This is a genomic window from Prevotella sp. P5-92 (genome assembly GCF_002251245.1).
Lineage (GTDB): Bacteria > Bacteroidota > Bacteroidia > Bacteroidales > Bacteroidaceae > Prevotella.
Window position 1 is genome coordinate 1 of record NZ_NPJG01000069.1, and the last position, 57671, is coordinate 57671.

Genomic DNA, 57671 nt, shown 5'->3' on the forward strand with positions numbered 1-57671 from the left:
TTTACGCCCCTTGCCTTGGAAGACGAACAGCTTCTTGCGGTCAAAGCAGATGTCGTCCCATCTGAGGCGGCATGCCTCGCCGACCCTGAGGGCGCAGTCGTAGATGATGGCAAGCAGGGTCTTGTCGTACAGGGAGCAGTTGCGGATAAGACGAGCAATCTGTTCTTGGGAGAGCACTCGCGGCAACCTCTTCGGCTTGCGCACGGGAGGGAGTACGAGACCTCCAGGTTGCTTAAGCCCCATCACCTTGTAGTAGGCCTGCAATCCGAAAATCATGTGTTTGAAGAACGACAGGCTGCAACGGTTTTTGTCCAGGAGTGTCGACAGATAGTAGTCGATGTCCGTCTGGGTGAACTCCTCTGGCAACTTATTGAAAAACAACACTGCCTGAGCAATTTTCAGGCGATAGTCATAGATACTGCCGTCTGCATATTGTGCCAGACGCAGCTTTTTAGTAAAAAGCGAAATGCGGTCCCTGAATTTGGGTACAGTCGCGATCGCCTTGTCCAATGTTGTATTGGGCATGGTTATTTGTGGTGGAGGGGATTAATGACGGGGTTGTGAAAGAGGTCCGTCATCTCCCTTCACCTTTTAGAGAAACGTAAAATAAGTGTGAAATATTGTAGTGGAAGGTTATAAGCCGCAGGACTTTAGCTTTTTTCACCGCAGTGAAAAATTAGTGCAACGCCTGAAAATATTCGATTGCTTATGAATAATTAACACAATTGATGACTGATGAATGATTACTTTCGATGAAGTATTAATGACTTGAGTTTCGCATGTGATAATACTCTATGTATAAGGGTTTTATTTGAACCACAGAGATGAAGAGAAAAAGAGATTTGTATAAATACTCTATATCTCTTATACTCTGTGGTTTAAAATAACTTCCGAAAGTTGAGTTCGTAACTGACGTGAGTATATTGAAGTGAACCCCAAAAAGAGACATCAAAATCCTTCAGAAAGGAACTTGCGAAGATGGATATGTTTGATTCCATCATGATTGGCAGTGCGTAGCATGGGGGTGGCGGAGATGACATATTTGGGATAGGCATCGCCTATGGATTGCAACGCTCCGAACTCACGCTTGAAAGTGGAGTCGCTGTCAATGAGCCATGCTACCTGAACGTAAACACGCTGGTTTGGACGGGTGCATACAAAATCTATTTCTCCGGCACGAAGCTGCCGAGGTTATTATATTTATTTCTTATACACAACAAAAATGAAGAAAATGTGGATTTTGTTGTGTATAAGAAATAAAATTTAAGATAAAGACATGCCTGAGGGGAACGGGATTGCTGAGATATTTGATGCCCGGGAGGACGGACTGAAGTGTGTGCACTTCGAGTCGGGGAATGTCGGTGTGGTGGATGAGCACGGAGAAGTCATCTACCAGATTGATAAATGTCGGCATATAGAATTTGCGGAGCATGACTTTCTGAAACTGAAGTTCGGCGTTGCGGAGATACTGGCTAACCCCACATTGAAGAATGCGCCGAGTGACGATGAAGGTTATCTGCGGTCTGTCTTCTATGTCGATATGAAATCGGGGCAGATGTATGGCAGTATGCCGCAGATCCTGCATCGAAAGGAATTTGAGCTGCTGTATGTCGGAGGTTTCCTGTGTACCAGAACGCGGAAGTGCTATATGGTGGAGCGGAAGCCTGACCTCATTGCGGCAAGCCCCAATGGACTGTACCTGCCACTGACTTGCTTCGACATAACAGACGATGAAAGCCTCAACGATGTCTTTCGGTGGTATGGCGTTTTTGAAGTGTGCCTGTTGAAGAACGATGACAGCAAGGTTTATTGGCTGTTGAGGGTGTATAAGGATGACTCCGTCCTGGTGATGGATGAGAATGGACTGCACACCTATGTCTGGATGGACGAGAGGACGGGCAAGGTGACAAGGCGGGAGTTGGGCTACATGAGGAATGAAGCCGAGCGAGCTGTGATGACCCTTACGCTGAACGACATCAAGCGGGAAGCTGTTGACAGGTATATCGAGAAGGAAGCTGCGGCTAAAAGGGAGGAAGAGAGAACACGCGAGAAAGAGATGAAAGCCATGACCATTGTCGAGCCAATCCGCATTGGCGGCAAATGGGGACTGAGGAGCAACGGACGAATGGTGGTTCCTCCAATGTACCGCAACATACTTACGCCCGTGGGGAAGTATTGTGCCGTGGAGTCATGCCCTGGCATCTGGGGCGTGATTGCCATTGATGGCAAGGTGGAGATAGAGCCAAGATATGAGAGGGTGGAGATACGGCCTGACGGAACGGTGGAGCTGACGGTGGTGAAAGGGAAAAAGGTGGTTAAAAGGTTAAGGGGGATTGATGATTGATGATTTATGATTATTGATTGATGATTATTCACACATTATATATTTATCAGTGGTGTTCATCAAGCTACGCAAGTTTTTGATTATTGAATAATGATTGAATATGCTGAGAGATTATCAGATTGAGATATGCTCACGAGTAAGGGAGGCGTTTGAGAAGCACAGGAGTGTGATGATGCAGATGCCTACGGGAACGGGAAAGACTGTGGTATTGGCGGAAATGGTACGGCAGTATCTTAACTCCTATGCAGTGGGACACTGCAACTCCTATGGTAACGGGGATAATGATGCTGCGGGAAACGGCACCTCCTGTGCTGAGAGGTGTAGGGTGCTGATCGTCGCACACCGTATCGAGTTGATAGAGCAGATGGGAGAACACTTGACGCGATATGACATTGACTATGGGTTTATTGCCAGAGGCAAGAAAGCAGAAGAGATAAAGCCGGTCATGGTAGCGTCTATACAAACTATAAGTTCTCAGCTAAATGCTCTAACCTCTACCCTCTACCCTTCTTTTATCATCATTGACGAAGCGCATCATGCTGTGGCCCAGACCTACAGGCAGTTGTGGGACGCATGGCCTGAGGCGAGATTCCTGGGACTGACGGCTACGCCGTATCGCCTCTCTGGCGAGGGATTCACCGACCTGTTTGACATGCTGGTTGACTCGTGGACCGTGAAGCGGTTCATTGCCGAGGGGTGGCTGTCGGCTTATGACTACTACTCTATCCGACCGGAAAGCGATGAGCAGAAACTCATCGACAACCTGAAGAAGCGAGGGGCTGACGGTGACTTCCAGATGAAGGAGCTGCATGAGACATTGGATGTGGTGCCTTGTATCGAAAGACTATTCGAGTCGTTTGAGCGGTTTGTCTGCGACATGAAGGGCATTGTATATGCGATAGATATTACCCATGCGGAGCATATCGCTGAATATTATAGGGAGCAAGGGGTAGTTGCTTATGCTATAAGTTCGAAGACTCCTAAAGAAGAACGCAAAGCGATAGTGGAACGATTCAAAAGCTCGACAGGGGGGATTCAGGTACTCGTCAGCGTGGATTTGTTCTCGGAGGGATTTGACTGCCCGGATGTGGAGTTCATACAGATGGCACGTCCTACCCTCTCGTTGGCCAAGTACCTACAGATGGTGGGACGTGGATTGAGAGCGCATGAGGGGAAGGAGTGCTGCACGATTATCGACAATGTGGGGCTGTACAGGATGTTCGGGTTGCCTTCGGGAGAGAGAAACTGGGGGGTGTACTTCGGAGGATTAAAGGATGAAAGGATGAAAGAACTAAACAACCTTGGCTTTGACCTTAACCATAACAGTGGCTCTTTCAGGAAAGAAGGGGATGCAGCTTTGGTAAAGATTGTGGGGCATGAAGGAATGGCAGCGAGGTTTAAAAGACTTGGCAGGGCGGGATTTGAAAGGAAGAAGAAGGACGTGTTGTTGAGCGGAAAGCGAAAAAAGGTATGGGTGTGGGTTGACACACTGACTGGCATCACATTCGAGAGGAATCCCGTTGCTGTTGACTTCAAGGGCGTGGAGATGATGACCGATGACGGTCTGACGTTCTATCCACGCATACGGTCGAAATGGGTTGACGGAAAGAGTGGCATCAACAGAAAGGCTTTGGAGACCCAGGTAGGCGACGGCTTCGGATGGATGAAACGCTATGTGTCGTTGTACGAACCCGACAAGGTGTATGAGCTGCAGGAGGTGATGGCTGGCGGCATGAGGGTGTATAAGGACGAGAAGGGCAAGACGTTCTTCCAGCAAGACCTTGACTCGCCCTTGGTCAGCAAGGAAGAAGCTGGAGGCAAGAACGCTTTCATGGTGCTGTGTGACAAAAGGCTGGAAGAATGGAAGGCGAAGGTGTGGGAAAGCAGGAGAAACTGTTTCGTTCATGTTGACGCTACAACGGGAGCATGGTGTCTGGATGGAGGGCAGGCGGAGAAGGATGGTGAGTTCTATCGGATAGTAGATAGGGAGTGTTGGTTTGACGGGAACACGGGATTTGTCTATCATCATCGTCCCGTAGTGCGTTACAGAGGCTTTGTGAAGTTGGTGTATGACGGCGACTTGGTGTATATCATGAACATTCACGAAGAGCGGTTCATTGCCTATCACAACTGGGAGATTAGGGCTGACGACGGCATCTGCACCATCGGCAACAAGCTTTACCTGAAAAGAAACAAGGATGGCAAGGCATTGTGGATAAGGAAGCGCAGCGGCGATTTCCAGATGTTTGTGGTCAATGAACCTATGATGGTGGAGGACTCCCAAAAGAGGCCCCTGACTATTGATGTGCAGATGATGATTATCAACAAATACGGCAAGGAGGTTGAGAAGAAACGGATAAAGAGGGAGGTAAACGATTATTAGGTATTTTTTCTCCCCTATTTTTTTACTTTAGAACAAGACGGAGAAGAAAGGACGGGTCGATGGCTCGTCCTTTTTTTGCTGTTTTGTGGCATTCAGAGGGTAAATAGGAGCCATTTTGTAGAGAAATACGCACATTTTTGAATTTTTGTTTGGCGAATTGGGAAAGGCAGTGTAACTTTGCATCACGTTTCAGGAAATTATAAGATATTCGTGAATAAAATATTCATTATTAAGAATGGAAAGTATTGAGAATAAGATATTAAAGTCACTTAAGAAATGCGGTAGGGGTACGGTGTTTTTTGCCGACCGTTTCGCACGTCTTGGGAATGCGGATGTTCGGATCACTGTCTGAGGAGTGTGCCGAGCTGCGCAAGGCATCGGCGCACATCATTCATCTGCAACAGAATATCCGACCGCCAAAGAAGACGGATAAGGCACTGTCGAAGCTGGAACGTGAGAAGAACATTGTGAACATGTACAACGAAGATCACAGCATTGATGACATTTTTGCCATCAGCGGTTTCACAAGCCGAAGTTCCGTGTTTCGCATACTCAACAAGCATGGTGTGACGCTGAACCGAGGGCCGCATAGTGGACCGCTGAAGAAAAGGAATAAAGAATAAACAAAAACATATACGATGAATAAGACGTTCAATATCTACTGTGATGAAAGCACCCACATGGTGCATGACGGTCATCCCTTGCCGACACCGATATAAAAAGCGCAAGACCCGAATTGCATCAATGGCAACCGGGTCTCGAAACTCATTCTATCTATAGATGAGCGCTGCAAAGGTACGAAGATTCTTTGAAATAACAAAGGTTTTTCATTGAATTCTTCTCGACTTTAACATTTGCAGGGCAGTATTGTAAGATAATTGGAAAGAAAATAACATAATTGCACAAATAATGGCGACAATAGGGTTGGACGGCAAGCCGAAGGTTCGTCCGATGCAGTATATGGTGTTGGAGGATGGGAAACTATGGTTCTGCACCAACTCCAAGAAGGAGGTCTTTGCAGAACTGCAAGCCAATCCCTTTGTGGAACTCTGTGGCTGCAAACTGGAAAAGGATGAGATGCAGACTCCTTGGATTCGTTTCTCGGCAGAGGCAGTTTTCGAGGAAAGGCAGGACATCAGGGATGCCATCATCGACAAGAGTGCCATCGTGAATGCGCTATACAAGACCATGCGTGACAATCCCATCTTCAAGGTGTTCTATCTGAAGGACATCGACGGATGGATGACCAACCTCGGCCATGTAAAAGGACTGGAGAATAGAGAGGAGTTTGCAAGACCCGTACATTTTAAGTTTTAAGGCATAAAAGATACAATGAAGATAATATTCAAGATTGATTGCGGACTATATCCGCTCGGACTATTTACGATTCTGTCTGGCATATGTTTGCACACAGCCGGACATGGAGACAACCACCAGATATGGGAGATTTGGGCAGTAGTTCATTCTGTCATAGCTGTTTCGTTTTCTGTATTGCTTGCCTATCACGTTCACACTCATCGGACTTGGTTCAAGGCTTTACGTCGAAACACCATCTTCAAAAAACAGCCTATGACAAGCATGCTTTCTGTCGCATGCTTGGTCACCATGCTTTCCGGAATTGCCCTTATTGGGATATGGGGTGCAAACACACATATCGGACTATTACATTATATAATTGGCATCGGTTTTACTCTTCTCATGCTGGCTCATGGAGCAAAAAGAGTACGTGTCATTAAAAAAACTGTATTCCCAAATCATCGGAGGTAGCGAAAGGTCGAGGCGAAGAACTCACTCCCCTCGTTTATGTGGATGATAACAAATATTACATCGAACTGAAATGCGAGCGCGGAACATGCGCCATAATTGCTTTTGAATAGATATGACAGTACAAGAATATAGAGATTACATAGCAGCAGGGAACCCTGTCGAGAACGGTAGCGAACCACACCTCTTCATGCACCAGATGGCACAAGAGGCTATTCGCATTACCATGGAGATAAATAATAAGTACCACACGCCAGAGGAGCTTAGAAAGTTGTTCTCCGACCTTTGGGACATTGACGTACCAGAGACATTCGGCATGTTTCCACCTTTCAATACCGATTGTGGAAAGAATACCCATATCGGCGAGCGAGTATTCATCAATAGCGGTTGTAAGTTCCAGGATCAAGGAGGCATCTTCATCGGCAATGATTGTCTTATAGGACACAATGCAACACTCTGTACTATCAATCACAATCCCGATCCAGAGCATCGTGGCGACATGACATTCAAGCCAATTCGCATTGAAAATAAGGTGTGGCTTGGAGCAAACGTAACCATCTGTCCTGGTGTCACCATCGGTGAAGGAGCCGTTGTTGCAGCAGGAGCAGTTGTAACAAAAGATGTAGAAGCAAGAACAGTTGTGGGTGGTGTACCGGCTAAGTTCATAAAGAAGGTTTAGAAAAATGAAAGATAAGATTATTTCATTCATCTGGCAGCACTTTCTGCTTCTCATTTCGCTTTATGTAATGACGCTTGGAGTAGCCGTTTGCGTCAGGAGTCAACTTGGCAGCAGCGTGATCTCGACCATACCGTACGTTATGGCGAGTGCCGGCGATTTTATTGACGCAGTACCAGATTGGACTATCGGTACCTATACCATAGTGATGAATGCCGTCTTCGTTGTGGCACAGATACTGATACTAAGAAGAAACTTTGAGTGGGTACAGCTGTTCCAGCTCGTTATCGGATGTTTCTTCGGTATGCTCATTGACTTGAACATGTATCTGACACAGTGGCTTCTGTCCGATGCGCTTTGGATTAACGTCTTAGTACAGATTGCCGGCTGTACCATCCTTGGCATCGGCATTGCTATGGAGGTTAAATGTGGTTCCGTAACGATGCCTGGTGAAGGTATTACGATTGCTATCCATAAGGTTACAGGGCTTGAGTTTCCGAAGGCAAAGATATGGGTTGACACATCACTCGTCATCCTTGCCGTTATCCTATGCTTTCTTCTGCTCGGCTCATGGCAATGGCAGATAGTAGGCGTTGGCACACTATTCGCCATGGTGTATGTGGGCGTAGTCGTTAGATTTGCCGCCAAATATCTCGGATGGTTTGACCGCATCCTTGCCTACAAACCAGGATTCCGTCGCTATGTCTATGGGTTGGCTCGCTATATAAAACATTAATAACGCATCAAATCATGACTTTTGACTATCTCGAAAACGTCCCTAACATCGCAGCAACAGTATGCGATAAAGAGGGAATAGTACTCTATCAGAACAAACGTGCCATTGATCGTGATGGCGATGTGGTTGGCAAGAATCTTTATAATTGTCATGGCGAGAAAGCTGGTGCTATGATTCGCTACATGATTGAATCTGGCGAAAGCAACACCTATCAGATTATCCGTCACGGAAAACATAAGCTTCTTCACCAGACACCATGGTATGATGAAGATGGCAATGTTGCAGGATTGATAGAATTAGCTATTGACCTGCCCGATGAGATGCCGGTATTCAATAGAGACAAAGAATAAAACGAAGACTCCTTTACCCGGCTTCGGAACTTACGACATTACGCGTTAGTAAACAGAACAATGCTTTCGTCAAGGCAATAGTCAATTCTTGATAGATGGACGCATCCTAAATGCTACAACCATCAAGAGGAAGCATCCAGCGAGGAAATAAGGGAAGATGCTCATAGAGAATTGTTGCGCCATGAAGCCACACAGCACAGGCATGAGCATCAATGAAACATTGGCAATGGCAATCTGTAAGCCCATGGCTGAAAGGGAGTTCTCGCGACCGAAATTCTCAGGGGTCAGGTAGCTGAAACTTGGGAACATCGGTCCGTTCCCTATGCCGATAAGCATCAGTGCTGCGGTTGTGATCCAGATATGAGTAGAGAAAATGAGTAGCAAAAGAGCTGCGAGCAGCACCCACATGCTGCATCGTACTACTGTCCATCCGTGCCATTTCAAAGACAGTATTCCAGAAAGGAATCTGCCCAATGCAATGCCGAGGAAATAGAACATGATGATGGCTGAGGCATCAGCTGCAACAAGACCTTCTGATTCTACAAGATACGTGGCACTCCATGCTCCGCACGACATTTCAAGCGCAACGGAGCCAAAGAATAATGTCAGCATGGGTATGATGCCTTTAAGCCTGATTACCTCGCGCAGAGATAGTGTGTTATAATGTTCTTCTGTCATTTCTTCATTTCCGTTTCTTTTCCAAAGGGGTGAAGAAAAGAGTATTATAGCAGTGATGATTGCCTGAAGAAGAAAGACGAGGTTATAACCACCTCGCCAGCCGTATTCTCCTTGCAGAACAACAGACAGCAGCAAAGGACTCAGTGTGACTCCCAATCCATAGAAGCAATGAAGGAAGTTCATCTTTGCAGCGGTGTAATGAAGTGACACATAGCTGTTTAATGCACTGTCGATGGCTCCTGCACCTAAACCAAGCGGCAAGGCGCAGAGGCAGAAGAAGAGGAAGTTGCCAGAGCAAGCCATTCCGAAGATGCCAATGGCAGTAAGTGCCGTGCTATAGAGCGTCACACGATACGTTCCCCATCGTTTAATAAGGCTGTCGCTCCTGAAACTGGAGAAGACAGTGCCACATGAAGTGATAAGCGTGACAAAGCTGCCGAATGAGAACGGCAATCCCATGTCATAATAAACAGCTGGCCATGCTGTGCCAAAGAGAGAATCCGGCAAGCCTAAACCAATAAAAGCGATGTAGATAACGAGAAGAAACAGTACTGCCATTGCGTAAAAGGAGATTAGTGATGCCTACCAGTTTTTCTTAAGCCACTTTCTAACGGGCAGGTCATAGAACTTATTTGCAAGATATTCATAGAAGAGCGTCCACTGCGTACCACTTATCAGGAACACCTGACCGCCAAGTCCTGGAATCATCAGCATACTCAGCACCCAAGCAAGAAGTACGATGCCCCACGACACATCGGGAAAGATAATACCTCCCATAAGGAACGCCATGCACACAAGGTTGATCATGGCACTCAGAATGACCATAGGGTGCAGACGCGTGATGCGACGTTTCAAAAACTCCTTTAGCGAGAGGCCATTGCTCCATCGGTCATCATAGGCATAACCAATGACGAAACCCGAGAGTACAAAGAAGAAATCAACGGCGAGATAACCATGAGCTACAGGTTGGGTTGTCTGTCCCCAATGTGGTTCACAGATATGATAGACGAGCACCATGACAGCTGCTACGCCACGAAGCCCGTCGAGTATCTCGTATCTTGGCTTTGATGATAGATAACTAGTCATAAATTAGTATTTTTGTGCAAAATTACTGCATTATATTTGATAATATTTGTAATATCATAACAAATAATATAATAATATTTGCACGCATGAAGAATTATCGTTAATTTTGCATTATGAATACTTTGACTACAGAAATAGAACAATCGTGGAGCATATTTCACTCACGACTGAAGCCCGACAAACAGATTGGGTTGCACCGTCGTAACTCATGGGAACTGAGTTATGTCGTGAAAGGGCGTGGTGAGCGTATCATCGGAGGTGAGACAACAAATTTTGAAGAAGGAGATTTCGTGCTCGTTGCGCCGAATATCGATCATGGGTGGTTCTTTAATCCCTCTTTTACCGATGAAGAAGGAAATATAGAGAGCATCACGCTGATGTGGACAACGGAACTGATGATACAGTTGTCCGCCATTTTCCCCGATTGGAAAGATGTAGTAGTTAGATTTCAAAGTCAGAAGCAATCGCTTCAGTTTGATTCAAGCCAGAACGAAAAGCTTATCAAGGCACTTTATGCTCTCGTAAGAGAAAAGGATGGAAATCCAGGTTCGCGCTTGATGGAAGTTATCGTTATGGTAGCCAACTCACTACACAGCAACGCAGAGCGAATTGGTAATGTGCAGCTTACACAGGCAGAATCGCGCTTGCAGGAGATTACGGCTTATACCTGTTGCAACTATGCCCGACAAATAACTATCGACGAAATAGCCAAGCACGTAGGCATGAACCGCTCTGCTTTCTGTACCTTCTTCCGCAAGCAGACAGGCAAGACATACATAAACTTCCTGAATGAGTATCGCCTGAAGGTTGCACATCATCTGCTCTCAAACACCAATAACAGTATCTCAGCAGTATGTTGGCAATGTGGGTTCAATGACCTAGCCTATTTTGACAAGCTCTTTAAGAAGGCTTTTAATACTGCACCTTCAGATATAAAACGAAGAAAAATAGAAACATGCAAGCATACACATACATAGAAAAAGGAAAGTTCGCATTGCTTGAAAAAGCAAAGCCAACGCTCATCGAACCTACAGATGCCATCGTCAAGGTGACTTTGGGAAGCATCTGCACAAGTGATCTCCATATCAAGCATGGCAGTGTACCTCGTGCTGTGCCAGGAATAACCGTTGGTCATGAAATGGTGGGAATCGTTGAGCAAGTCGGTTCTGAGGTGACTGCCGTAAAGCCAGGTGACAGAGTGACGGTGAACGTGGAAACCTTCTGCGGAGAATGCTTCTACTGCAAGAATGGCTACGTAAACAACTGTACCTCACCACATGGCGGTTGGGCACTTGGCTGCCGCATCGATGGCGGTCAGACGGAATATGTTCGTGTACCATTGGCACAGCAGGGACTGAACCATATCCCCGATGGTGTTTCAGACGAACAAGCATTGTTTGTGGGTGACGTACTGGCTACAGGTTTTTGGGCGGCACGCATCAGCGAAATCTCTACGGATGACACCGTGCTGATTATCGGAGCTGGTCCTACAGGTATCTGCACCCTTATTTGTGTGATGCTGAAGAACCCCAAGTGCATCATTGTCTGTGAGCAATCAGCTGAACGTCGGGCTTTCGTCAAAGCGCACTACCCCGATGTACTGCTGACGACACCAGAGGAATGCTCTGACTTCGTCATGCAGCACAGCGACCATGTAGGTGCAGACCGAGTGCTGGAAGTGGCAGGTGGTAAGGACACTTTCCAACTTGCATGGCAATGTGCCCGTCCGAATGCCATCGTAACCATTGTAGCCCTATATGATGAAGCTCAGATGCTTCCACTCCCACAAATGTACGGCAAGAACCTTACCTTTAAGACAGGAGGTGTGGATGGCTGTGACTGTGAAGAGATCCTGCAACTCATCAAGGAGGGCAAGATTGACACCACACCGCTTATCACGCACCGTTTCCCATTGGAGAGGATAGCAGAAGCCTACGAAATCTTTGAGCAGAAGCGAGAAGGAGTTATCAAAGTGGCTATAACTCAATAAACCGATCAAGAAAAGATGAAGATACATCAAATCATATTCAGTCCCACAGGAGGGACACGGAGAGTGAGCGAAATCCTATGCCACGGCATGGGAGTAGAGAGTGTAGTGACAGACTTGTGCGTCAAGGCCGCTGACATCCAACTGCCCCATATCCAAGAAGACGACTTGGCGATCATTGCCATGCCTGTCTTTGCAGGACGTGTGCCGGCATTGGCTGTGGAACGATTGCGGATGGTGAAGCCCAATGGTGCAAAATGTGTTGTGGTAGCCGTCTTCGGCAATCGAGCCTACGATGATGCTCTGTTGGAAATGCAGGACGTGGCCACAGAGATAGGCTTCCGTGTTATTGCCGCAGTTGCTGCCGTAGCCGAACACAGTATCATCAGAAAATACGGCAAAGGCAGACCCGATGACGATGATGAGCAGACGCTCCGACAATTCGGTGCTGACATCATACGCAAGGCAGAACGTGATGACTGCACGATGCCGCAGGTGCCTGGCAATCGACCTTACAAGAAAGGTGGCATGGTGCCCCACCCCAAAGGCAGACGCGGATGCAACCGTTGTGGCGTTTGCGCCAAGCAATGTCCGGCAGATGCCATTCCACTCTCTGACCCTAAAACGGTTGACTCTGCCAAGTGTATATCCTGCATGAAATGCGTGTCGGTATGTCCTACAGGGGCGAGAGGTATTGGAATGATTATGAACTTTCTGGCAACACAGGGTCTGAAAAAAGTCTGTGCCACCAGAAAGGACAATGAGCTGTACATATAACGATGACAGGCAGACGCTAACTCTATCATCCACTTTCAGCCAAAAGGCATCTGCTACGAGAGATGAAATAAACATAAAAAAAAATCACTCGAAATGTTGGATGAACCTTTGTTATTCCACTTATTATCGTCTTCCTGCCAGATATTCTATTGCATATACAGGCCAACGCGGAACTTTGCGTATGTTTGTTCTTACTGCAGGTATGTCACACAAAAGGAAGATGGATGCGAGGAACAGGGAGAACCAGATTACGTAGCCATAGACCTGCTTTATCGCCACAAGCATCATGGAGTGAAGGTAGTCGCCGCCCATAAACTCACCGAAGTTGAAATGCGAGAGGTCGAGCTTGGTGAGTGTCAACTGGCGACCGTAGTGTACCATGTCCTCGCTGAGGAAATGGGAGAAGATGGTGGTGTAAAAACCATAACCCATAGCACCTCCGAGATACATGTGAACAATGTTGAACACGAACAGTCCCATGAAAAACTGTTCGAGACTCGATACCGACTCTTCCAGTGCCCACATCAGCGTTGGTGCAAGGATGCCATAGCCAAAGCCACGAAGCATAATTGCCAGTCGGTATTGCTCAATGTTTACCCCCATACCCAGCGTTGTGTACATGAGCAATGCGTATGCAAAGATGGATAGAAAGGCAATGCCAATTAGTTTCCATACCTTCCACTTCTGTAGCTTCAGCCAGTACAGGTCGAGCGCGATACCAAGAAACATTCCCGGCAATACCCATAGGTACTGGCATTCCTTGGTCAGTTCTTCAAGTCCGATGACCTCGGTGTAGAGTATCTCCTCGAGTGTGTGCTCGGCCCCGAATGCCAGTTCTGCCAAGGTGATAACGATGAGTATCGGCACTACGTTTCTACACTTCAGCAGTTTCAGTTCAACGTAAGGGTATCGGTTGTGAATCAGTCGGTGGAGAGTAAGTCCCGCAAGGATGAGGGTAAAAGCACCTACCATCCTTATATGCCGGCTGGCGAACCATCTGTAGTAATCGCCATAGACAAAGATGTAAGAGACGAGGAGCATCGTCACGCAGATGAGCAATGCGCCCTGCCAGTCGGTTCCTTTCAACGAAAATCTGTTGGGCATAGGGCAGAAAGGACGGCACAGCACCATCTGGGTAAGCAACACAAACATCATTGTAGCTACGGTAAAGACGTGCATCATCTCCCATTTGAAGTGGTGTCCCATCCAAGCTGCAAGCCATCCACCACCTTCGATTGCGGTGAGAAGGAGGATGTGGAGGACAGGGAAAAACACAGCGAAGTCGCGCTTGGGCGTAATCCATAGCTGTATGTTGCTCATACACTCGAAGGTGCCTTGTATCTTGGCAATGCCTGCGATGAAACATGCTACGACCAACACTGGCATCGAATGACTGTACATGGTGATGATGTTGCAGATGCCAATGACGATGGCTGAGGTACACAAGAGCTGCTGATTAGTGAAGCGGAACTTCATCCTGAACAGCATAGGGAACCACACCGCCATACCTGCCAGCGTGGCATAGAGCAGAAACATGACGTCCTCAATCATGAAGTTCGTAGTGCCACGAATCTCATCAAGAGCACCCAGATAGACACCTCCCGAGAACTGGAAGCACAGCGCCGTAAGGACGTATATCCACGGCTGCAACCTGCGAGGCACCCATCCTTTCATCATGGGCATGCTGAAGCCCATGCCGTGTGGTGGCGGTGGTGCCTTCATCAGAAACTCTGTCAGTCGTCCCATTACTCTTCCACTTTACAAACAACATTATAACCGCCATGCAGCTGTTTCAGTTCATCGCAGGCATCTATCTTCACACGTATCTTCACACGTTGTTCCACCTTGACGAAATTGCCCGTCGCATTGTCAATTGGAATCAGCGAGAACGCACTTCCAGTAGCATCCGAAATACGCACAACCACACCAGTATATTCAACACCTGGAACGGCGTCGGCAGTAAATCGAACCTTGTTGCCAACCTTAATGTTCGGCATCTGCGACTCCTGATAGTTCGCCTCCACCCATTTCTCGTTCTTGTCAACAATGCTTACCATTGTCTGCCCTGGGTTAACCAACTGACCTTCATGAGATACTGCTTGCCGTACCCTGAGAACCGTGTATGGCACGGGTAAGATCTGCCTCTGCCTGAGCCAGTCGAAGACGGAACTCCGCATCTTCGATGATGACAAGCGTGTCACCCTTCTTTACCTCTTGAAACTCCGTAAAGCGTACCTCGCGAATGAAACCTTGCACGCGGCAGTTCTGAGGCACAATGTTCTGACACACACGAGCGTTATCGGTCACTTCACCACCACCGAAATGCATAAACTGACTTGCTGCATACACTGCACCACAGATTATACAGAGTATTACGATAGTATTATAAATATAGGTTGAAATCTTGTTCTTATTCATATTAAAGCGTATTTGTTATGTATTTTAGTTTGAAATAGTTGTAAAGCATATTGATGCGTGCATTTACCAGAGCCATGTCTGCAGATAGCTTCATGTTTGAGGCATCGAGCATGTCGGTGAGGAGCGCAAGGTCGTTGTCGTAACGGTTCTTGACCACGGAATAGTTCTGATCGGCAAGCTCCACCTGCTTCTCCTGTGTGCTCACCTCTACCGAACTTGTCAGCAGATTGGTGTAGTTTGCCTGAACGGCATTCTCCATGCCTTCGCGAGCTAACTGCACTCTCTCATGTGCTTGGGTATTTTCATGACGTGCCTTGCGAATGTTGTGCTTGTTCTTCCAAAGGCTTGAAAGATTGTACTTCACCCCAATGCCAACAAACCACACATTGACGTTGGCGTTCTTAGGAATCAGGTCGTTGGTGTAAGGACCCGACAAGTTGTTTTCTGCAACAACAGCTACGGATGGCAGCGAGGCGGCACGGGTGTTCTTGACCATCTGTTCGGACATGGTGGTGGCAAGCGTAGCCTGACGGATGTCTATGTTGTTCTCCATCGCTGTCTGCTGCCATGACTCCTCTGAAGTGAGTGCTTTGAGTGCCATACCTTCTTTTTCAAGCGACTGAGCATCAAGCTCAAAATCCTCTCCCTGGGGCAGGTGGATAGTTGTGGCTATCTGATGTCGGATAATTTTTTGCGCATCATCCACTTGCGTCTTGGTAAGAACGAGGCTCTGCAGTTGCAGTTCGTATCGAGTAATGTCGTTCTTCAGCACCGTACCTTGTTCTCGGCGATCCTTCATTTGTGAGATAACTTTCTCCGTCAGTTCAATGTTCTTTGCTATCACCTGCGACTGGTTCTGCAACTTGTAGAGGTCAAGGTAATAGCCGGTAAGCAGAAAGCGCACCTCCTGACGATTCTTCTCCACGTCAAGTTCTGCCAACTGATGCCCCAATTTTGCTATCTCGATGCCCGAGCGGATAGCACCACCAGCGTAGATTACCTGACTTGCCTGAACCGTGAAGCTGTTGCCCCAATGCGGTGTCGGCTGCTTGCCGTTCGGCACTTGCTGAGGAACAAGTCCAGGAACAATGTACTCCGTTGTGCCACTGGCAGAAAAACCTCGTGACAGCAGGAAAGCATTGCCCGTATAGGAACCTTGCACGCTGAATTCAACACTCGGCAGCAAAGCAGTTTTCGCCGATGCCACCCCTTCTTCTGCCGCCTTCAGTGCCTCTTCGCTGACCTTGATGCGCTGACTCTGCTGGTCAGCCAAGTCAAATAGCGACAGAAGACTCATCCTTTGCTGTGCACACACAGGCACACAGCATTTTGCCCCGACCATCATCGTGACAGCCAGAGCACAAAGAAACTTGTGATTGTTCATTAATAAGATAAATGTATTCTTATGATTCATTATTCGTCAAAAATAAATTCCTTCCCTCGGAAATACGAATAATGAACCTTGATGGCTCGGACAAACCTTGCGTTTGCCGCAATGCGCTACAGACCTCTCTGATTAGGGAAAAAATCAGGAGAAGAATTTCGAGCACTATTAATTGCGAAATCCAAAATCGGCTGCAAAATTACAATTTTTTTTGGACAATTTCAAATAATCTACAGAAAATTCGCATTTTATACAACGCTTTTAACATTAAGAAGGGTCAGGAGACGCTTACCAATACTTGTGCAGTGTTAGTGCTGTGTTTTGATTATATTCACTCTTTTATTGTTAAATTCGTGTTAAATCCGAAACGGATAAATACGACTCTCAGTAATTATCTTTATATTTGCAATATCAATGCTTGCTCAAAGTCCACAAGTGTTAACGATATGCAATTTTTGGCGAGGTGTGAACGTAAATGGCACACCATTCCCATAATTTTGCAGCAAATTCGTTTTTATCAATCAAATGGAATTACCCAGCTTGAAGTGAAGTTGGAGAAAATATGTCAGGAAAGAGGGATATAATCAAATGCAAAATATTGATTATTATAATCTTGACATGATCAGAGAATGCCATGGATGCCATCAACGCCATGAAAGTGAAGTTCGGTGGCAGCCAATGGTTTGCCAATGAGAAAGATGATTCCTTCAAAAGCAGCATTGGACAGATATACCAAACGTTCGGCGGCGAAGACCTCTATCCATCAGTAGAGGAAAAGCCTTGATGATTGCCGAGAGCCGTACGGAAGAGAAAGATGTCATGGTGAAAGTGGTGGTCAATCTTATCAACAAGGATAATCAATAAGATCATTAAATATGCAAGACTTAGATAATTGCCTTCTGCTCGACAATTCTCGAGCAAGCTCGAATTGCCCTTGCTTAAACGGTAATTTCGCAGCAATAGATTTTGAGACTGCCAATAACGAGCGTTCGTCGGTGTGCTCTGTTGGCGTAGTGATAGTGAGGGGTGGGGAGATAGTGGACAAGTTTTATTCCCTCATCAAGCCCGAGCCAGAGTATTATAACTACTGGTGCAGTCAGGTTCATGGCATTTGTGCTGAAGACACTGACAATGCGCCAGTCTTTCCCGAAGTATGGAAGCAGATTGAGCCACTCATCGAGGGATTGCCATTGGTGGCACATAACAAAGCATTTGACGAGAGTTGCCTGAAAGCCGTATTTCGTGTCTATCAGATGGATTATCCCGACTATGAGTTTTACTGTACATGTGTGGCATCACGCAAGCGCTGGCCTGGGGGACATCACAACCTCGACATCATTGCCGCCCGCTGTGGATATGACTTGAAGAACCACCATCATGCTTTGGCTGATGCAGAGGCGTGTGCGTGGATAGCGAGGGAGATATTATAAGAATGTGGTATACTTTTTATTTAGCATATACAGTTTGCAAACGCCATGTTTTGTATTCCACAAATGCTATTAAACTCACCATATCTTGGCATTATTGGTAAAACTTTCTTAAATATTCACTCATAAGTGAATTTATATCGGAAATTATACTTAACTTTGCAGTGAATTAAGAGGATTACAACTATGGCAAAAGCAACATTAAAGACAATAGAACAGAACGACAATGTAGGAATGTTCTCCATCTGTTTTGATGGCAGTGAGGTGAGCGAGTTTGAGAAGTTCCTGAACGAATTCAAGGACAACGCTACATATAACAAGGATTTCAACGTTATCCTTTTGGCCTTGTCCAAGATTATCGACAAGGGGGCTCTTGAACGGTTCTTCCGAAACGAAGGCAGGATGAATGACAATGTCAAGGCTCTTGCCATCGATTCGCGCAAACTTCGTTTGTATTGCTTGCGAATATCTGACCAGATTCTTATACTCGGAAACGGAGGTGTTAAGAATACTCGCACTTACCAGGAAGACAGCAAACTGAGCGGTTATGTGATGGATTTGCAGACTTTTGACAAAGTACTGCTCAAAGCACAGAAATCAGGTAAGGTAACCATAGAGAAAAATATGATTACTGATATTCAAAGTGCCACATTTGAAATATAAACACCAAGCCTATGATACGGAATGCTTTGTTCAGACAGTGCCTTGCCGCTATACCAGAAGAGCAGAAAGCCGAGTTTGAGCTTTCGTTCGAGATAGCAGAGCGCATCAGTGAAGTTCTAAAAGCAAAGAACCTCACCCAAAAGGATTTTGCCCAGAAACTCCACAAGAGGGAGTCAGAAATATCCAAATGGTTGACTGGCAGACACAACTTCACCATGCAGACCATTGCTAAGATTGAAACGGCATTAGGCTGCAAGCTCATCAATATAGCCAAGTGAGATTTAGAGGTATAAGAGCAGTATCGACACAAAATCGGTACTGCTCTTATCTTTTTATCGTTCATCACATCTTCTTCAGCATCTCAACAAGTGCTTTGCGGGCTTCAGACCATGTGGCGAAGTTGTCGGCATTGAGGGTGATAGCATCGTTGGGGACAAGAGAGTCGTCGTCAACGAGATAGAGGATGCAGGGCTGACATTCGCCAGAGGCGATCATCTGGTCGAGGATCTGTTGTGCCTTGCCTATCTTCTGCCATGCCTGGAAGGTGGCTTTAGCGCCAGAATGAAGGAAGATGGTGTGCTGGATTGTGCCGGTATGCTGATTGGGGATGACCATTGCGTATTCCTTACCTTTAGCTGTGCGCTGAATTCTTACAGGCGAATACTTGATTGACTTGGCCGGGTCGTCTCGGTTGACGCCAAGATTGATGGAATATGGCGAACCTGGGAGTTCGACTATGCTGCGCTTGAAACCAATTTCGGGTGCCAAGTACATATTAGTCGGATCCATCACCTCGGTGCCATCGACAATGTAGTTGTAGCAATAGACATCGGGGACGATATCTGCCAAAGTGATCTCCCACACTCCTACCGAGTTGCGCTGCATTGGCACAGGTGCAGTGAGCATTTCGCCAGAAAGCAGCACCTCTTGGGCATTCTCAGCCTTGATGCGGAAGGTGACGTTGCCTTGACCGAACTCGGGCGATGTGACCTGAGGTGGGAAGAGGCGGGACATGACGAGCGGATTGAATTCCTCCTCGTCGCCTTTCAGTTCAGGCAAAGGCATTCCGCCATCAGACATTGCAGCAGTAGCCTTTTCCTTGTTGAAAAGCAGAGGCATGGTTTGGGCAAGGAAGTACTTGGCATTCATCCATGTATGCCCGAATTTTCCTTTGGTAAATTCGAGCATGTGGTTGATGCCTTTCTTGCGGAGAAACTCGATGTAGTCGTGGCTGGTCTTGTAGAGAAGATCGTCGGTGCCGATGCCGAGCCAAAAGAGGTTGATCTTGCTGTTGGTCTCTTTGGCATGGTCATAGACGTATGGCAGTTGGGTCGAGGTGAACGAACTGTAAGAGCAAAGATAAGAGAACTTGTCGAGATTCATCAGTCCATTGCTCAATGCCTGATTGCCTCCGCGCGAGAATCCACCTATCGCACGATGTTCGGCATCGTTGATGGTGAGGTAGTTGGCCTCGACATACGGCATGAGGTCATTGATGAGATCTTTGCTGAACAGGTCCATAGCAAAGTCGGCTGGTTGATCCATTAACTTCACAGGATTGCCGTAGGGCAGTACGATGATCATCTCCTCGGCCTTTCCCTCGGCAATGAGGTTGTCGATGATGGTGTTCATGCGTCCTACCTTATAATATACCTCCTCGGTGTCGGTGGTTCCTGAGATGAGATAGAAGACTGGATAACGTTTATTGCCGGCAGGATTGTAGGATGCTGGCGTGTAAATCAGTGCATTGTTATAGCAGCCGATGGTCGAAGAATAATATGTGACATAATCAACCTTGCCTTGCGGATTCTGCGACTGATAGGCATGAATCAGCGGATCGTCCTTACCTGGGATATCGAGAAGTGATTTCTTGAATCCCTCATTGGGGAAATACTGAAAGTTCTGGGGATCCATGACACTCACGCCATCGACCACGAAGCAATAGGGATAGATGTCGGGGGCAGCAGGACCAAGAGTGAGAGTCCACAGACCCGACACAGAGCCTTTCGCCATGGCGTGGCTGCCAGCAAACTGCACGCTGACCTCGACGTTCTTGGCATTGTCGTTACGATAGTTGAAAGTCACTGTTCCGTCGGGATTGACCACAGTCGATGCCGGGTCGGCTGGTTGTGGTTTCTGCGAACAAGCTGCAAAGAGCATTGCAGCCGATAGATAAAAGTAATGTTTCATTTTCGAAATAAATAATAAAAAAGCGGTGTATTGAAAAAAAATATCTTATAAGCGCAACAACACAACAATTAAATTAATCTTCTTATGTGTATCTACGCAAGTTCTATATAGAATCTGCGGTTTGATGATTATGTCTTGTCGAGCAAGAAAGCCATATACAAGGGTAGAATTGTCATTTGGCCGTTCTGCCCAATATTGACATCGCCAAGCTTGATTGCGTGATGGACATGATATTTCTCGGGATGCGCAAGAATGGTCTTTGTGCTTTTTACGTTGCCGCTTGAGGCCTTTACTTCTATCAGGGTACATTCTCCTTCATATCGGATGACGAAATCTACTTCCAAACCAGAGTCTTTACGGAAATAATACAGCTTGCGTCTCATTTTTGTGAAGATGTCGGCAATGAGATTCTCAAATATAGCACCTTTATAACCGAAAAGGTTACCTCGAAGAATGTCGAGCTGGGTGCCGTCTTCAAGCATTGAGACAAACAAGCCGGTATCAACCATATACACTTTAAAAACATCATTTACAGCATTGCCGTCCAATGGCAATTCCGTAATGCTCAGATTGTGGCAACGGCAAATGATTCCAGCATCTTCTATCCATTGAAGACTTCCGGCAAATTGTGAGGCCTTTCCTCCTTTGCGTACCAGGGAATATTGGAATTTCTTGTTTTCTTTGGCAAGCTGTTTAGGGATAGACTCAAAACATTCTCTTATGCGTGGTTTGTCAGAATCATCTGCATATTTCAGCATGTCATCCTCATATTGGTCGATGATGTTTCGTTGGAGCTCCAGAACGGTTTGCATGTTTTTGGTCGAAACGAATGATTGCACAACCTCTGGCATCCCGCCCACTATAGTGTAATACAGCAGCAGCTGACGCATCCTGTCGTGTATGGCTTCGGGAACGGGAGTTAGGGTTTCCATACATTCCCTTAATTTATCAATAGCTGCTGATGGAATCCCATTAGCCCATAGGAACTCCTCAAAATCAAGAGGATACATATTAACAATCGTTTCGTATCCAACAGGGATTGACGATTTTGAATGTCCATAACCTTTGACTCCAAGAAGTGAGCCGGTGGCAATGACATCAAACCGTCCGTCAAGTTTGAAGAATTTCAGTGAAGCCCTTGCTTCGGGGCATTCTTGGATCTCGTCGAGTATAAGACAGGTATTACCCTCCTCAAACTTAACTTTGTCTTCCATTATGGTTGTTATGTTCAGGATAATATCATCTATTCGTCTTGATTTTTCAAATGCAATATTATACTCGTCCATTTCCATAAAATTGATGTATATTACATTGTCGTAATTTTGTGCAGCAAAATTCTTGACGGAAAAAGTCTTTCCGCATTGTCTGCAACCTTTAATGACTAAGGGTTTCTTGTCTTCTTTGACTTTCCATTCTCTAAGAATATTGTCAATTTTTCTTTGTAGTACAGCCATTTTTTCAAGGGACTTTTATTTAATATAAACCACTTTTCCAAGGGACTTTTGTTATATATACGTCACTTTTTCAAGGGACTTTCCTGCTGCAAAGATAAATACAATAATTGAAATATCAAAACTTTTATCAGATTATTTATTGATATATACAGATAATTAACAGTTGCCAATCTACAGGGTCAGGGGACAGGTACCTTGATTCGTGAAAGAAATATGAGACTACTTTTTAATTTGGCGGATGCTCATGTCTGCTCTGATGCACTCTACGATATGGAGGGTATAACCAAGGGTGTATGTGCCAGAACCGTTCAGAACGACTTGCAGATTATGAGATCTAACAAGTTGGGCTACAATGCACCTATAGAGGTTTACGATAAGATATACTACAGATACGCCGATCCTGGTTACTCTATAACTGAGATGCCATTGTCTCTGGACGATTGCAAGCTCTTGAAGAAAGCCATTGCTCTTCTTGAGAATAAGGAGAATATTGGTGGTGATGAGATTGCAAAAGTGCTTGCTAAAGTACAGAACAGATCTTGTTATATGCGATTTCCATAAAAATCGCATCGTTTTTCAATAAAAAATCGTACCTTTGCACCGAAATGTCAGATACACGTGAATACTGAACAATATGAGGTGACGCTACCTGCAATCCAAAGGCATACTCACTCGTGAAGGCGGTCGCAAGGATGGCCGATGGGTGATAACAAACAAAAATAGTATGAACATGAATAAAAGAGAATACGCACAAGCTAACAAGGATTGGCTTACGGCAAAAGCACGGGAAGAGGGAGTGAAATCGCTCCCCAAGGGAATATATTATAAGGTGTTGGCAGAGGGCAAGGCTGACGGAAAGCATCCTATGCCCCGAAGCATTGTCACTGCCCATTACACAGGCCGTACCATCGACGGCAAGCAGTTTGACAGCAGCCGTGGCGGAGCTCCATTGGCAATCCGTCTCTGCGACCTCATTGAAGGTTGGATCATTGCCATGCAGCAGATGTGTGTGGGAGACAAATGGGAGGTCTATATCCCTGCCGAAATGGGTTATGGCAAGTTTTCACAGCCAGGCATCCCCGGAGGTTCTACACTCATCTTTGAGATTGAGCTTCTTGGCATTGCGTAAGAGTAAGAAACTTTCTGAGCTGGAAATAATGACCGCACCGAATATTGAATCATCTACACGAGAAGAGCGTTTGGATTACGTCTTGAACGAATGGAGATGCTTACACAACTGTGAGTTGTGTGGCAAATGCCATGTTCTTAAAGGCCGAAACGAAGAATCGCTATATGCCGACTATATAGACGGCAAGCGGTCGTATATGGATATAACATTGGAAATAAGAAACAACAGATGAGTCTATGACACTAGATACAACCAATATGTGCTCACACCTTCAGAAAAAGCTGTTTGAACCTGATGGTGTGTATTATCCGATATGGCAAGCCATGAAGGATGATAAGACCTTGACGGCTTTGGTGCGAAGCAGACAGCTGCACATATACAGGAATGGGAAAAAGATTCTCATTCTGGCAGGTAAGGCACAACCGAAGGTAATACGCGAAGATAAATTGAATGAATTGATAACAATATTAATAACACATTAAATCGTTAAAACAATGGACGCAAAAGAAAAAGTATTAGCAACAATGAAGGAGGCAGGCCAGCCTCTCAACGCAGGTAAGATGAAGATACATCAAATCATATTCAACCCCACGGGAGGAACTCAACGAGTGAGCGAAATCCTACTCTTTCTGCTTCTCACCTTTTTCCTGGCTTACATCCAGACTACAGAGGTGAAAGGTCAATCCTCATATTTTTCATATGGGGCAAGCATTATGAATGGAGAATTATATTGCGGTCATCAGGAGGATAGTGCTTTTGCCATGCATAGCGTCATGAAATTTCCACAGGCTTTATACGTAGCAGACTACTTGCACAAGAAAGGACTTACACTGAGCGACTCTGTTCTTGTAAACAAGGATAGTCTGGACGCTGAGACATGGTCGCCTATGCTTTCAATATTTGAAGGTATGCGTTATTTCACGTTTGCTGAGTTAATAGAATGGTCATTGAAACAGAGCGACAATAATGCGTGCGACCTTTTGTTTGCATCATGCGGACAGCCGGATGCAGTAGAGAAATATATCCATACGCTTGGATTCAAAGACATCCATGTGCAACTGACGGAGAAGGAGATGAAAAAGAATCCTCATAGAGCCATAGAAAACTCAGCCACTCCAAAAGAAATGGCAAGGCTCTTGGAGTGGTTTTATCTTCATAGGGATGACAACAAGAATATCTCCTTTATCTGGGATACAATGGCTGATTGTAATACGGGTCAGCAACGCATAGCAGCAGTCTTGCCCAAAGACGGCAAACTGATTCACAAGACAGGTTCTGGTTTTCCTTCTTCTGACGGAAGACAAGATAGAAACGATGTTGGAATCGTTCTTTTGCCCGACGGTTCTCACTTATCAATTGCCATCTTCTTGCAAAAGTCAAAAGAGGAGAAAGGGGTGGCAGAGGTAGCAGAACAATGTTTGATGCGCATCCAGGCAGATGGATTTCTACGTAACATGCCGTCAGACCTTCAGATGCCATAAGATTTATCAATAACAAATAATATATGATGACACTCAGATACATCTTCCATAGTGGATTCCTGCTTGAAACGGCTCGGTGCATCCTGGTCTTTGACTACTGGATGGATCCTGCCGATGTCATGAGTGGGTACATTAAAACATGTAAACATGTGTACGTGTTTTCAAGCCACTTCCATGAAGACCACTTCACGAAAGCTATCTTCGAATGGAAGGAAAGCATACACGACATCACATATATCCTGTCAAAGGATATACTCAAACGCAGAAGAGCGCAGAAAGAGGATGCCGATGTATGGATGGCCAAAGGAACGGTATGGAAAGATGAGAACCTGAAAGTGACAGCCACAGGCAGCAATGACAGTGGCGTGAGCTGGATTGTTGAAACAGAAGGTAAAACCATCTTTCATGCTGGCGACCTGTGCAACTGGTACGCACGCTTTCTTGTCGACGGCACACCTAAAGGAGAGGTCTTCAGTGAAGAGTTTGGTCAATACATCAATCCTGTGGCAGAGGAGAAGCGGTTCCTTGGTGAACTGAAAGACATCCGAAAGATAACCGACTCGTTTGACCTTGTGATGTTCCCTGTGGACGGACGCATCGGCAACGGCTATACGCTTGGAGGGCGTCAGTTTATCGAACGCTTCAAGGTTGGAATGTTTGTCCCAATGCACTTTGTCATGAGTGGGTTTGAGAGCTCGTGGCGCATGGAGCCTTTCTGCAAAGAAAAGGATGTCCCCTTTTGGTGCATCGGGCACGAAGGAGACAGCATAACAAAATAATAATAACACATCAAATCATCAAAACAATGGACACAAAAGAAAAAGTATTAGCAACAATGAAAGAGGCAGGACAGCCTCTTAACGCAGGTAAAATCGCAGAACTCAGCGGTCTCGACCGCAAAGAGGTGGATGCAGCCATGAAGCAGCTGAAGGCAGAGGGCGCAATCGTCTCTCCTGTTCGTTGCAAATGGGCACCTGCAGAGTGATGGTACAGGACTCGACAACATATTATGTATGGATAGGCGGGTCATGTGACTACGGTCATAAGGAACCAACGAACGAAGCAAGAGCATAACCCAAGCTCGCTTGGGTTATGCCTTGCAAGGAGGAGGAAGACGAAGTCAACCGACGCACGTTTCTGTCCCCCGGGAAACGGGGGAAACGAAGGGGGTTAAGAGCAGAGACCAAACTTGTTTGATCTCTGCTCTCGTTTGCACGGTATTTCGGCATTATCCAAATAAATTTGGCTTCTGCTCTCGCTGTTCCTTCATTTCAAATCTTGAATGGTTTGTATTTTGTTTGTTTTGCAGCTACAAAGATACAAAATTATTCTCGATTTCTGTTATATTTTGCAATCTTTTTTATACTCAATTCTTCATTCTATCACATACCTTCAAAGGATGGGAAACTTCAGTAATTTTTAGTCTCATTACTTCCCGATAGTCTTACTTTCATTTCGTCTAACCTCTGCAAGAACAAATCGTAGTTATTGGAAAAGTAGTTAAGCGAGTTGCGCATGATTTGGCCGTCGGGCGAGATGGTGACGTAGTGAGGAACGCCGCCAAACCGCAGGAGTTCCATCATCTGGCCAAGTTCCTTACGGCTGACGGGATAGCAGTCGGCACCGAGCAGGTTTTCACGGACATATTGCTTGTAGGCTTCGCTGGTCTCGGGGGCATCCTCTTGCGCAATGAAGATGAGCCGCAGGTCGGGATTGTCCTGAAGCTGGCGGCGCAGGTCACGACTTTCTTCTATGGCTTGCTTGCATGGGCCGCACCACATCGCCCAGAAGTCTATCAGCACGAACTTACCGCGATAGGGCTGGATGATTCTTTCGAGCAAGGCTTTGCCATCACCTTCGGGGATGGGATAGGCAATGGATTCGTCGAACGTGGCGGTGAAGAGACGTTCAGCCTCCTTGCGCAGTTCGGGCTGCGTGATTCCGTCGAGCGCACGATGGCGCACGGTGTCGAGCGGCACGTATGCGGACGCTTCCCACGCCGCACGGTCTTCTGCCGTCAGTGTCGTGTCAGCCAGTGCTTGCTGGCGACGAACGTATGCTTCGGCAGCTCTTGTCAGTCCTTTTGGCAGTATTTGCATCATGGCCATCTGAGTCAGCAGATTGTCCTCGTCGCCCGTCATTCTGTTCATCGCCTGACGCAGTTGCTGGATTTCTACGGCATAATACGACATGAAAGTGGCCAAGGCGCAGACTGGGGTTGTTGCCAAGACTGTTGCAAATGGGGAATAACTGTATGGAACGAAAAGGACGGGGTCATTCAATGGCAGGTATTTCAGTGGGGCATAGTATTCGGGAGCGCAGAGTTCGGCCCTGTACAGGCTGTCGGTAAAGGTGCGGTTCAAATCTGCACGGCATAATACACCATGTCGGAACAAGAAGCCTTCGCAAATCGCGCTTGTTGCCATCGTCTGAGCCAGTTGCCGCTCGTAGGGAGTGAACTGTCGGGCATCGGCCATCGCCTCAATGTTCCCGAGCGTTGCCCGAATGAGACTGTCGCATAAAGCCGTGTGACGCTTTAAGTCGCTATTGTCCGCTATCATCATGCGGTACTCATTGGTATAGTCGAGGTTCGCTTTCAGCAGACGCTCCACCTTTTTCGCCGCGCTGCCGTCACCATAATTGCAAGTCCAGTGTCCGTCAGCATCTTGTTTCAGTTCCATGTGTAGCGTCTCGCCCGGCATGAGGTAAAACGGCACCTTATTATTCTCGGAGATTACCAAATTGCTGAGTACAGGGTGATGCAACTGCATCCGACAAGTGAAATCGCCATCGGCAGATACATCAACCGTCTTGTCCCTCATGTTATTGGTTATGGCGTTGTTCCATGCAACGATAATCTGCTTAGGCTTTGCTTGGGGGGCGATTCCATTAACCTTTCCGATGATGAATGCCGAGTCTGTCCGGAAGAATGGCTCTTGCGCCTGACCCGCCATTGTGACGAGGGCGAGCAGTGCGGTGATGATAGTTTTCTTGTTACATAAAATGCTCACGCTCGGCCATCTGCAAACAAGTTTGCATGGCTCTCTCTTAATCGCATTTTTCATTGTTCTTTTCGTTTATATTTGTCCTTACTATTATTATACTCCGTTCACGCGGAAATATTGCCTCCGAGGAAGTTAAACTTTCCTAAACGGACAAAGAAATGGCGTGAAACTGATTCCGCAACACTATTATAAATTGAACTTTTTAAGCACCTGAGCAACAAAAAGTTGCTTAGGATTTTGCCATGTCAGTAATTTCACTTATCTTAGTGTTGCAAATAAAAACAAGCAAAACTCTGATTTGACATGGCAAAGATAGCAATAAAATCTGAAAAACTCACTCCTTTTGGAGGATTTTTTTCAATAATGGAGCAATTTGACTCCAAACTCTCAGAACAGCGACGGCAACACAAACGTGCGTTTCCACCAGAAGGACACGCTGAACAGATTCTTTTGAGAGGCTTGACGTGAAGAAGTTCGGACTCAAAGCAACAAGCCGAATCAAGGCGTTTGTCTTCAAGTTTATATCTGTGCCAGGAAAGTGGGTCAGGACATCAAGGCAGTATGTGCTGAATATCTATTATCAGGAAATTGTCGGATATAAACAATAAAAAACACGTGGTATTTGTCGTTTATATCCGACAAATTTATTATCTTTGCACACAACATTTTTACATCTATGAACTATCACATCAAATAACCCTTTAAAACATAACACATTATGAACTTTCTCGAAGAAAAAATCAAAGAAGATGGAGTCATCAAAGAGGGCAACATACTTAAGGTGGACAATTTCCTGAACCATCAGATCGATGTTGACATCATACGCCAGATTGCTTACGAGCTAAAACGCCGCTTTCGTGGAAAGACGGTAAACAAGATACTTACCATCGAGGCCAGCGGAATTGCCATCGCCACGCTGCTCGGCGACCTCTACGACGTGCCGGTCGTGTTTGCCAAAAAGGGCGAGACGGCCAACAGCACCGACGACAAGTATGTGGCGAAAGCCTATTCCTTCACCCACAAGCGCCACAACAACGTGTTTGTGTCGAGGCCGTACCTCACCGCCGACGACAAAGTGCTGATCGTCGATGACTTCCTTGCCGACGGACAGGCGTGCCTTGCCCTCATCGACATAGTGAAACAGGCGGGAGGCGAGGTCACCGGCATCGGCATCGCCATAGAGAAAGGCCAGCAGAAAGGCGGACAGATACTGCGCGAGGCAGGCTATCATCTTGAATCGATAGCCATACTCGAATCCATGGACTACGAAACACAAGACATCAGATTCCGATCATGAACAGCATATACGACCTCGACGGCAGAGTGCCACTAAGACAGGCCTTGCCATTCGGACTGCAACATATCCTTGCCATGTTTGTGGCAAACATCACCCCTATCATCATCCTCGCCGGAGCGGTGGGCATCGACCGCGGTATCTCCGCGTCGCTCATACAGAACTGCATGATCATAGCCGGCATCGGCACACTCATCCAGCTCTACCCCGTATGGCGCATAGGTTCGCGACTGCCCATAGTGATGGGCATCTCGTTCACGTTCCTCTCCCTTTCCATAGTCATCGCCTCAACCCAAGGCATGGGCACACTGATGGGAGCAGTCATCATTGGAGGCGTGGTGGAGGGTTGTCTCGGTCTTTTCCCCAACAAATGGACGAAACTCATTCCGCATATCGTCGCCGCGACGGTGGTAGCCGCCATCGGTCTTTCACTCCTCCCCATCGGAGCCAACAGCTTTGCAGGCGGACAGGGAGCGGCAGACTTTGGTAGCGCCCGCAACTGGATAGTGGGTTCGGCCACGTTGGTCGTGTGTCTTGTCACGCTCATCTTCGGCAAGGGGATGCTGCGTTCGCTCTCCATCCTCGTCGGCCTTATTGCGGGCTATCTTCTTGCCCTGTGCATGGGAATGATTGACTTCAGCAGTGTCACCGACATGCCCATCGTAGCCCTGCATACGTTCATGCCGTTCACCCCCGAGTTCAGTCTCGACGCCATCCTCGCCGTGATATGCATCTTCTTCGTCTCAGCTACAGAGACTATCGGCGACACGTCAGCCCTATGTTCCGGTGCCCTCGGACGAGGAGTAAAAAAGAAAGAGATGGGAGCGTCAGTGGCATGCGACGGATTTGTGAGTTGCATCTCTGGCCTCTTCGGCTGCACACCTATCACGTCGTTTTCGCAGAATGTGGGCCTTGCCGCCTTGTCTAAAGTAATAAACCGCTATACCATCGCCACGGGCGCAGTCATCCTCATAGTGTGCGGCTTGTTTCCGCCCATTGGAGCCCTGTTGGCCACCATTCCCCAGTGTGTACTCGGCGGCTGCACCCTGATGATGTTTGGCAGCATCGTGTTTGCCAGCTTCGGCATGATGGCAAGATGCGGTTTCTCCCAGCGCAACATGATCATCGCGAGTCTCTCGCTTAGCATCGGACTTGGCTTCACGTCGGCTCCCGACATGTTCAGGATCTTCCCCGACATAGTGCAGACCGTGTTTGCCCAAAACTCCGTGGCGGTAGTATTCCTATGTGCAGTACTCCTCAACCTCATTCTTCCTAAAGAGAAAGAAGAAGAGAAAGCGGCATAGTTTTCATTCAAGACATCAAAACAATTGGTATTGACAAGGTGAACAATATTATAAGAGGTACGATAGTCGTTATGTTGGGGCTTGCTGCCAGCGCACAGGCTGCCGACGAAAAGAAAGAGTTCTGCTGGTATGACGGCACAAAAGGCGTCAGCTACTCGCTTAGCCGACACGTGTCGCCCGTGGTGGCGACGGCTATGCAGATGTGGAGCGACGACATGACAGACGTGACCGGAGCCATGCCCATACGCAAAGACACCAGGGCAAGGGTGCGCATCGTGCAGATAGACACCGACAAGGAAGCCATAAAAGACCTAAAGGCAGCCGGCATCGACGTCAAGACACTGAAACGCCAGAAAGACGCCTTTTGCATCAAGGCCACCAGCCATCAGCTCCTCGTGGCAGGCAGCGACGGCCGAGGCACGGCATACGGCATACTCGAGCTCTCGCGTCTGGCAGGAGTGTCGCCATGGAAATGGTGGGCCGACGCGCAGCCTGAGAAACGCGGACGACTGACGCTCCCTGCCGACTTCCACACCTGTCAATGCCCATCGGTGGAATACCGCGGCATCTTCATCAACGACGAGGACTGGTCACTACAACCATGGAGTTGGCGCACCTTCTCGCCCGCCAAACCCGGACTGATAAGCGCCACAACATACAAGCAGGTCTTCAAGCTCCTCATGCGTCTCAGGGCAAACACCATCTGGCCCGCCATGCACGAATCGTCAACGCCCTTCTTCCTCATACCCGGAGCCAAAGAGGCTGCTGACTCTTGCGGCATCGTCATCGGCACGTCGCACTGCGAACCCATGATGCGCAACAACGCGGGGGAATGGAACACCAAAGAGCGCGGAGCCTATAACTATATCACCAACAAAGACGCGGTGCAACGTTACTGGACAGAACGACTGAAAGACTCACGACAATACCAGAACATCTACACCATCGGCATGCGTGGCATCCATGATGGTGCCATGGAGGGTGTGGGCAAAAACCTCGACGACCAGACAGCTGCCCTGCAACGTGTCATCGACGACCAGCGCCTTATGCTCCGTCAGCATGTCAACAGACGCGTAGAACAGGTTCCCCAACAGTTTGTCCCTTACAAGGAAGTACTGCAGGTGATGGAAAACGGACTCGTGGTGCCCGACGACGTTATGCTCACATGGTGCGACGACAACTACGGCTACCTCACCCGTCTTAGCGACTCCCTTCAACAGAAGAGGACGGGCGGCGCAGGCGTGTATTACCACCTCAGCTATTGGGGCAGACCACATGACTATCTGTGGCTCTCAACCACACAGCCGGGACTCATCTGCAACGAGATGCGGGAGGCCTTCGACCACAACGCCCGACGGCTGTGGATAGCCAACGTGCACGACCTTAAGACCGCCGCCTACGACCTCGAGCTGTTTCTCGACATGGCATGGGACATCAACTCCGTCACCCCCTCCACCGTCTTCCGCCATCAGCTCCAGTGGCTTTGCCGCGAGTTCGGGCAGTCGGCAGGCAGCCGTCTGTTTCCCGTCATGCAGGAGTTCTACCGCCTCACCGCCATACGCAAGCCGGAGTTTATGGGATGGACACAAGTAGAACTCGACAAGAAGAAATACCACCGTGGATGATCTGAGGTGACCGACACCGAGTTCAGTCTCACAGCCTTCGGCGGAGAGCTCGACCGCTATCTCACTGCCTGGCGGCGACTGACGCGTGCCGTAGAAAACGTCGAGCAGTCGCTGCCCGACGATCGCCTTGCCCCCTTCTTCTCCCACATAAAATATCCTGTCCTGGCAGCAGCAGCCATGAGCCGAAAGATGCTTGAGGCACAAAGGGCGAGAGCCATCGCCCGGACTATTGGAGACAGCGAATGCTGGCAGAACAACGAGGCCCTGATGGCGGCATGCGCCAAAAGTCAGGCTGCCTATCAGGAGATACACCACCTCACGTCCTTCTACAACGACCATCTGTCGTCCGGCAAGTGGCGGCACCTCATAGTAAATAATCCGCGCGACCTTCACGTCTTCAACGCCCCAAAGCTGCCCATGAAGCTCACCACCGCCGAAGTCGAGCAGTATAAGCATCGTGCCGATGCCGACGTCAGCGCAATAGAGCGCGACGGCAGCTATGTGGCGCGCAATGCCTGCCAGTGGGATAAGGCCGACAACGGAGCGACATGTGTCCAGGCGTTGGGCCACTCCATGAATGCCGTCCGTCTGCCCAAGGGCCAGTCGCTCACCTACTCTTTCCACTGTGAAAGAGAAGGCGACGCCCTCCTTCGCCTGGCACTCATCCCCACCCAACCAGCCGACACGGGCGACCTCCGTTTCTCGGTAAGTATCGACGGCGGCGAGCCCCACGTGTTCAGCCTCAAGGAGCCCTTCCGTTCCGAGCGTTGGAAGCAGAACGTGCTTCGCCAACAGGCAGTGAGAGAGCTTCACGTCGCCATATCAAAAGGTCATCACACGCTGATCATCAAAGCATTAGACCATCACATCATCCTCGACCAGTGGATGCTCGACCACATCCCCACCCGCCGTTTCTACATGTTTCCTATAAGTCCTGTATATCCTTTATGACTACAATAAAAAAAATAGGCTCGTAAAACTACGAGCCTATATTTTTTTATAAAACATTTATATCTACTTTTTTCAGACTTATTCCACGCTAAAATCAAAACCAAAAGGTTGGGTCTGGAAATACTTGTTCTGCAATCCGCTCTTGTAGAAGAAGCAGTATTCACCCGGTTCCAGAGGCTGGCTAAATGTCACCTCAAAGGTGTTGTTGTTGATAGGGTTAATCTCGAAGTTAACCATCTCACGCGTACTTGCATTAGTGCCACTGAAACCAGCCACGGTGTATGACATTGAACTCGGGAAGAGGCGACGGCCCCCTTTCTTGCTGTCCTTCACCTGCATCTTGATTAGCTGGAACTCGTTAGGGCTCTGAATGTCGTTCATAACCATCTCATACCAGTTGGCGTGTTCAGAGTTAAAGCTGGCATTGTCAGCCTTCTTGAAGAAGAATCTGAATACAGGCTGGCGGCTAGTCTTGATTTTTGCCTTCGAACCAGGAAGCATCATCTTCTGGATGTCCTTGCCCGAACTCATCATCACCCCCAAGCCGGCAGTCACTGCAGCAGCCTCACCGCCACTCACATGCCGTCCGCCAACAATATTTCCCACTCCGTATGCGGCACCGGCTATGGCTGCAGCTGTTCCGAGGTTAAATCCCTTCTTCTCCTTCTCGAAGTTACAACGATAGATCTTTGTCGGCTTGCCACCGCCAACAGGATTCCAGAGTATTACGCCCTCATAACCATTGTCCACCTTGGCAATCTTCTGAAGATACGAAGTCAGAGAAGCATCAGCTCCCGCAGCCTTTAACTGGCGCATGTAATTAATGTCGAAAGTGATAGTACGCGTTGTACTATTCTCGATAGCACCGATGATTTCCTCGGAGGTAAAGCCTTCCTTCAGCAAGTCGAGCACTGTCTGGTTACTTACTTCGTCATTCTGGGCATTTGCCGTAAACACTGACGCAACGAACATTGCGGTAAAAAATAGTCTCTTTTTCATACCGAAATAGTTTTATGTTATAAAAAATGTTTTGTTTTATTTGGCAAAGGTAACTCTTTTTTGCTTTTTTACAAAACAAACCGTTATCATTATTTTATTTCGATCGCGTTAAATACTGTTAATTGTCAAATGTTGCGGGCATATTCTCCTATTACTTCCCAAAATAGGATAATGTCGCACTAAGAGACAAAGTCGTATGGTGAGCCTATAAGTGGGGAGAGTAAACATAAAACGAGAAAATCTTCCAAATGTTTGGCAGTTTAAGGAAAAGTTTGTATCTTTGCCGCCAAAGGAAATAAAAAAATAGCTTATGGAAGTGAACAACAAATATATACGTTTTGATTGGGCAGTGAAGCGAATGTTACGCGATAAGGCCAACTTCGCTGTATTGGAAGGACTTATTACGGTTCTGACTGGTGAGGATGTGAAAATTGAAGAACTACTTGAGAGCGAAGGCAATCAAGATAGCTCCAACGACAAGTTCAATCGTGTAGATATCAAGGCTAAGAATTCCAAGGGCGACATAATAATTGTCGAGGTACAGCTCACGCGCCAGTTCTATTTTCTTCAACGAATACTCTACGGAGTGTCGAAAGCCATTACCGAACATATCGAGATTGGGCAGATGTACGACAAAGTGAAGAAGGTGTATTCAATTAACATCGTATATTTTGACCTTGGCAAAGGCAGCGACTACCTGTATCATGGTAAGACCGTATTCACAGGTGTCCATACCAACGACCTTCTTGAGGTGAATACCAAGGAGGCTGAGGAACTACGCATGCGTGTGCCTCATGACATATTCCCTGAGTATTATATAATCCGTGTTAACGAGTTTAATAGCGTGGCAACTACCCCAATAGAGGAATGGCTCGACTACCTGAAAAACAACCGCATCAAGGACGACACCTCGACACCTGGCCTGAGAGAAGCGCGCAAGAAACTTCTTTATATGACGATGACTGACAAAGAACGAAAAGCATACGACGATCACATGGACGACATCATGGTGCAAAATGACATGTTTTACACCGCAAAAATAGAAGGTCGTGCTGAAGGTCGTGCTGAAGGTCGTGCTGAAGGTCGTGCTGAAGGTCGTGCTGAAGGTCGTGCTGAAGGTCGTGCTGAAGGTATCATATTGACAGCCAAAAACTTAAAGGCGATGGGCTTAAGTGTTGCCGATATAATTAAAGCGACAGGGTTGTCTGAAGATGCCATTATGAAGTTGTAACCATCCTGCCACATACTGACATGTGAATAAAAAAAGACCCGCGGCGGCTGTGATGCGCGACGCGGGCCTTTGGTTATTATAAAACTCTCTCTCTCTTTACTTGTTCAGACCACGATTGTTGAGTGTGGTGTTGAGCAGCATGACGTAGGTGCGATACTGCTTTTCGTTGAGCAGATAGTTCATGTAGCGGAGTTCCTTCAGGACGGCCTTCTCAACGAGTGCCTTGCGGTCTTCCTCGTTAGCCTGCGATGCCACGAGCATCTCTCCACAGAATGTACGGTGAACGTCGGCTACGCTTTCCATCTGGTCTTGTGTGAGATTCAGAGCTTCACCGAGCTTCGACATATTCACCTTCATGTCGTAGGCATTGGCATTGTTTACGCTGTTTGCCTTTTCGTTCTCTGCAAATGTAGCTGTCATTGTGAGTACTGCTACTACTGTCAAAAACAATCTTTTCATAATGTTACCCTTTCTTTAAATCTTTAATGTTAATTAATGTGTGTTTTGTTATCCTTTTGTCTTTTGACGCTGCAAAATTACTGCTATTTTCGTTTCCCGACAAACATTCCGTTATATTGTTTGCGCACACAGCTATATTTTTGACATACATCAAAGTCTCTGCGGGAGGAGATGAAGAATTAGGTGTTTTAGGTGAATTTTGGGATGTGGAGGGCGGAATAAGGTGAAGAGAGTGTGGTGGGTGGGGCATAAAGAAAAGGGGCGACTTATTCAGTCGCCCCAAACCAACACAAAAACTAAACTAGACTTAACTAAATTCTACTCGAGATTTTCACAAATCCCTTGAATAGCTTATTTACACTGCAAAGGTAGGACATTATTTTGATATGTGCAATACCTTTTGCAGTAAAAATATATAAAAAATGTGAAATATCAGTTTTTTACTGCTTTATTCATGAGATAATAGTCTAAAATGGTCATCGACGCCATGGATTCTACTATTGGCACGGCGCGCGGCAGGACGCACGGATCGTGGCGTCCTCGTGCGGTGAGCGTGGTGGAGTTGCCATGGATATCGACGGTGGACTGCTGCATGAGGAGCGTTGCCACGGGCTTGAATGCCACGCGAAAGTAGATGTCTTCGCCGTTGCTTACTCCGCCCTGTATGCCCCCGCTATGGTTTGTGGCAGTGTGGAGGCGCAGCGGCTGCGATGCGTCGGCTGCGGGATTTGGCAGGAAGACGTCGTTGACTTCCGACCCACGGTGGCTGACGATGTCGAAGCCGTCGCCATACTCGAAGCCTTTGACGGCGTTGATGGAGAGCATGGCGGAGCCGAGGGCTGCATGCAGTTTGCCGAACTCTGGTTCGCCCAGTCCTGCTGGACAGCCTTTTATGACGCAGGTGATGATGCCGCCGATGGTGTCGCCGGCTGCTTTCACCTCTTTTATAATGTCTGCCATCTGGGCGGCTTTGTCAGGATCGGGGCAGCGCACGTCGTTGGTCTCAACGAGCGATAGGTCGTAGCGACGGTAGTCGCGGTCGAGCGCCACGTGTCCCACCTGAGAGGTGTAGGCGGTGACGGTGATGCCGAGATGGCGCAGTGCGAGTTTGGCGAGGGCGCCTCCCACGCAGCGTGCTATGGTGACACGCGCCGAGGTGCGTCCGCCTCCACGGTGGTCGCGTATGCCGTACTTCTCGTGATAAGTATAGTCGGCATGCGACGGGCGGAAGAGCTGGCGCATGTTATCGTAGTCGGAGGAGTGCTGATTGGTGTTTCTCACCACGAAGCCTATGGGGCATCCAGTGGATTTGCCTTCGAAGATGCCACTGAGGAGTTCGACGCTGTCGGGCTCCTTGCGTGAGGTAGTCAGCGCACTCTGTCCCGGTCGTCGGCGGTTGAGTTCACGCTGTATGAAGTCGATGTCGATGTCGATGCCTGGGGGCATGCCATCGACGACGCCACCCACGGCATCTCCGTGGCTCTCACCGAAGGTGGTGAGGGTAAAGATATGTCCGAATGTGTTCATAGCGGCAAGTGGTATCAGTGACAGTGACCGCAGCCGCATCCGCCATCGTGGTGATGGTCGTCACAGTCGCCTCCGCAGTCGTCGCATCCGCAGCCGCATCCGCAGCTATGTTCGCCGCTGAGGAAGTTGACGAGGTTTTGTATCTCCTGATTGGTGGCCTCACGTTTGTCGATGACCTTTCCTGAGAAGCAGAGTGTCTTGCCTGCCAACGGATGGTTGAGGTCCATCTTCACCTTGTCGGCGCCAATCTCAAGCACACGTCCGTAGAAGCGGTTGCCGTCCTCGTTTTGCAGAGGCACGACGGCACCCTCGAAGATGTTCTCGTGGTCAAAGTGTCCGTTGATCTGGAAGATGCTGCGGTCAAGGTCGAGCACTCGTTCCTGTTCGAAGTCGCCGTAAGCCTGTTCCTTGCTGAGCTGGAACTCGAAGTCGGCGCCTTTGTCGAGTTGTGCTATTTGCTTTTCAAACTCGTCGAGTGTGACGCCGAAGCCGGTGATGAACTCGAAGGGCTTGCTTGCCGGTGCCTCTTCAATCTTTTCTTTCTTCTCGCCATCGACGGTGTAGAGTGTGTAGCTCACGGCCACGAACATGTTGTGCTTATTTTCCATTCTGTTTTTCTATTGTTTTATTGTTTATGATGGGTTGTGTGAATAATAAATTTTGGCAAAGGTAGTGATTTCTTTTGTAACAGCCAAATGTTTGGCGTGTTTTTTATGTTCTTTTCACGCAAGAGGCATTGCACACTTCGATAGAAAAAGTGCAATTTTGCTTATAAATTAACGCATCACAACACCATTAAGCGACAATTTTGTAACAAAATGCTATTTTTATGCTATTTATTGTTGGTAATTAGCAAAAAAAAGAGTACCTTTGCAGCCACATTATCAGAAAGAGAATAAAAAACAACGACATAAAGATGAAACACCAGCTAAGAAGTGCAGTGTGCACTGAAGGAAGAAGGATGGCAGGAGCGCGTGCGCTCTGGGTAGCCACAGGAATGAAGCGTGAACAGTTTGGCAAGCCAATTATTGCCGTAGTGAACTCGTTCACACAGTTTGTGCCGGGACACACTCACCTGCACGAGATAGGACAGATAGTGAAGCAAGAGATAGAGGCGATGGGCTGCTATGCGGCTGAGTTTAACACCATTGCCATCGACGACGGCATTGCCATGGGACACGACGGCATGCTCTATTCGCTGCCTTCGCGTGACATTATAGCCGACTCGGTGGAGTATATGTGCAACGCCCACAAGGCTGACGCGATGATATGCATATCAAACTGCGACAAGGTGACTCCAGGCATGCTGATGGCTGCTATGCGACTGAACATCCCCACGGTATTCTGCTCGGGCGGACCGATGGAGGCAGGACGCTGGCGAGGCGAGAACGCCGACCTCATCACCGCGATGATCAAGGGCGCCGACCCATCGGTGAGCGACGATGAGATGGCAGAGATTGAGGGCTGCGCCTGTCCGGGATGCGGCAGCTGCTCAGGAATGTTTACCGCTAACTCTATGAACTCTCTGACGGAAGCCATGGGACTGTCGCTGCCTGGCAACGGCACGATTCTCGCCACCCACGAGAACCGCATAAGACTGTTTAAGGACGCCGCACGCCAGGTCGTGAAGAATGCCTTGGCTTACTATGAGGACGGCGACGAGAGCGTGCTGCCTAAGAGCATTGCCACTCGCAAGGCTTTCCTCAACGCCATGACTCTCGACATAGCCATGGGCGGAAGTACCAACACGGTGCTGCACCTGCTGGCCGTGGCCCAAGAGGCTGGTGCCGACTTCAAGATGAGCGACATCGACGAACTGAGCCGACGCGTACCTTGTCTCTGTAAATTGGCGCCAAACACACAGAAATACAGCGTTCAGGAATGTGGACGTGCCGGCGGTATCCTTGGCATCATGAACGAGCTGAACAAGGGCGGACTCATTGACGGATCAGCAATACGCGTGGATGGACGCACCCTCGACGAGGCTATGGCGAAATACGACATCACCACGGGCGATACCGACCCCGAAGCAAACCGCATCTACCAGACAGCTCCGGGACGAAAGTTCTCGACCAAGATGGGATCGCAGAACGAGCAGTGGGGCGAGCTGGACACCGACCGCGTCAACGGCTGCATACGCGACCTTGAACATGCCTATACGAAGGACGGCGGACTGGCCGTATTGTTCGGCAACATCGCACAGGACGGATGTGTGGTGAAGACGGCTGGCGTAGATGAGGCGCTGTGGAAATTCGCCGGTCCGGCAAGGGTGTTCGACTCTCAGGAAGACGCATGCGAGGGCATCCTCGGCGGAAAGATAAAGAGTGGCGACTGTGTGGTGATAACCCACGAAGGTCCAAAGGGCGGTCCTGGCATGCAGGAGATGCTCTACCCCACCTCTTATATAAAGAGTATGCACCTGGGCAAGGAGTGTGCGCTGATCACCGACGGACGCTTCTCGGGCGGCACGAGCGGACTGAGCATCGGTCATATCTCGCCTGAGGCTGCATCGGGCGGCAATATCGGAAAGATAATGGATGGAGACATCATAGAGATCGACATCCCAAACAGAACGATCAACGTGCGTCTCTCTGACGAGGAGTTGGCGGCAAGACCTCAGCAGCCGCTGAAGCGCAACCGCAAGGTGAGCAAAGCCCTGAAGGCTTACGCACAGAGCGTGGCGAGTGCCGACAAGGGTGGAGTGAGGATAATTGAAGATTAACAATAACGAGAACGGAATGTCAAAATATACAATAACAGGAGCGGAAGCTCTGATGCTTGCCCTCAAAGAAGAGGGTGTGAAGACTATATTCGGATATCCAGGTGGGTCGATAATGCCTGTTTATGACGCCCTCTATGACTACACACGGGGCGAAAAGAAGGCATTCGACCATATCCTCGTGCGCCACGAACAAGCTGCCGCACACGCTGCAGAAGGTTATGCACGCGTGAGCGATGAGGTGGGCGTGTGTATCGTGACCAGCGGTCCGGGAGCCACCAACACGCTGACTGGCGTGGCAGACGCTATGATGGACTCGACGCCGATAGTGGTGATAGCTGGACAGGTGGGCACGGGAGTGCTCGGTACCGACGCCTTCCAGGAGGTTGACCTCGTGGGTCTGGCGCAGCCCATCTCAAAATGGAGCTACCAGATACGACGCCCGGAGGACGTGGCATGGGCGGTGAGTCGTGCGTTTTACATTGCACGTACAGGACGACCAGGACCCGTGGTGCTCGACTTCGCGAAGAACGCCCAGGTGGACAAGACCGAATGGAAACCGGCAAAGGTGGATTTCGTGCGCAGCTATATCCCCTACCCCACACTTGACCCTCAGGCCGTGGAAGATGCCGCCGAACTGATAAACAACGCCAAGAAACCGCTCGCGCTGGTGGGACACGGCGTGGAACTCGGCGGTGCTCAGAATGAGCTCGTGGAGTTTCTTGAGAAGGCTGACATCCCTGCAGCACGCACGCTACTCGGACTATCGGCACTGCCTACGGATCATCCGCTCAACATGGGTATGCTCGGCATGCACGGCAACTATGCGCCAAACATCAAGGAGCAGGAGTGTGACGTGCTGATAGCCATCGGCATGCGTTTCAGCGACCGCGACACAGGCACGCCAAACACCTATGCAAAACAGGCTAAGATAATACATCTCGACATCGACCGCTCGGAGATAAACAAGTGTATCCCCGCCGACGTGGCAGTGGTGGCCGACTGCAAGGTGTCGCTGCCTGCCATCACCCGTCTGCTGAAGAAGAACAACCACCGCGAATGGCGCGACTCATTTGCGGAATATCACCAGATGGAGGTGGATAAGGTGATCAACCCCGCCATACATCCTGCTGACGGACCGCTGCTGATGGGCGAGGTGGTGAACGCCGTGGCTGAGGCAACAAAGGGCGAGGCTGTGCTCGTGAACGATGTGGGCCAGAACCAGATGTTCTCGTGCCGCTACTTCAAATACAACAAGAAACGCTCGGTAGTGACCAGCGGCGGTCTCGGCACCATGGGCTTCGGCATGCCGGCGGCCATAGGAGCCACCTTCGGAGCACCCGACCGCACGATATGTATGTTCTCTGGCGACGGCGGTTTCCAGATGAACATCCAGGAGCTTGGCACAATAATGGAGAACCAGTGTCCGGTGAAGATGATCATGATGAACAACAACTACCTTGGCAACGTGCGCCAATGGCAGGACATGTTCTTCAACCTTAGGAAGTCGTTCACACGCATGATGAACCCACACTACCAGCTCATAGCCGAGGCATACCACATACCTTATGCCGTGGCCACCGACCGCGACGAACTGAAGGCGGCGATAGCGAAGATGCTCGCCACCGACGGGCCGTTCCTGCTGGAGTGTGCCGTGAAGGAAGAAGACAACGTGGCTCCGATGATCGCACCGGGACACAGCATAGACGACATGATGCTCGAAATAAACATTAAGACAGAACTCGATTGCTAATTATGGAAGAAAAGACATTATACACACTGCTCGTATATTCAGAAAACATTGCGGGTATATTGAATCAGATAACGGCTGTCTTCACACGACGACAGGTGAACATCGAGAGCCTCAACGTGTCGGCGTCGAGCATACCCGGACTGCACAAATACACCATCACCGCATGGAGCGACGAAGACCAGATAGTGAAGATAACCAAGCAGATAGAGAAAAAAATCGACGTGGTGAAGGCAATGTACTATACCGACGACGAGCTCTTCATACGCGAGACAGGACTCTACAAACTCGCCACCGACAAGGTGCTCGAGAATCCGGAGATATCGCGCACCATACGTAAGCAGGAAGCCACCATCACAGAGGTGAACCCCACATACGTGATAGTGATGAAAAACGGTATGACTGAGGACATCATGAACCTCTTCCATGCCCTCAATGCCTTCGACTGCGTGCTGCAATACACCCGCTCGGGACGTATAGCTGTGACACGAAGCAAGACAGAGGAAGTGAGCAAGTTTCTTGACGAGAGAGAGGGACAGAGATAAGGATGGAGAAGACAGGACGATATACTTTCCTTGCGGAGCCGTTTCACTGCGACTTCTCACACCGGCTGTTTATGGGACATCTCGGCAATCACCTGCTCAACGCCGCCGACTTCCACTCAGCCGACCGAAACTTTGGCATGACGCGCCTGAACCCCATCCACCGCACGTGGGTTCTCTCGCGTCTTGCCATCGAGATGGACGAGATGCCTGCACAATACTCACGCTTTACGGTGGAGACATGGGTGGAGAGCGCGATGAGGTACTTTACCAACCGCAACTTCCACGTAGTGGCTGAGGACGGGCGCACGTTGGGCTACGGAAGGAGCGTGTGGGCGATGATCGACACCGACACACGTCAACCTGCCGACCTACTCGCCATAGACGACGGCGCCATCAACGCATGGATAGATAAAGAAAGACCTTGCCCGATAGCGAAGAGCTCGAGGGCAAAAGTGGGCAAGGATGCACCCGCAGTTCGCACGATAGAGACAAGATACAGCGACGTGGATGTGAACGGCCACGTGAACTCGATAAAATACGTGGAACACACGCTCGACCTCTTCCCACTGGACTGGTACAAGGAGCACATGCTGCACCGCATAGAGATAGCCTACGTGGCAGAGAGCCATGCAGGCGACCGCCTGACGTTCTATCGCGAGGAGCCGTCGCCGCTGAACTATAACGTCAGGATTACCAAGGGCGAAGGCGACAACGAGACGGAAGTATGCCGCTGTTGCTTGGTGTTTAGGTAAGTAAAACACAGGTTTTCGTCAAAGAGTTTTTCAATTATTGCGAAAAAACGGGAAAATATTTGTGTAATCCAATTATTATATGTATTTTTGCAGCAAAATTAGTTTGCAAAAATATATGATTAAAGAAAACAAGAACGTAGCCCTTATAACGGGCGTGACAGGACAGGATGGCTCTTACCTGAGCGAGTTCCTGCTTGCTAAAGGTTATGAAGTACACGGCATCATCCGCCGTTCGTCAGTAGATTACCGTGAGCGCATAGCTCATCTTGAGGGCCAGCCTCACTTCCATCTGCACTATGCCGACATGGGCGACTCAATGTCGCTCGTCAAATTGGTCGGCAAAGTGCAGCCTACCGAAATTTACAACCTCGCCGCACAGAGTCACGTGCAGGTATCGTTCGACGCGCCAGAGTTTACGGCCGACGTCGATGCCGTGGGCGTGCTGAGAATACTCGAAGCCGTGAGGACCAACCGTCTGGAAAAGACATGCCGCATCTATCAGGCTTCCACCTCCGAGCTCTATGGCAAGGTGGAAGAGGTGCCGCAAAACGAAAACACTCCCTTCCACCCTTATTCGCCATACGCCGTGGCTAAACTCTACGGCTACTGGATTATAAAGGAATACCGCGAGGCATACGACATGTACTGCTGCTCGGGCATCCTCTTCAACCACGAGTCGGAACGCCGTGGCGAGACCTTTGTGACACGAAAGATAACCCTCGCCGCATCGCGTATAGCACAAGGCAAGCAAGACTGCCTCTATCTGGGCAACCTCGACTCGCTGCGCGACTGGGGCTACGCCAAGGACTATGTGGAGTGTATGTGGCTGATACTGCAGCAGGAGAAACCTGAGGACTTCGTCATCGCTACCGGTGTGCAGCACACAGTACGTGAGTTTGCCACACTGGCATTCCAATATGCTGGCATCGAGCTGCGCTGGGAGGGCGAAGGCATCAACGAGAAGGGTATCGACGTGAAGACTGGCAAGACGGTGGTGGCCGTGAGCGAGGACTTCTACCGTCCTACCGACGTGGTGAACCTTTGGGGCGACCCGACTAAGGCTAAGTCGCAACTGGGCTGGAACCCACAGACCACCTCGTTTGAGGAACTCGTACGCATCATGGTCAACCACGACATGCAGAAGGTGGCTGCCGACCATGTGGCAGGAGTGATGCGCACCAACCTCGCCGAATATCTCGAAAAGGGTCTGGTGAAATAGAATCTTGGAAGATTTGGAAGTGTCGGAAGATAAAATTATAAGTTCTTCAGAAACTTAGATGAAAAACAGGAAAGACAACAATGGAAAAGAACAGTAAGATATACGTTGCAGGACATCGCGGCATGGTGGGCTCTGCCATAGTCAGAGAACTGACAAGGCAAGGCTTCACCAATATCATCACACGCACCCATAAGGAACTCGACCTCACCCGTCAGGACGAGGTGGAGAAATTCTTCGCCGAAGAGAAACCAGAATATGTGTTTCTCGCTGCAGCCAAGGTGGGCGGCATCATTGCCAACCAAAGCGCTCTCGCCGACTTTATGTACGACAACATGATACTCGAGATGAACGTCATACACTCGGCATGGAAAAACGGATGCAAGAAACTGGAGTTCCTCGGCTCATCGTGCATATACCCGCGCATGGCACCACAACCCATGCCAGAGTCGTGCCTGCTCACCTCTGAACTCGAAAAGACCAACGAGGCTTATGCCTTGGCTAAGATCTCGGGACTGAAATACTGCGAATACCTGAACCGACAGTATAGAACAGACTATATCTCGGTGATGCCGACAAACCTCTACGGTCCGAACGACAACTATCATCCCGAACACTCGCACGTGCTGCCTGCTCTCATACGCCGATTCCACGAGGCAAAGGAGGCGGGGCTGACTGAAGTGACATGCTGGGGCGACGGCAGTCCGCTGAGGGAGTTCCTCTATGTGGACGACCTCGCCAACCTCTGCGTGTTCCTCATGAACAACTACTCGGGACGCAGCGAGAGCGAGATGGCAGCCAACGGCGGCGAACCTGACTATATGGCTACCGTGAATGCCGGCTCGGGCAAGGAACTCACCATCAGGGAACTGACGGAGATGGTGGCTAAGGTGACGGGATTCGAGGGCGAGATAAAGTGGGACACCACACGCCCCAACGGCACTCCACGCAAACTGCTCGACGTAAGCAAGGCCACCCGACTGGGATGGACATACAAGACAGAACTCGAAGACGGCATACGCCTTGCCTACAAGGACTTCCTTGAGAATCCCATGAGGGCAGAGAGGTAGGTATTGATTAGTTGACGATTTGTCAACTCGTCAACTTGTTTACTCGTCAACTCTTTAATAATAATATAATTGCATTATGAGAAAAAATACCATCATCGCGGCGTTGGCATTGACAATAGCATTACAGGCAGACGCGCAGACACAAGGCAGCATCACCCCCGAGATGCTTGCAAAGATTCAGAAAGAACAAAAACTGACGGCGGCTGACAACGCCCTGGCTAACGCCATAGCAGCCAATGCCATCGACGACCTGGCGAAAAACCGGAAGGCTGCACACCAGCTCGACACTCACTTCAGTATCGAGACTCCCGAACAGTCTATCACCAACCAGAAGAGTTCAGGACGATGCTGGATGTTCAGCGGGATGAACGTGCTCAGGGCAGACTTTGCCAGACGTACAGACTCGCTGCGCGTGGATTTCTCGCAGGCTTACCTCTTCTTCTACGACCAACTGGAAAAGGCCAACCTCTTCCTGCAGGGCGTGGTGAACACGGCAAAGAAGCCTATCGACGACCCTCAGGTGCAATTCTTCTTCAAGAGCCCGATAAACGATGGCGGAACATTCTGCGGTGTGGCTGACCTGACGGAGAAATACGGTCTCGTGCCAAAACAGGTGATGCCGGAGAGTTTCTCAAGCGACAACACGTCGAAGATGGCAAGCCTCTTGAAGTCGCGTCTGCGCGAAGACGGTCTGACGCTGAGAAAGATGGTAGCTGAAGGCAAGAAAAACGCCGATATAGAAAAGGCTAAGACGGGAATGCTCGCTACCATCTATCGCATGCTCGCACTCACCATTGGCGAACCGCCAACGGAGTTTACCTACGCTCATGTAGATAAGAAAGGTAACAGCGTTGGCGAAACGAAGACTTATACTCCACAGGAGTTCTACAAAGAGGTGGTGGGCGAAAAGCTCAACGGCACCTTCATTATGGCGATGAACGACCCGCGACGACCTTACTACAAGACCTACGAGGTGGAACTCGACCGCCATACCTACGACGGACACAACTGGAAATACATCAACCTGCCCATGGACGACATAGAACAGATGGCTATCGCATCGCTCAAGGACGGGAAAAAGATGTACTCGTCGTACGACGTGGCAAAGATGCTCGACCGCAAACGTGGCTATGGAGACACCGAGAACTTCGACTATGGCTCGCTCCTCGGCACTTCGTTCAACATGACTAAGGCTGAACGCATCAGCACCTTCGACAGCGGCTCGACTCACGCCATGACGCTCACCGCCGTGGATCTCGACAAGGACGGAAAAGCCACAAAGTGGAAGGTGGAAAACAGTTGGGGCGCCGATTGGGGACAGAAGGGATGTATGATAATGTCTGACCGATGGGTAAGGGAATACATGTTCCGACTGGTGATCGACAAGAAATACGTGCCAGAGACAATCCTCAAGCAGTATGAACAGAAACCTACAATGGTTACATACGACGACCCTCTGTTTGGAGAGGACCAATAAAGGGGGCACAAATGAGTTGACGAGTAAAAGAAAAAACAGCACGATATGGGATTATTTAAAGCACTCTTCGGCGGAAAACAGGCAGACACCGAGGAGGAGAAGAAGAAAAACGACGAAGCACGCGACTTCGACATGTATAAGTTCGATGGTGTGAAGGCTTCGAAAATGGGACAGTTTGAGTATGCCGTGAAATGCTTTAAGGCTGCACTTAACATAAAAGACGACCTCGAGGTAAGAGACTATCTCGCACATGCCCTCATACACAACAATGAGCTGCTGCCAGCCTACGAACAGCTGCAGAAACTGCACGAGGCACAACCTGAGAACGTAGAGATTCTGGTGCAGATGGCTAACGTCACCTATATGATGGAAGACTATGTGGCCATGGGACACGCATGCGAGAAGGCACTGCTCATAGACAATGGCGACGCGCGCGTACATTATTTGTACGCTAAGGCGTGCTTGGGACAAAACGACCTGATCAACGCCATTGCCATGCTCACCAAAGCCATAGTGCTGAGAGCCGACTATGCAGAGGCTTACCTCCTCAGAGGACAGACACTGCTACGCATGGGCGACAAGGCAGGAGCAAGGGAAGACATGGAACACCTCATCGCCGAATACCCCGAACAGGAAGACGTGCTGATGCTGAAAGGACGCATCGAACATGCCGAAGGACACATGGACGAGGCCATCGCCACCTTTACGAAAGTGATAGAGGTAAACCCCTTCTCCACCGACGCCTTCAAGGAACGCGGACAGGTGAAATACGACCGCGGCGACATGGAAGGCGCAAAGGCCGACATGCTCAAGGTGATGGAGATAGACCCCGAACAGGCTTCCAACGTCACCGGCGAATATTCTGCAGAAGGCATCGAACACAAGGTGAGACAGGCCTACAGCAATATCAATCCGCTCGGACTGTAAGAAAAATGCGCCAAAAAACAAAAAAAAGCAGCAAAATATTTGTATATTCCAAAGAAAAGTTATACTTTTGCACCGAAAATAAACATAATAACAATTTAAACAGAAAAATATGAATCGCATATACGCATCTTTTTATTACTTTAGCTTTTACTTTGCAAGAAATTGTGAAGCGGGAAGTTGCGTGTAGATTTCAACTTAGGACAAAAGGAAACAAAATATTCAAGGTCCCGCTTCATCATTGATTGGAGCGGGACTTGCTTATTTAAATAAAACAACATAGAAATGAAAAGAATAGCAATACAAGGAAGAATAGGGTCATTTCACGACATAGCGGCTCACCAGTATTTCGAAGGCGAACAGCTTCAGCTCGTATGCTGCGACACGTTCGAAGAGGTGTTCGACAACGTGAAACGCGATCCAACCATGATAGCGATGACTGCCATAGAAAACACCATCGCAGGAAGCCTGCTGCACAACTACGAACTGCTGCGCGACTCAGGACTCACCGTAGTGGGAGAACACAAACTGCATATCTCACACTGCATCTGCTGTCTGCCCGACGACGACTGGGAGACCATACAGGAGGTTCACTCCCACCCCGTGGCGCTCATGCAATGCCGCAACTTCCTCGCCGGACATCCTTCAATAAAAGCCGTGGAAAGCGACGACACCGCCGGATCAGCGCAATATATCAGCGAAAACAGCTACAAATGCCAGGGATGGGCGGCCATATGCAGCAGCACGGCAGCAAGACTGTACGGAATGAAGGTGCTCGAAGACCATATCGAGGACAACAAACATAACTACACTCGTTTCCTCGTATCGTCAACACCGATGAAGGCCGACTTCCTCAGACCTCTCGAAAAGACCAACAAGTCGAGCCTTGTCTTCTCGCTGCCACACGAGGAAGGCTCTCTCTCGCAGGTGCTCAGCATCCTCACCTTCTACAAGATAAACCTCACAAAGATACAGTCGCTGCCCATCATCGGACACGAATGGGAATACCTCTTCTACGTGGATGTCACCTACGACAATCTCACTCGCTACCGACAAAGCATCGACGCCATTATCCCACTTACTAAAGAACTGAAAATACTCGGAGAATATGAAAGCAAATAACATCAAACCAGCCGACAGGCTCTCGCTCGTAAGCGAATATTACTTCAGTAGAAAACTGAAAGAGGTAGCACAGATGAATGCCGAAGGAAAGGACATCATCAGCCTCGCCATCGGCTCGCCCGACATGCCTCCCTCAGAAAAGACGGTCAACACGCTCTGTGAGGTGGCTCGACGTCACGACTCTCACGGATACCAGCCCACCATGGGAACAGCCGAGCTGCGCAACGCCATATCGCGATTCTACAAACGATGGTATGAGGTGGATATCAACCCCGCCAACGAGGTGCAACCACTCATCGGGTCGAAGGAAGGCATTCTGCACGTTACACTCGCATTCGTCAATCCTGGCGAAGAGGTGCTCGTGCCTAACCCAGGATATCCTACCTACACCTCGCTCAGCAAAATACTCGGGGCAAATGTGGTGAACTACGACCTCATGGAAAACGACGGATGGCAGCCTGACTTCGAACAACTGGAGAAGATGGACCTCTCGAAAGTGAAACTCATGTGGACCAACTACCCAAACATGCCTACTGGAGGCAACGCACGGCGCGAGACATACGAACGACTCGTGGATTTCGCACAGAGACACGGCATAGTGGTGGTGAACGACAATCCTTACTCGTTCATACTCAACGACAAACCGATGTCGCTCATGCAGGTACCAGGAGCGAAAGACTGCTGCATAGAGTTTAACTCGATGTCGAAAAGCCACAACATGCCAGGATGGCGCGTGGGAATGTGTGTCAGCAATGCCACCTTCATCAGCTGGATCCTGAAAGTGAAAAGCAATATCGACAGTGGTACGTTCCGTGGCGTACAACTCGCCGCAGCCGAGGCTCTCGACAATAGCGCCGAATGGCATCGCGAGGCGAATATCGAGACTTACAGCAGACGTCGCCAGTATGCCGAGAAGATTATGGACGTCTTGGGCTGCTCTTACGACAAGCAGCAGGTGGGAATGTTCCTATGGGGAAGAATACCCGACAGCTATGCCACATGCGAAGAACTCACTGAGCGCGTGCTACACGAAGCCCGCGTCTTCATCACCCCGGGCTTCATTTTCGGGTCCAAAGGCGAACGATATATACGCATCTCGCTCTGCGCCAAAGAGGAGAAAATCGAAGCTGCACTCGAAAGAATAAAAAAGATATTCTAAAGATATCATTTGAAAATAAGACATAACTTGAATAAATAAATAAAAAAAATATAATCATGGAATTAGAACTCGAAAAAGTAACGTTGCCAAGCGACAACGAAAGACCATTTGTCATTGCCGGACCTTGCTCCGCCGAGACTGAAGAACAAGTGATGACCACCGCACGCGAACTGGCAGAAAGAGGATGCCACAACTTCCGGGCAGGTGTGTGGAAACCACGCACAAAGCCAGGAGGCTTTGAGGGTAACGGAGAGGTAGCACTGCCTTGGCTGCAACAGGTGAAGAAAGAGACAGGAATGCTCGTTTCTACCGAGGTGGCAACACCTGAACATGTGGAACTGGCACTGAAATACGGCATCGACATCCTCTGGGTAGGAGCACGCACATCGGCTAACCCATTCGCCATGCAGGCTCTCGCCGACTCGCTCAAAGGCGTCGATGTGCCCGTCTTCGTCAAGAATCCCGTCAACCCCGACCTCGAATTGTGGATTGGAGCACTGGAACGCATCAACCAGGCTGGGGTGAAGAAGTTAGGTGCCATCCACCGCGGATTCTCAAGCTACGACAAGAAGATATACCGCAACACTCCCATGTGGCAGATTCCTATCGAATTGCGCCGACGCATACCCGACCTACCCATCATCTGCGACCCGTCGCATATAGGAGGCCGACGCGAACTCATCGCACCTCTCTGCCAACAAGCCATGGACCTCGGCTTCGACGGACTTATCGTTGAGAGCCACTGCAATCCCGACTGCGCATGGAGCGACGCCAAGCAGCAAGTCACTCCCGACGTGCTCGACTACATACTCTCGCTCCTCGTAATACGTAGCGAGAAACAAACCACTGAAGGCATCGCACAACTGCGTCACCAAATAGACGACCTCGACAACCAGCTCATGGATCTCCTCTCAAAGCGTATGCGTGTGTGCCGGGAGATAGGACAATACAAGAAGGAGCATAACATGACCGTGCTACAGGCTGCACGCTACAGCGAGATTCTCTCGAAACGTGGTGCACAGGGCGCACTCTGCGGTATGGACAGCGACTTCGTTGCCACCGTCTTCGAGAAGATTCATGAGGAGAGCGTGCGACAGCAGATGGAGATTATTAATAAATAATGGAGTTTTCAGATGAAAATATTAGTCTTAGGCGCAGGAAAGATGGGCAGTTTCTTTCTCGACCTGCTCAGCTTCGACCACGAAACGGCAGTGTATGAGAAAGACCCAAAACGAATGCGCTTCACTTACAACTGCCAACGTCTGACGACTCTCGACGAGGTAAGGGATTTTGCCCCCGAACTCGTCATCAACGCCGTCACCGTGAAATATACCATAGCCGCCTTCGAGGAGGTATTGCCTTACCTCCCCGCAGACTGCATCATCAGCGACATCTCGTCGGTGAAGACCAACCTCAAGGAATACTACGAGAGCACCAACCACCGCTACGTATCTACCCACCCGATGTTCGGACCTACCTTCGCCAATCTCAATCAGCTGAGCGAGGAGAACGCCATCATCATCAGCGAAGGCGACTATATGGGACGCATCTTCTTCAAAGACCTCTACAGCCGACTGGGACTGAACATCTACGAATACACCTTCGAGGAACACGACAAGACGGTGGCTTACTCGCTGAGTATCCCGTTTGTCTCTACCTTCGTGTTTGCCGCTGTGATGAAACACCAGGACGCACCGGGCACCACCTTCAAGCGTCATATGCGCATTGCCAAGGGAGTGCTCAACGAGGACGACTATCTTCTTCAGGAGATTCTCTTCAACCCTTACACCCACGACCAAGTGTCGGAGATAAGAGACGAGCTGAAAGAGTTGCTCGACATCATCGACAATAAGGACGGGGAACGTATGAAAGGTTATCTGACAAAAATCAGGAACCACGTGAAGAGAGACATCGAGAGAATTAAATAATCTCTCTTTGACAATACATTTTCATCACTTTGCAAGAAACGAAAGGCTTACTCTTGACACAGAAAAATACATTGTTATTAGATCTCGTGGCATTCACTACAGTAGCCATCTGGGGAACCACATTCGTCTGGACCAAGCTACTGATAATCAACGGGCTGTCACCCGCGCAGATATTCACGCTGCGCTTCATCATAGCCTATATCCTGCTGTGTGGCTTCTCCCTGACAAGGAAGAAGTCACACCGCTGGTTTTCTGACAACTGGAAAGACGAACTCGTGATGATACTGTTAGGTGTGACGGGCGGATCAATGTATTTCCTCACCGAAAACGAGGCCCTACGTTTCACCACCGCCACCAACACGTCGCTCATCGTCTGCTCGTGCCCACTCTTCACAGCCCTCATCGTAGGACTGTGTTACAAGGCTGAACGATATCATAGCCGACAAGTGATTGGAACCTTGATGGCTCTCGCCGGAATGGCAATAGTTGTGCTCAATGGACATTTCGTGCTCCACCTCTCGCCTCTGGGCGACTTCCTCGCCTTCTCGGCTTGCATCAGCTGGGCTTTCTACTCGCTCCTCATGAAAAGGGTGATGGGACGATACTCGTCGATGATGATCACACGAAAGGTGTTCTTCTACGGCATTCTCACCATCTTGCCCTACTATCTCTTCGTGCCCGACTTTCCGTCTGTTGAGGTGCTAACTCGTCCCAGTGTCCTCGCCAACCTCCTCTTCCTCGGCAGCGTAGCGTCTATGCTGTGCTTCCTCACGTGGAGCTGGTGTATGAAAGGACTGGGAGCCGTACGCTGCACCAACTATGTCTATTTCAACCCCATCACGACCATCGTGGCAGCATGGCTCATTCTCAACGAGCAAATCACCATTTTCTTCCTCATAGGCTCAACCCTCATCATCGGAGGTATGGTATTGATGAACAAGAAATGAGGGAATGATATTCGGCGGACGACGGGTAAGGCAATTGGGAAACGATGTTTGGCGACCAAAGGGGAAACCAAGGGGCTATTTCCAGGATGGATTAAACTATAGTATGAACAATAAAAACTTGAAAAACTGATATTATGAGCGCAGGTAAATGGATTGGCGGCATACTTGGATGGATCACCGCCGGACCACTCGGTGCCTTGGCAGGAGTGGCAATAGGAGCGATGTTCGACGTCGGACTCGACTCGGTCAACAACACAAGCAACTCGGGCACCCGCAGCGGAAATCCCTTTGGCGACGACTACGGCACCACCCGACAGTATAGCGTTGACGAACAGCGCAACAGCTTTATGTTTTCGCTGCTCGTATTGGCGTCATACATCATCAAGGCCGACGGACGAGTGATGCACTCGGAGATGGAACTCGTGCGCAGCTTTCTCCGTCAGAACTTCGGCGAAGCGGCAAAGCAACAGGGAGAACAGATACTGTTACGTCTCTTCGACGAACAGAAACGACAGGGACGCACGCAATTCCGTTCCACTGTGGCTGACTGCTGTCAACAGATTGTCCGCTTCATGGACTATTCACAGCGACTGCAGCTGGTCAACTTCCTTGTACTCATCTCGCAGGCTGACGGCATCGTCGATCAGACGGAAGTAAACGCCATACGCGAATGTGGACAATGGCTGAACCTCACCTCTACCGACATCGACTCGCTACTCAACCTCAAAGGCGATACGCTCGAGGAAGCATACAAAGTGCTTGGAGTAAGCCCCGACGCCACCGACGACGATATACGAAAAGCCTACCGCAAACTCGCCCTCGAACATCACCCTGACCGCGTGGCCACTCTCGGCGACGACGTACGAAAAGCAGCAGAAAAGAAATTTCAGGAGATCAACGCTGCCAAGGACAAGATCTACAAGGCAAGAGGCATGTAACGAAAATTGCCGACTATATACGTTGTTGGTCGTTGTTTAAAGATGGGGCAATCACATGACAACTGAATCGGGTAATCACTTGTTAACTGAATCGGGTATTCAGTTGTAAACTGAACAGAGCAATCAGTTGTAAACTGAACAGGGCAATCAGTTGCATACTGAACAGAGCAATCAGTTGCATACTGAACAGAGCAATCAGTTGCATACTGAATCGGGCATTCAGTTTGCAACTGTTTCTTCTGAGCCGAACTCATAGGAATTCATCGTTTTTTGCCACATTTATTTGGTATTGTCTTCGATTTGTATTATCTTTGCCACCGAAAACAAGGTTAAGCGTATGAAGTACCCTATAGGAATACAAGATTTCGCACAAATTATCCAGGACGGATATGTGTATGTGGACAAGACGGACTTGGTGTATAAGCTCGCCACAGAAGGAAAGATTTACTTTCTGAGTCGCCCGAGGCGATTCGGAAAGAGCCTGCTTATCTCCACACTAAAATACTATTTCCAGGGAAGAAAAGACCTGTTCAAGGGACTTGCCATCGACAAGCTCGAAAAGCAGTGGGCGGAATATCCTGTGTTCCATATTTCATTCTCCAACGGGAATTTTACTGATGGCAAGATTCTACGCCAGATTTTAGAGGACTACATAGCTGAGATTGAGACCGTATATGGCAAAAACCCTAATGCTAACACTATTGGTGGAAGATTTGCGTCTGTCCTTAAGGCGGCACACAAAAAGACAGGGCGCAGGGCGGTGGTGCTCATTGACGAGTATGACAAACCGCTGCTCGACGTTATTGACCTCGACTTGAAAGTTACCGACAGTGAGGGCAACCGCATGCGCTTAGAAGACTACAACCGCAATCTTCTGAAAGGATTCTACAGTCTGTTCAAGGATGCCGACGAGGACTTGCAGTTTGTGATGCTCACCGGAGTCACCAAGTTCTCGCAGGTGAGCGTGTTCAGCGGATTCAACCAGCCGGATGACATCAGTATGAACCGGCGTTACGAATCGTTGTGCGGCATTACTAAAGAAGAACTTCTCACCGTCTTCGACTCCTCTATCAGGGAGTTGGCTGACGATTTTGGCATGAGTTATGAGGAAACAGTGGAACGACTGAAAAAGAAATACGACGGTTATCACTTCGGGCGTAAAATGATTGACATCTTCAATCCCTTTAGTATTCTTAATTGTTTCAACACCCTTGAACTAAGGAACTTCTGGTTTGCCTCGGGCACGCCTACATATCTTGTGCGCCTGCTCGCCCACAGCAACGAAAACATCAACGAACTCGTGGGCAAATACTATGATGCCTCGCAGTTTATCGACAACAAGGCTGACGTGGAGCAACCCCTGCCAATGATTTACCAGAGCGGCTATCTCACAATCAAGGACTGCAATATAGAAGACAACACATATCTTCTCGACTTCCCGAACGAAGAAGTGAGAAATGGATTTATTGACACTGTCGCTTCCCGATATTTCGCCAATATCACTCAAAATACATCTTGGGTTTTGGACGTTACCGATTGTCTTCGCAAGGGCGACACCGCAAAGTTTGAGGAGGGGCAGGTTCATCGGCCCTAAAGAGTGAACCAATGTACCTGTCCCCATGACCCAATATTGCTGAAGTTTCATCATTCTGCAACCAAGCGCACTGGGCGCACCGAGCACCCGTAGTAGCGATCGCAGGCGCCCACCGCATTGACATCGCCGTCGTTTGAGCGCAGGCAATATGCGGCCTTGCTAGGTACGGACGCCGACGACGACCAGGCTGTGCCTGCCCAGTAGTAGCCGTGAGTGCCGACATTGCTGAACGAAGTATCTTCGACGCGGCCAGCTGCAGGCAAGAAGAGAGTTTTTGTTGCAACTGCATTGCTCACTTGGTAGCCATTGTAACCTCCTTTGGTAGTCCAAGACCAGGCGTACTTTGATGTGTCATACAATTTATCCCAAATCTCTTTTATTGGTATCTGCCAGTCACCACCGAGAATCTGGCGTGCGGCATCGTCATCTGCTTCAAGGACATCAAATTTTTTCGTGTATTTGGTATATGATGAACCACCGTATAATGGGGCATTGGCTATTATGTATCCACCTGGTTTGACATCCAAAGGTGTAATTGACCATGGGTTGGTATCTTGGTTTATTGCAGAATACCATACCGATGTAGCTCCCCAAGCAAAGTAATCACCATAATCATATTCATTTTCGGCAAGACCATCTTTTGTTAGGTTGGATGTGGCGAAGATTACTTTGTAATTCTTTTCATCGATAGTTATTGTCAATCCCAAATCTACCTCTTGGTCGGCTCTAACTTTATCTCCACGGGCTGCATCATACCAATAATCACCAGTGGTAGCAAACGAACCAAAGTCTTTAATCCTACTACGATTAAACGTATTGCTTTTGGTGCTCTTTCGAGTATATTCCGTATTATCTTCTGCAGTGAAAGTTATTGTGAAACCATTTAGGGTGATTGAAGGCACTACCATATAATATGTACCAGCAGCAAAACTATTTGAAACTGTAGCAGGTTTCAAAGTAATGGTCTGGGATATGTTTGATGTAAAATTGATTGAAGGTTCGCCACTGTTATAAGTTAGAGTTCCTGTACCAGCAATATTTTCGTTTGCACTCAGCACAATACTCTTGCAAGCAAACTCTGTCGTTACCTTAACAAGACTTACGGCATTCTTGAAATCCAAATTATACTTTTTGTCTGTTGTCGATACAGCCATCATCAATGCTGCTGCTGGATCGAAGCTATCAGCTGTTGCAGTTTGTTCTGCAGGAAGAGTTATGCCGCTTACAATGCCAACCTCATTAAGTGTAGCTCCTTCTGTATATGGATAAACAGCAGTGAATTTTGTTGCATCTGACGAAGCGTTACCAGAAAATTTTCCGTCTTTAGCATCGCCTGTTAATGTAAACCTCTGGTTGTGACCATCACCTACAGCATCAAATACACTAATTTCATCACCTGTCTGCCAATCGACACCATTGCTACCATTAAGAGCCGCACGAGTACCAACGTTTGATTCCTGTGTTGCAGTGAAAGTCATTGGAACCAACTTACTTTCAGCTTTGTTTTCTGCCACTTCATCGTCTGACGATGAGCAACTTACCATTGCCATCAGCATCGCAATGGACATAAAAGGTAGAATATATTTCTTCATTGTTCTTTTAATTTAATAATTACCATTGTAGTGTCTCATCATTCTCAAAATCTTCAATAGTAGCAGCAGGATTACTTCCCGCTAAAATCTGTGTCCTGCCGATTTCATAAACCGTCATAGTAGGAGATTGATAGAATTTCTTTTCTTTCTTTTCCATTTTTTTTGTTTCTTGATTCGCTGTTGCCTATAGGTTCTCGGAGTCGGCAGGTTGTTATAATATGGATAAGGTGAACCTATAAATAAAAAAGCGTAGAACCTGACACTTGCCTGTTCCACTTCTCGAGGTTCTGGTTTACCTGATTTCGAGAAGTCAGAAACAAAGCGCATGAAGACGCTTTCCCATAAATAGAGACAAATGCGGAGCCAAACTCTATTGGCTCAGAAGCCCAAGCGAGTTTTGCGACTTGCAAATGTCGGGGCAAAAGTAAGAAATAAAAATGAAACTGCCAAACTTTTCGGCAACATTTTATTGTTTAACAACTTTTTTGCTTGGTTTCCCATCCTCCCCTCCCTCTCGCGCCGACGGCGCGTGGAGGGAGGGGGAATGGGGTGATTCATATACACAGGGCTCACGCCCTGTGCTGGGCTATGTCACCCCTTCGGGGTTTAGGAGGCG

50 protein-coding genes and 5 pseudogenes are annotated in these 57671 nt (G+C 48.6%); 40 read left to right on the plus strand and 15 right to left on the minus strand.

The window, feature by feature from the left end; translation table 11 throughout:
* Nucleotides 1-510, minus strand: a 510-nt coding sequence (locus CIK99_RS07190) for a tyrosine-type recombinase/integrase (protein ID WP_158215934.1), incomplete at its 3' end; no start/stop codon positions are given.
* 766 nt (nucleotides 511-1276) lie between these two features.
* Here CIK99_RS07190 and CIK99_RS07195 point away from each other — a divergent pair.
* From CIK99_RS07195 to CIK99_RS07230, 7 genes and pseudogenes are all read left to right on the plus strand, one after another.
* Nucleotides 1277-2344 carry a hypothetical protein gene (locus tag CIK99_RS07195; protein WP_094380863.1) on the plus strand — a complete coding sequence of 356 codons (1068 nt, stop codon included), beginning with the start codon at nucleotides 1277-1279 and terminating at the stop codon, nucleotides 2342-2344.
* A 100-nt stretch (nucleotides 2345-2444) separates the two neighbouring features.
* Nucleotides 2445-4727 carry a DEAD/DEAH box helicase gene (locus CIK99_RS07200; RefSeq protein WP_094380864.1) on the plus strand — a complete coding sequence of 761 codons (2283 nt, stop codon included), beginning with the start codon at nucleotides 2445-2447 and terminating at the stop codon, nucleotides 4725-4727.
* Nucleotides 4728-5053: 326 nt separating this feature from the next.
* Nucleotides 5054-5350 (plus strand): annotated as a pseudogene (locus CIK99_RS07205) (recombinase family protein); the annotation flags it as partial.
* Nucleotides 5351-5636: 286 nt separating this feature from the next.
* Nucleotides 5637-6044: a pyridoxamine 5'-phosphate oxidase family protein gene (locus tag CIK99_RS07210; RefSeq protein ID WP_094380865.1), complete on the plus strand. Its 408-nt coding sequence runs from the start codon at nucleotides 5637-5639 to the stop codon at nucleotides 6042-6044.
* 562 nt (nucleotides 6045-6606) lie between these two features.
* Entirely contained in the window at nucleotides 6607-7170 is a 564-nt protein-coding gene (locus tag CIK99_RS07220; RefSeq protein ID WP_094380867.1) for a DapH/DapD/GlmU-related protein, read from the plus strand.
* A 4-nt stretch (nucleotides 7171-7174) separates the two neighbouring features.
* The gene (locus CIK99_RS07225; protein ID WP_094380868.1) at nucleotides 7175-7903 is read left to right on the plus strand and encodes a YitT family protein; all 729 of its coding nucleotides are present in this window, start codon (nucleotides 7175-7177) and stop codon (nucleotides 7901-7903) included.
* A gap of 14 nt (nucleotides 7904-7917) precedes the next feature.
* Nucleotides 7918-8253, plus strand: coding sequence for a PAS domain-containing protein (locus CIK99_RS07230; protein ID WP_094380869.1), 336 nt, complete (start codon nucleotides 7918-7920; stop codon nucleotides 8251-8253).
* A gap of 81 nt (nucleotides 8254-8334) precedes the next feature.
* Here CIK99_RS07230 and CIK99_RS07235 read toward each other — a convergent pair whose 3' ends face one another.
* The gene (locus CIK99_RS07235; protein ID WP_094380870.1) at nucleotides 8335-9489 is read right to left on the minus strand and encodes a sugar MFS transporter; all 1155 of its coding nucleotides are present in this window, start codon (nucleotides 9487-9489) and stop codon (nucleotides 8335-8337) included.
* 24 nt (nucleotides 9490-9513) lie between these two features.
* Nucleotides 9514-10017: an acyltransferase gene (locus CIK99_RS07240; RefSeq protein ID WP_094380871.1), complete on the minus strand. Its 504-nt coding sequence runs from the start codon at nucleotides 10015-10017 to the stop codon at nucleotides 9514-9516.
* Nucleotides 10018-10130: 113 nt separating this feature from the next.
* Here CIK99_RS07240 and CIK99_RS07245 point away from each other — a divergent pair, with 113 nt between their 5' ends.
* From CIK99_RS07245 to CIK99_RS07255, 3 genes are read left to right on the plus strand one after another with little or no spacing between them, the layout of a single operon-like run.
* Nucleotides 10131-10994 carry an AraC family transcriptional regulator gene (locus tag CIK99_RS07245; RefSeq protein WP_094380872.1) on the plus strand — a complete coding sequence of 288 codons (864 nt, stop codon included), beginning with the start codon at nucleotides 10131-10133 and terminating at the stop codon, nucleotides 10992-10994.
* Nucleotides 10973-12007: an alcohol dehydrogenase gene (locus CIK99_RS07250; RefSeq protein WP_094380873.1), complete on the plus strand. Its 1035-nt coding sequence runs from the start codon at nucleotides 10973-10975 to the stop codon at nucleotides 12005-12007. Before CIK99_RS07245 ends, CIK99_RS07250 begins: the two co-directional genes overlap by 22 nt.
* Nucleotides 12008-12022: 15 nt before the next feature.
* Nucleotides 12023-12781: a 4Fe-4S binding protein gene (locus CIK99_RS07255; RefSeq protein ID WP_094380874.1), complete on the plus strand. Its 759-nt coding sequence runs from the start codon at nucleotides 12023-12025 to the stop codon at nucleotides 12779-12781.
* 123 nt (nucleotides 12782-12904) lie between these two features.
* Here CIK99_RS07255 and CIK99_RS07260 read toward each other — a convergent pair whose 3' ends face one another.
* The 3 genes and pseudogenes from CIK99_RS07260 to CIK99_RS07270 form a co-directional block, all read right to left on the minus strand.
* Entirely contained in the window at nucleotides 12905-14527 is a 1623-nt protein-coding gene (locus CIK99_RS07260; RefSeq protein WP_094380875.1) for a hypothetical protein, read from the minus strand.
* Nucleotides 14527-15199 (minus strand): annotated as a pseudogene (locus CIK99_RS07265) (HlyD family secretion protein). The gene CIK99_RS07260 and the pseudogene CIK99_RS07265 overlap by 1 nt, the downstream one beginning before the upstream one ends.
* Before the next feature lies 1 nt (nucleotide 15200).
* Complete coding sequence (locus CIK99_RS07270; RefSeq protein WP_094380912.1) at nucleotides 15201-16583, minus strand: TolC family protein; 1383 nt, start codon at nucleotides 16581-16583, stop codon at nucleotides 15201-15203.
* A gap of 625 nt (nucleotides 16584-17208) precedes the next feature.
* On the opposite strand from CIK99_RS07270, the pseudogene CIK99_RS07280 reads away from it, so the two are divergent.
* The 4 genes and pseudogenes from CIK99_RS07280 to CIK99_RS07295 all read left to right on the plus strand — a co-directional run.
* Nucleotides 17209-17447: pseudogene (locus CIK99_RS07280) on the plus strand (cytochrome C biogenesis protein CycH); the annotation flags it as partial.
* Between the two features lie 11 nt (nucleotides 17448-17458).
* Nucleotides 17459-18013, plus strand: a complete 555-nt coding sequence (locus CIK99_RS07285) for a 3'-5' exonuclease (protein WP_094380877.1) — start codon at nucleotides 17459-17461, stop codon at nucleotides 18011-18013.
* A 183-nt stretch (nucleotides 18014-18196) separates the two neighbouring features.
* Complete coding sequence (locus tag CIK99_RS07290) at nucleotides 18197-18673, plus strand: hypothetical protein (RefSeq protein WP_094380878.1); 477 nt, start codon at nucleotides 18197-18199, stop codon at nucleotides 18671-18673.
* A gap of 11 nt (nucleotides 18674-18684) precedes the next feature.
* On the plus strand, nucleotides 18685-18951 hold the full coding sequence (locus CIK99_RS07295) for a helix-turn-helix transcriptional regulator (protein ID WP_094380879.1): 267 nt from the start codon (nucleotides 18685-18687) through the stop codon (nucleotides 18949-18951).
* Between the two features lie 64 nt (nucleotides 18952-19015).
* Here the strand turns inward: CIK99_RS07295 and CIK99_RS07300 are convergent, their stop codons facing one another.
* Both CIK99_RS07300 and CIK99_RS07305 read right to left on the minus strand, forming a co-directional pair.
* A complete protein-coding gene (locus CIK99_RS07300; protein ID WP_094380880.1) occupies nucleotides 19016-20863 on the minus strand; it encodes an alpha/beta hydrolase-fold protein in 1848 nt (615 codons plus the stop codon).
* Nucleotides 20864-20991: 128 nt separating this feature from the next.
* A complete protein-coding gene (locus CIK99_RS07305) occupies nucleotides 20992-22317 on the minus strand; it encodes an ATP-binding protein (protein WP_094380881.1) in 1326 nt (441 codons plus the stop codon).
* Between the two features lie 213 nt (nucleotides 22318-22530).
* On the opposite strand from CIK99_RS07305, the gene CIK99_RS07310 reads away from it, so the two are divergent.
* The 6 genes from CIK99_RS07310 to CIK99_RS07340 all read left to right on the plus strand — a co-directional run bounded on the left by CIK99_RS07310 (nucleotide 22531) and on the right by CIK99_RS07340 (nucleotide 25912).
* Entirely contained in the window at nucleotides 22531-22878 is a 348-nt protein-coding gene (locus CIK99_RS07310) for a hypothetical protein (protein WP_216822794.1), read from the plus strand.
* Between the two features lie 169 nt (nucleotides 22879-23047).
* Nucleotides 23048-23446: an FKBP-type peptidyl-prolyl cis-trans isomerase gene (locus tag CIK99_RS07315; protein ID WP_094380913.1), complete on the plus strand. Its 399-nt coding sequence runs from the start codon at nucleotides 23048-23050 to the stop codon at nucleotides 23444-23446.
* A 236-nt stretch (nucleotides 23447-23682) separates the two neighbouring features.
* Nucleotides 23683-23928, plus strand: coding sequence for a hypothetical protein (locus tag CIK99_RS07325; RefSeq protein WP_094380883.1), 246 nt, complete (start codon nucleotides 23683-23685; stop codon nucleotides 23926-23928).
* Nucleotides 23929-23940: 12 nt separating this feature from the next.
* Nucleotides 23941-24927 carry a serine hydrolase gene (locus tag CIK99_RS07330; RefSeq protein ID WP_094380884.1) on the plus strand — a complete coding sequence of 329 codons (987 nt, stop codon included), beginning with the start codon at nucleotides 23941-23943 and terminating at the stop codon, nucleotides 24925-24927.
* Between the two features lie 26 nt (nucleotides 24928-24953).
* Nucleotides 24954-25706 carry an MBL fold metallo-hydrolase gene (locus CIK99_RS07335; RefSeq protein ID WP_094380914.1) on the plus strand — a complete coding sequence of 251 codons (753 nt, stop codon included), beginning with the start codon at nucleotides 24954-24956 and terminating at the stop codon, nucleotides 25704-25706.
* 26 nt (nucleotides 25707-25732) lie between these two features.
* Complete coding sequence (locus CIK99_RS07340; RefSeq protein WP_094380885.1) at nucleotides 25733-25912, plus strand: transcriptional regulator; 180 nt, start codon at nucleotides 25733-25735, stop codon at nucleotides 25910-25912.
* Between the two features lie 424 nt (nucleotides 25913-26336).
* Here the strand turns inward: CIK99_RS07340 and CIK99_RS07345 are convergent, their stop codons facing one another.
* Nucleotides 26337-27992: a TlpA disulfide reductase family protein gene (locus tag CIK99_RS07345; protein ID WP_094380886.1), complete on the minus strand. Its 1656-nt coding sequence runs from the start codon at nucleotides 27990-27992 to the stop codon at nucleotides 26337-26339.
* A gap of 243 nt (nucleotides 27993-28235) precedes the next feature.
* Between CIK99_RS07345 and CIK99_RS15310 the strand changes: the two genes are divergently transcribed.
* From CIK99_RS15310 to CIK99_RS07360, 4 genes and pseudogenes are all read left to right on the plus strand, one after another.
* A complete protein-coding gene (locus tag CIK99_RS15310) occupies nucleotides 28236-28400 on the plus strand; it encodes a hypothetical protein (protein WP_158215935.1) in 165 nt (54 codons plus the stop codon).
* 250 nt (nucleotides 28401-28650) lie between these two features.
* A complete protein-coding gene (locus tag CIK99_RS07350) occupies nucleotides 28651-29229 on the plus strand; it encodes a xanthine phosphoribosyltransferase (protein ID WP_094380887.1) in 579 nt (192 codons plus the stop codon).
* Nucleotides 29226-30530 carry a nucleobase:cation symporter-2 family protein gene (locus CIK99_RS07355; protein ID WP_173805331.1) on the plus strand — a complete coding sequence of 435 codons (1305 nt, stop codon included), beginning with the start codon at nucleotides 29226-29228 and terminating at the stop codon, nucleotides 30528-30530. The genes CIK99_RS07350 and CIK99_RS07355 overlap by 4 nt, the downstream gene beginning before the upstream one ends.
* Before the next feature lie 71 nt (nucleotides 30531-30601).
* Nucleotides 30602-33106 (plus strand): annotated as a pseudogene (locus CIK99_RS07360) (glycosyl hydrolase 115 family protein).
* Between the two features lie 78 nt (nucleotides 33107-33184).
* Here CIK99_RS07360 and CIK99_RS07365 read toward each other — a convergent pair.
* Nucleotides 33185-34105: a hypothetical protein gene (locus tag CIK99_RS07365; RefSeq protein ID WP_144007931.1), complete on the minus strand. Its 921-nt coding sequence runs from the start codon at nucleotides 34103-34105 to the stop codon at nucleotides 33185-33187.
* Nucleotides 34106-34415: 310 nt separating this feature from the next.
* On the opposite strand from CIK99_RS07365, the gene CIK99_RS07370 reads away from it, so the two are divergent.
* Entirely contained in the window at nucleotides 34416-35336 is a 921-nt protein-coding gene (locus tag CIK99_RS07370; protein WP_094380890.1) for an Rpn family recombination-promoting nuclease/putative transposase, read from the plus strand.
* Nucleotides 35337-35432: 96 nt separating this feature from the next.
* On the opposite strand, the gene CIK99_RS07375 is transcribed toward CIK99_RS07370, so the two are convergent.
* From CIK99_RS07375 to CIK99_RS07390, 3 genes are all read right to left on the minus strand, one after another.
* Nucleotides 35433-35795 (minus strand): hypothetical protein, encoded by a 363-nt coding sequence (locus CIK99_RS07375; RefSeq protein WP_094380891.1) that lies wholly within the window; start codon nucleotides 35793-35795, stop codon nucleotides 35433-35435.
* A gap of 432 nt (nucleotides 35796-36227) precedes the next feature.
* Nucleotides 36228-37322 (minus strand): chorismate synthase, encoded by a 1095-nt coding sequence (aroC, locus tag CIK99_RS07385; RefSeq protein ID WP_094380893.1) that lies wholly within the window; start codon nucleotides 37320-37322, stop codon nucleotides 36228-36230.
* A 14-nt stretch (nucleotides 37323-37336) separates the two neighbouring features.
* Nucleotides 37337-37930: a peptidylprolyl isomerase gene (locus tag CIK99_RS07390; protein ID WP_094380894.1), complete on the minus strand. Its 594-nt coding sequence runs from the start codon at nucleotides 37928-37930 to the stop codon at nucleotides 37337-37339.
* A 308-nt stretch (nucleotides 37931-38238) separates the two neighbouring features.
* Between CIK99_RS07390 and ilvD the strand changes: the two genes are divergently transcribed.
* The 15 genes and pseudogenes from ilvD to CIK99_RS07465 form a co-directional block, all read left to right on the plus strand.
* Nucleotides 38239-40044, plus strand: a complete 1806-nt coding sequence (gene ilvD, locus CIK99_RS07395) for a dihydroxy-acid dehydratase (protein WP_094380895.1) — start codon at nucleotides 38239-38241, stop codon at nucleotides 40042-40044.
* Nucleotides 40045-40060: 16 nt separating this feature from the next.
* Nucleotides 40061-41794, plus strand: a complete 1734-nt coding sequence (ilvB, locus tag CIK99_RS07400) for a biosynthetic-type acetolactate synthase large subunit (RefSeq protein WP_094380915.1) — start codon at nucleotides 40061-40063, stop codon at nucleotides 41792-41794.
* On the plus strand, nucleotides 41794-42336 hold the full coding sequence (ilvN, locus tag CIK99_RS07405) for an acetolactate synthase small subunit (RefSeq protein ID WP_094380916.1): 543 nt from the start codon (nucleotides 41794-41796) through the stop codon (nucleotides 42334-42336). The genes ilvB and ilvN overlap by 1 nt, the downstream gene beginning before the upstream one ends.
* 2 nt (nucleotides 42337-42338) lie before the next feature.
* A complete protein-coding gene (locus CIK99_RS07410; RefSeq protein WP_094380896.1) occupies nucleotides 42339-43088 on the plus strand; it encodes an acyl-[acyl-carrier-protein] thioesterase in 750 nt (249 codons plus the stop codon).
* 115 nt (nucleotides 43089-43203) lie between these two features.
* Nucleotides 43204-44307 (plus strand): GDP-mannose 4,6-dehydratase, encoded by a 1104-nt coding sequence (gene gmd, locus CIK99_RS07415; protein WP_254047750.1) that lies wholly within the window; start codon nucleotides 43204-43206, stop codon nucleotides 44305-44307.
* Nucleotides 44308-44387: 80 nt separating this feature from the next.
* Nucleotides 44388-45374 (plus strand): GDP-L-fucose synthase, encoded by a 987-nt coding sequence (locus tag CIK99_RS07420; protein ID WP_094380898.1) that lies wholly within the window; start codon nucleotides 44388-44390, stop codon nucleotides 45372-45374.
* A 76-nt stretch (nucleotides 45375-45450) separates the two neighbouring features.
* Entirely contained in the window at nucleotides 45451-46851 is a 1401-nt protein-coding gene (locus CIK99_RS07425) for an aminopeptidase C (protein ID WP_094380899.1), read from the plus strand.
* Between the two features lie 45 nt (nucleotides 46852-46896).
* Nucleotides 46897-47778: a lipopolysaccharide assembly protein LapB gene (locus CIK99_RS07430; RefSeq protein ID WP_094380900.1), complete on the plus strand. Its 882-nt coding sequence runs from the start codon at nucleotides 46897-46899 to the stop codon at nucleotides 47776-47778.
* A gap of 282 nt (nucleotides 47779-48060) precedes the next feature.
* Nucleotides 48061-48897 (plus strand): prephenate dehydratase, encoded by an 837-nt coding sequence (locus tag CIK99_RS07435; RefSeq protein ID WP_094380901.1) that lies wholly within the window; start codon nucleotides 48061-48063, stop codon nucleotides 48895-48897.
* Complete coding sequence (locus CIK99_RS07440; protein WP_094380902.1) at nucleotides 48884-50056, plus strand: pyridoxal phosphate-dependent aminotransferase; 1173 nt, start codon at nucleotides 48884-48886, stop codon at nucleotides 50054-50056. The genes CIK99_RS07435 and CIK99_RS07440 overlap by 14 nt, the downstream gene beginning before the upstream one ends.
* A 56-nt stretch (nucleotides 50057-50112) precedes the next feature.
* Complete coding sequence (locus CIK99_RS07445; protein ID WP_094380903.1) at nucleotides 50113-51177, plus strand: bifunctional 3-deoxy-7-phosphoheptulonate synthase/chorismate mutase type II; 1065 nt, start codon at nucleotides 50113-50115, stop codon at nucleotides 51175-51177.
* Between the two features lie 12 nt (nucleotides 51178-51189).
* Nucleotides 51190-51984, plus strand: coding sequence for a prephenate dehydrogenase/arogenate dehydrogenase family protein (locus CIK99_RS07450; RefSeq protein ID WP_094380904.1), 795 nt, complete (start codon nucleotides 51190-51192; stop codon nucleotides 51982-51984).
* 53 nt (nucleotides 51985-52037) lie between these two features.
* Complete coding sequence (locus CIK99_RS07455) at nucleotides 52038-52931, plus strand: DMT family transporter (protein ID WP_094380905.1); 894 nt, start codon at nucleotides 52038-52040, stop codon at nucleotides 52929-52931.
* Between the two features lie 134 nt (nucleotides 52932-53065).
* Nucleotides 53066-53869, plus strand: coding sequence for a DnaJ domain-containing protein (locus CIK99_RS07460; protein ID WP_094380906.1), 804 nt, complete (start codon nucleotides 53066-53068; stop codon nucleotides 53867-53869).
* A gap of 337 nt (nucleotides 53870-54206) precedes the next feature.
* Nucleotides 54207-55436: pseudogene (locus CIK99_RS07465) on the plus strand (AAA family ATPase); the annotation flags it as partial.
* Nucleotides 55437-55513: 77 nt separating this feature from the next.
* Here CIK99_RS07465 and CIK99_RS07470 read toward each other — a convergent pair.
* Nucleotides 55514-57055 (minus strand): hypothetical protein, encoded by a 1542-nt coding sequence (locus tag CIK99_RS07470; protein WP_094380908.1) that lies wholly within the window; start codon nucleotides 57053-57055, stop codon nucleotides 55514-55516.
* A 19-nt stretch (nucleotides 57056-57074) separates the two neighbouring features.
* The gene (locus tag CIK99_RS15315; protein ID WP_158215936.1) at nucleotides 57075-57212 is read right to left on the minus strand and encodes a hypothetical protein; all 138 of its coding nucleotides are present in this window, start codon (nucleotides 57210-57212) and stop codon (nucleotides 57075-57077) included.
* Nucleotides 57213-57671: the final 459 nt, after the last annotated feature.

Excerpts from the sequence above, each read along its gene's own strand:
- CIK99_RS07375 (WP_094380891.1), bottom strand. The coding sequence starts at position 35,795 with ATGAAAAGATTGTTTTTGACAGTAGTAGCAGTACTCACAATGACAGCT.
- CIK99_RS07210 (WP_094380865.1), top strand. The coding sequence starts at position 5,637 with ATGGCGACAATAGGGTTGGACGGCAAGCCGAAGGTTCGTCCGATGCAG.
- CIK99_RS07315 (WP_094380913.1), top strand. The coding sequence starts at position 23,048 with ATGAATAAAAGAGAATACGCACAAGCTAACAAGGATTGGCTTACGGCA.
- CIK99_RS07345 (WP_094380886.1), bottom strand. The coding sequence starts at position 27,992 with ATGAAAAATGCGATTAAGAGAGAGCCATGCAAACTTGTTTGCAGATGG.
- aroC (WP_094380893.1), bottom strand. The coding sequence starts at position 37,322 with ATGAACACATTCGGACATATCTTTACCCTCACCACCTTCGGTGAGAGC.
- CIK99_RS07430 (WP_094380900.1), top strand. The coding sequence starts at position 46,897 with ATGGGATTATTTAAAGCACTCTTCGGCGGAAAACAGGCAGACACCGAG.
- CIK99_RS07260 (WP_094380875.1), bottom strand. The coding sequence starts at position 14,527 with ATGGGACGACTGACAGAGTTTCTGATGAAGGCACCACCGCCACCACAC.
- CIK99_RS07250 (WP_094380873.1), top strand. The coding sequence starts at position 10,973 with ATGCAAGCATACACATACATAGAAAAAGGAAAGTTCGCATTGCTTGAA.
- CIK99_RS07340 (WP_094380885.1), top strand. The coding sequence starts at position 25,733 with ATGGACACAAAAGAAAAAGTATTAGCAACAATGAAAGAGGCAGGACAG.
- CIK99_RS15310 (WP_158215935.1), top strand. The coding sequence starts at position 28,236 with ATGGCAAAGATAGCAATAAAATCTGAAAAACTCACTCCTTTTGGAGGA.
- ilvD (WP_094380895.1), top strand. The coding sequence starts at position 38,239 with ATGAAACACCAGCTAAGAAGTGCAGTGTGCACTGAAGGAAGAAGGATG.
- CIK99_RS07225 (WP_094380868.1), top strand. The coding sequence starts at position 7,175 with ATGAAAGATAAGATTATTTCATTCATCTGGCAGCACTTTCTGCTTCTC.
- CIK99_RS07390 (WP_094380894.1), bottom strand. The coding sequence starts at position 37,930 with ATGGAAAATAAGCACAACATGTTCGTGGCCGTGAGCTACACACTCTAC.
- gmd (WP_254047750.1), top strand. The coding sequence starts at position 43,204 with ATGATTAAAGAAAACAAGAACGTAGCCCTTATAACGGGCGTGACAGGA.
- CIK99_RS07355 (WP_173805331.1), top strand. The coding sequence starts at position 29,226 with ATGAACAGCATATACGACCTCGACGGCAGAGTGCCACTAAGACAGGCC.
- CIK99_RS07350 (WP_094380887.1), top strand. The coding sequence starts at position 28,651 with ATGAACTTTCTCGAAGAAAAAATCAAAGAAGATGGAGTCATCAAAGAG.
- CIK99_RS07410 (WP_094380896.1), top strand. The coding sequence starts at position 42,339 with ATGGAGAAGACAGGACGATATACTTTCCTTGCGGAGCCGTTTCACTGC.
- CIK99_RS07310 (WP_216822794.1), top strand. The coding sequence starts at position 22,531 with ATGAGACTACTTTTTAATTTGGCGGATGCTCATGTCTGCTCTGATGCA.
- CIK99_RS07305 (WP_094380881.1), bottom strand. The coding sequence starts at position 22,317 with ATGGCTGTACTACAAAGAAAAATTGACAATATTCTTAGAGAATGGAAA.
- CIK99_RS07290 (WP_094380878.1), top strand. The coding sequence starts at position 18,197 with ATGGCAAAAGCAACATTAAAGACAATAGAACAGAACGACAATGTAGGA.
- CIK99_RS07450 (WP_094380904.1), top strand. The coding sequence starts at position 51,190 with ATGAAAATATTAGTCTTAGGCGCAGGAAAGATGGGCAGTTTCTTTCTC.
- CIK99_RS07325 (WP_094380883.1), top strand. The coding sequence starts at position 23,683 with ATGACACTAGATACAACCAATATGTGCTCACACCTTCAGAAAAAGCTG.
- CIK99_RS07230 (WP_094380869.1), top strand. The coding sequence starts at position 7,918 with ATGACTTTTGACTATCTCGAAAACGTCCCTAACATCGCAGCAACAGTA.
- CIK99_RS07220 (WP_094380867.1), top strand. The coding sequence starts at position 6,607 with ATGACAGTACAAGAATATAGAGATTACATAGCAGCAGGGAACCCTGTC.
- CIK99_RS07240 (WP_094380871.1), bottom strand. The coding sequence starts at position 10,017 with ATGACTAGTTATCTATCATCAAAGCCAAGATACGAGATACTCGACGGG.
- CIK99_RS07330 (WP_094380884.1), top strand. The coding sequence starts at position 23,941 with ATGGACGCAAAAGAAAAAGTATTAGCAACAATGAAGGAGGCAGGCCAG.
- CIK99_RS07245 (WP_094380872.1), top strand. The coding sequence starts at position 10,131 with ATGAATACTTTGACTACAGAAATAGAACAATCGTGGAGCATATTTCAC.
- CIK99_RS07425 (WP_094380899.1), top strand. The coding sequence starts at position 45,451 with ATGAGAAAAAATACCATCATCGCGGCGTTGGCATTGACAATAGCATTA.
- CIK99_RS07235 (WP_094380870.1), bottom strand. The coding sequence starts at position 9,489 with ATGGCAGTACTGTTTCTTCTCGTTATCTACATCGCTTTTATTGGTTTA.
- CIK99_RS07460 (WP_094380906.1), top strand. The coding sequence starts at position 53,066 with ATGAGCGCAGGTAAATGGATTGGCGGCATACTTGGATGGATCACCGCC.
- ilvB (WP_094380915.1), top strand. The coding sequence starts at position 40,061 with ATGTCAAAATATACAATAACAGGAGCGGAAGCTCTGATGCTTGCCCTC.
- CIK99_RS07300 (WP_094380880.1), bottom strand. The coding sequence starts at position 20,863 with ATGAAACATTACTTTTATCTATCGGCTGCAATGCTCTTTGCAGCTTGT.
- CIK99_RS07370 (WP_094380890.1), top strand. The coding sequence starts at position 34,416 with ATGGAAGTGAACAACAAATATATACGTTTTGATTGGGCAGTGAAGCGA.
- CIK99_RS07435 (WP_094380901.1), top strand. The coding sequence starts at position 48,061 with ATGAAAAGAATAGCAATACAAGGAAGAATAGGGTCATTTCACGACATA.
- CIK99_RS07195 (WP_094380863.1), top strand. The coding sequence starts at position 1,277 with ATGCCTGAGGGGAACGGGATTGCTGAGATATTTGATGCCCGGGAGGAC.
- CIK99_RS07200 (WP_094380864.1), top strand. The coding sequence starts at position 2,445 with ATGCTGAGAGATTATCAGATTGAGATATGCTCACGAGTAAGGGAGGCG.
- CIK99_RS07420 (WP_094380898.1), top strand. The coding sequence starts at position 44,388 with ATGGAAAAGAACAGTAAGATATACGTTGCAGGACATCGCGGCATGGTG.
- CIK99_RS15315 (WP_158215936.1), bottom strand. The coding sequence starts at position 57,212 with ATGGAAAAGAAAGAAAAGAAATTCTATCAATCTCCTACTATGACGGTT.
- CIK99_RS07440 (WP_094380902.1), top strand. The coding sequence starts at position 48,884 with ATGAAAGCAAATAACATCAAACCAGCCGACAGGCTCTCGCTCGTAAGC.
- CIK99_RS07255 (WP_094380874.1), top strand. The coding sequence starts at position 12,023 with ATGAAGATACATCAAATCATATTCAGTCCCACAGGAGGGACACGGAGA.
- CIK99_RS07295 (WP_094380879.1), top strand. The coding sequence starts at position 18,685 with ATGATACGGAATGCTTTGTTCAGACAGTGCCTTGCCGCTATACCAGAA.
- CIK99_RS07335 (WP_094380914.1), top strand. The coding sequence starts at position 24,954 with ATGACACTCAGATACATCTTCCATAGTGGATTCCTGCTTGAAACGGCT.
- CIK99_RS07285 (WP_094380877.1), top strand. The coding sequence starts at position 17,459 with ATGCAAGACTTAGATAATTGCCTTCTGCTCGACAATTCTCGAGCAAGC.
- CIK99_RS07365 (WP_144007931.1), bottom strand. The coding sequence starts at position 34,105 with ATGAAAAAGAGACTATTTTTTACCGCAATGTTCGTTGCGTCAGTGTTT.
- CIK99_RS07270 (WP_094380912.1), bottom strand. The coding sequence starts at position 16,583 with ATGAACAATCACAAGTTTCTTTGTGCTCTGGCTGTCACGATGATGGTC.
- CIK99_RS07445 (WP_094380903.1), top strand. The coding sequence starts at position 50,113 with ATGGAATTAGAACTCGAAAAAGTAACGTTGCCAAGCGACAACGAAAGA.
- CIK99_RS07470 (WP_094380908.1), bottom strand. The coding sequence starts at position 57,055 with ATGAAGAAATATATTCTACCTTTTATGTCCATTGCGATGCTGATGGCA.